The 52,545-nt window shown below is 59.5% G+C and carries 72 protein-coding genes and 1 pseudogene (1 of these 73 only partly in view); 27 read left to right on the top strand and 46 right to left on the bottom strand.

Annotated features, from left to right (window positions below):
- The 8 genes from DFR38_RS17380 to DFR38_RS17415 all read right to left on the bottom strand — a co-directional run.
- The coding region (locus DFR38_RS17380; RefSeq protein ID WP_211310779.1) for a hypothetical protein at positions 1-794 on the bottom strand (794 nt) is incomplete at its 3' end.
- A 62-nt stretch (positions 795-856) separates the two neighbouring features.
- Positions 857-2,260 carry a phage head spike fiber domain-containing protein gene (locus DFR38_RS17385; protein WP_059284921.1) on the bottom strand — a complete coding sequence of 468 codons (1,404 nt, stop codon included), beginning with the start codon at positions 2,258-2,260 and terminating at the stop codon, positions 857-859.
- Position 2,261: 1 nt separating this feature from the next.
- Positions 2,262-3,389 (bottom strand): baseplate J/gp47 family protein, encoded by a 1,128-nt coding sequence (locus DFR38_RS17390; protein WP_059284920.1) that lies wholly within the window; start codon positions 3,387-3,389, stop codon positions 2,262-2,264.
- Positions 3,390-3,392: 3 nt separating this feature from the next.
- Positions 3,393-3,758: a hypothetical protein gene (locus DFR38_RS17395; protein WP_059284919.1), complete on the bottom strand. Its 366-nt coding sequence runs from the start codon at positions 3,756-3,758 to the stop codon at positions 3,393-3,395.
- 8 nt (positions 3,759-3,766) lie between these two features.
- Entirely contained in the window at positions 3,767-4,420 is a 654-nt protein-coding gene (locus DFR38_RS17400) for a phage baseplate assembly protein V (protein ID WP_204377417.1), read from the bottom strand.
- The gene (locus DFR38_RS17405) at positions 4,420-5,517 is read right to left on the bottom strand and encodes a phage late control D family protein (protein ID WP_146216008.1); all 1,098 of its coding nucleotides are present in this window, start codon (positions 5,515-5,517) and stop codon (positions 4,420-4,422) included. Before DFR38_RS17405 ends, DFR38_RS17400 begins: the two co-directional genes overlap by 1 nt.
- On the bottom strand, positions 5,514-6,683 hold the full coding sequence (locus DFR38_RS17410) for a LysM peptidoglycan-binding domain-containing protein (protein WP_110313687.1): 1,170 nt from the start codon (positions 6,681-6,683) through the stop codon (positions 5,514-5,516). The genes DFR38_RS17405 and DFR38_RS17410 overlap by 4 nt, the downstream gene beginning before the upstream one ends.
- A 2-nt stretch (positions 6,684-6,685) precedes the next feature.
- The gene (locus DFR38_RS17415; RefSeq protein WP_059284914.1) at positions 6,686-8,656 is read right to left on the bottom strand and encodes a hypothetical protein; all 1,971 of its coding nucleotides are present in this window, start codon (positions 8,654-8,656) and stop codon (positions 6,686-6,688) included.
- Here DFR38_RS17415 and DFR38_RS17420 point away from each other — a divergent pair.
- A complete protein-coding gene (locus DFR38_RS17420; protein WP_059284913.1) occupies positions 8,655-8,876 on the top strand; it encodes a hypothetical protein in 222 nt (73 codons plus the stop codon). The two genes, DFR38_RS17415 and DFR38_RS17420, sit on opposite strands and share 2 nt — an antisense overlap.
- The gene (locus DFR38_RS17425; protein ID WP_059284912.1) at positions 8,873-9,265 is read left to right on the top strand and encodes a hypothetical protein; all 393 of its coding nucleotides are present in this window, start codon (positions 8,873-8,875) and stop codon (positions 9,263-9,265) included. The genes DFR38_RS17420 and DFR38_RS17425 overlap by 4 nt, the downstream gene beginning before the upstream one ends.
- Before the next feature lie 3 nt (positions 9,266-9,268).
- On the opposite strand, the gene DFR38_RS17430 is transcribed toward DFR38_RS17425, so the two are convergent.
- From DFR38_RS17430 to DFR38_RS17500, 16 genes are all read right to left on the bottom strand, one after another.
- A complete protein-coding gene (locus DFR38_RS17430; protein ID WP_110313689.1) occupies positions 9,269-9,766 on the bottom strand; it encodes a hypothetical protein in 498 nt (165 codons plus the stop codon).
- Between the two features lie 183 nt (positions 9,767-9,949).
- Positions 9,950-10,333 carry a hypothetical protein gene (locus DFR38_RS17435; protein ID WP_059284910.1) on the bottom strand — a complete coding sequence of 128 codons (384 nt, stop codon included), beginning with the start codon at positions 10,331-10,333 and terminating at the stop codon, positions 9,950-9,952.
- A complete protein-coding gene (locus tag DFR38_RS17440) occupies positions 10,334-10,765 on the bottom strand; it encodes a hypothetical protein (protein WP_059284909.1) in 432 nt (143 codons plus the stop codon).
- Positions 10,766-10,826: 61 nt separating this feature from the next.
- Complete coding sequence (locus DFR38_RS17445; RefSeq protein ID WP_059284908.1) at positions 10,827-12,380, bottom strand: phage tail protein; 1,554 nt, start codon at positions 12,378-12,380, stop codon at positions 10,827-10,829.
- A 69-nt stretch (positions 12,381-12,449) separates the two neighbouring features.
- Complete coding sequence (locus DFR38_RS21285; protein WP_158527755.1) at positions 12,450-12,614, bottom strand: hypothetical protein; 165 nt, start codon at positions 12,612-12,614, stop codon at positions 12,450-12,452.
- An 8-nt stretch (positions 12,615-12,622) separates the two neighbouring features.
- The gene (locus DFR38_RS17450) at positions 12,623-13,450 is read right to left on the bottom strand and encodes a hypothetical protein (protein ID WP_110313690.1); all 828 of its coding nucleotides are present in this window, start codon (positions 13,448-13,450) and stop codon (positions 12,623-12,625) included.
- A 1-nt stretch (position 13,451) separates the two neighbouring features.
- Positions 13,452-14,093, bottom strand: a complete 642-nt coding sequence (locus tag DFR38_RS17455; protein ID WP_059284906.1) for a hypothetical protein — start codon at positions 14,091-14,093, stop codon at positions 13,452-13,454.
- Positions 14,093-14,353, bottom strand: a complete 261-nt coding sequence (locus DFR38_RS17460; RefSeq protein ID WP_110313691.1) for a hypothetical protein — start codon at positions 14,351-14,353, stop codon at positions 14,093-14,095. The genes DFR38_RS17455 and DFR38_RS17460 overlap by 1 nt, the downstream gene beginning before the upstream one ends.
- Position 14,354: 1 nt before the next feature.
- Positions 14,355-14,738 carry a hypothetical protein gene (locus DFR38_RS17465; RefSeq protein ID WP_059284904.1) on the bottom strand — a complete coding sequence of 128 codons (384 nt, stop codon included), beginning with the start codon at positions 14,736-14,738 and terminating at the stop codon, positions 14,355-14,357.
- A 3-nt stretch (positions 14,739-14,741) separates the two neighbouring features.
- Positions 14,742-15,020, bottom strand: coding sequence for a hypothetical protein (locus tag DFR38_RS17470; protein ID WP_146216009.1), 279 nt, complete (start codon positions 15,018-15,020; stop codon positions 14,742-14,744).
- A 56-nt stretch (positions 15,021-15,076) separates the two neighbouring features.
- Complete coding sequence (locus tag DFR38_RS17475) at positions 15,077-16,435, bottom strand: hypothetical protein (protein ID WP_059284902.1); 1,359 nt, start codon at positions 16,433-16,435, stop codon at positions 15,077-15,079.
- A 69-nt stretch (positions 16,436-16,504) separates the two neighbouring features.
- Positions 16,505-17,020: a phage scaffolding protein gene (locus DFR38_RS17480; protein WP_110313693.1), complete on the bottom strand. Its 516-nt coding sequence runs from the start codon at positions 17,018-17,020 to the stop codon at positions 16,505-16,507.
- A 69-nt stretch (positions 17,021-17,089) separates the two neighbouring features.
- Positions 17,090-17,527 carry a hypothetical protein gene (locus tag DFR38_RS17485; protein WP_059284900.1) on the bottom strand — a complete coding sequence of 146 codons (438 nt, stop codon included), beginning with the start codon at positions 17,525-17,527 and terminating at the stop codon, positions 17,090-17,092.
- Positions 17,527-19,002 carry a phage portal protein gene (locus tag DFR38_RS17490; RefSeq protein WP_059284899.1) on the bottom strand — a complete coding sequence of 492 codons (1,476 nt, stop codon included), beginning with the start codon at positions 19,000-19,002 and terminating at the stop codon, positions 17,527-17,529. The genes DFR38_RS17485 and DFR38_RS17490 overlap by 1 nt, the downstream gene beginning before the upstream one ends.
- Before the next feature lies 1 nt (position 19,003).
- Positions 19,004-20,284, bottom strand: a complete 1,281-nt coding sequence (locus DFR38_RS17495) for a phage terminase large subunit family protein (protein WP_170124168.1) — start codon at positions 20,282-20,284, stop codon at positions 19,004-19,006.
- Positions 20,277-20,882, bottom strand: a complete 606-nt coding sequence (locus DFR38_RS17500) for an HGGxSTG domain-containing protein (RefSeq protein ID WP_059284898.1) — start codon at positions 20,880-20,882, stop codon at positions 20,277-20,279. Before DFR38_RS17500 ends, DFR38_RS17495 begins: the two co-directional genes overlap by 8 nt.
- 207 nt (positions 20,883-21,089) lie before the next feature.
- On the opposite strand from DFR38_RS17500, the gene DFR38_RS17505 reads away from it, so the two are divergent.
- Positions 21,090-21,542: an AcrIF11 family anti-CRISPR ADP-ribosyltransferase gene (locus DFR38_RS17505; protein WP_059284897.1), complete on the top strand. Its 453-nt coding sequence runs from the start codon at positions 21,090-21,092 to the stop codon at positions 21,540-21,542.
- Positions 21,543-21,720: 178 nt separating this feature from the next.
- Here DFR38_RS17505 and DFR38_RS17510 read toward each other — a convergent pair whose 3' ends face one another.
- The 10 genes from DFR38_RS17510 to DFR38_RS17555 all read right to left on the bottom strand — a co-directional run bounded on the left by DFR38_RS17510 (position 21,721) and on the right by DFR38_RS17555 (position 28,468).
- On the bottom strand, positions 21,721-21,999 hold the full coding sequence (locus DFR38_RS17510) for a hypothetical protein (protein ID WP_146216010.1): 279 nt from the start codon (positions 21,997-21,999) through the stop codon (positions 21,721-21,723).
- A 55-nt stretch (positions 22,000-22,054) separates the two neighbouring features.
- The gene (locus DFR38_RS17515) at positions 22,055-22,546 is read right to left on the bottom strand and encodes a hypothetical protein (protein ID WP_146216011.1); all 492 of its coding nucleotides are present in this window, start codon (positions 22,544-22,546) and stop codon (positions 22,055-22,057) included.
- A gap of 31 nt (positions 22,547-22,577) precedes the next feature.
- Entirely contained in the window at positions 22,578-23,036 is a 459-nt protein-coding gene (locus DFR38_RS17520) for a RusA family crossover junction endodeoxyribonuclease (protein WP_059284895.1), read from the bottom strand.
- Positions 23,033-23,245, bottom strand: a complete 213-nt coding sequence (locus DFR38_RS17525) for a hypothetical protein (protein ID WP_059284894.1) — start codon at positions 23,243-23,245, stop codon at positions 23,033-23,035. The genes DFR38_RS17520 and DFR38_RS17525 overlap by 4 nt, the downstream gene beginning before the upstream one ends.
- Entirely contained in the window at positions 23,242-23,919 is a 678-nt protein-coding gene (locus DFR38_RS17530; protein WP_059284893.1) for a DUF6475 domain-containing protein, read from the bottom strand. The genes DFR38_RS17525 and DFR38_RS17530 overlap by 4 nt, the downstream gene beginning before the upstream one ends.
- Before the next feature lie 4 nt (positions 23,920-23,923).
- On the bottom strand, positions 23,924-24,727 hold the full coding sequence (locus tag DFR38_RS17535; RefSeq protein WP_059284892.1) for a YdaU family protein: 804 nt from the start codon (positions 24,725-24,727) through the stop codon (positions 23,924-23,926).
- 4 nt (positions 24,728-24,731) lie between these two features.
- On the bottom strand, positions 24,732-25,961 hold the full coding sequence (locus tag DFR38_RS17540) for a phosphoadenosine phosphosulfate reductase domain-containing protein (protein WP_110313696.1): 1,230 nt from the start codon (positions 25,959-25,961) through the stop codon (positions 24,732-24,734).
- Positions 25,958-27,739 (bottom strand): DNA cytosine methyltransferase, encoded by a 1,782-nt coding sequence (locus DFR38_RS17545; RefSeq protein ID WP_059284891.1) that lies wholly within the window; start codon positions 27,737-27,739, stop codon positions 25,958-25,960. The genes DFR38_RS17540 and DFR38_RS17545 overlap by 4 nt, the downstream gene beginning before the upstream one ends.
- Before the next feature lie 123 nt (positions 27,740-27,862).
- The gene (locus DFR38_RS17550; protein ID WP_211310780.1) at positions 27,863-28,138 is read right to left on the bottom strand and encodes a hypothetical protein; all 276 of its coding nucleotides are present in this window, start codon (positions 28,136-28,138) and stop codon (positions 27,863-27,865) included.
- A gap of 117 nt (positions 28,139-28,255) precedes the next feature.
- Entirely contained in the window at positions 28,256-28,468 is a 213-nt protein-coding gene (locus tag DFR38_RS17555; RefSeq protein WP_059284890.1) for a YdaS family helix-turn-helix protein, read from the bottom strand.
- 69 nt (positions 28,469-28,537) lie between these two features.
- Here DFR38_RS17555 and DFR38_RS17560 point away from each other — a divergent pair, with 69 nt between their 5' ends.
- The 19 genes and pseudogenes from DFR38_RS17560 to DFR38_RS17635 all read left to right on the top strand — a co-directional run bounded on the left by DFR38_RS17560 (position 28,538) and on the right by DFR38_RS17635 (position 38,570).
- A complete protein-coding gene (locus tag DFR38_RS17560; protein WP_059284889.1) occupies positions 28,538-29,017 on the top strand; it encodes a helix-turn-helix domain-containing protein in 480 nt (159 codons plus the stop codon).
- Positions 29,018-29,057: 40 nt separating this feature from the next.
- On the top strand, positions 29,058-29,285 hold the full coding sequence (locus DFR38_RS17565) for a hypothetical protein (RefSeq protein ID WP_059284923.1): 228 nt from the start codon (positions 29,058-29,060) through the stop codon (positions 29,283-29,285).
- 142 nt (positions 29,286-29,427) lie between these two features.
- Entirely contained in the window at positions 29,428-29,775 is a 348-nt protein-coding gene (locus DFR38_RS17570) for a helix-turn-helix domain-containing protein (RefSeq protein WP_059284888.1), read from the top strand.
- 146 nt (positions 29,776-29,921) lie between these two features.
- On the top strand, positions 29,922-30,242 hold the full coding sequence (locus tag DFR38_RS17575; protein ID WP_059284887.1) for a helix-turn-helix domain-containing protein: 321 nt from the start codon (positions 29,922-29,924) through the stop codon (positions 30,240-30,242).
- A 600-nt stretch (positions 30,243-30,842) separates the two neighbouring features.
- The gene (locus tag DFR38_RS21290; RefSeq protein ID WP_158527756.1) at positions 30,843-31,013 is read left to right on the top strand and encodes a hypothetical protein; all 171 of its coding nucleotides are present in this window, start codon (positions 30,843-30,845) and stop codon (positions 31,011-31,013) included.
- Positions 31,014-31,164: 151 nt separating this feature from the next.
- Complete coding sequence (locus DFR38_RS21295; RefSeq protein ID WP_158527757.1) at positions 31,165-31,308, top strand: hypothetical protein; 144 nt, start codon at positions 31,165-31,167, stop codon at positions 31,306-31,308.
- An 88-nt stretch (positions 31,309-31,396) separates the two neighbouring features.
- A complete protein-coding gene (locus DFR38_RS17580) occupies positions 31,397-31,693 on the top strand; it encodes a hypothetical protein (protein ID WP_059284885.1) in 297 nt (98 codons plus the stop codon).
- The gene (locus DFR38_RS17585) at positions 31,690-32,523 is read left to right on the top strand and encodes a RecB family exonuclease (protein ID WP_059284884.1); all 834 of its coding nucleotides are present in this window, start codon (positions 31,690-31,692) and stop codon (positions 32,521-32,523) included. Before DFR38_RS17580 ends, DFR38_RS17585 begins: the two co-directional genes overlap by 4 nt.
- Before the next feature lie 5 nt (positions 32,524-32,528).
- Positions 32,529-33,539: a hypothetical protein gene (locus tag DFR38_RS17590; RefSeq protein WP_059284883.1), complete on the top strand. Its 1,011-nt coding sequence runs from the start codon at positions 32,529-32,531 to the stop codon at positions 33,537-33,539.
- Positions 33,540-34,037: 498 nt separating this feature from the next.
- Positions 34,038-34,223 (top strand): annotated as a pseudogene (locus DFR38_RS21930) (DNA translocase FtsK); the annotation flags it as partial.
- A gap of 9 nt (positions 34,224-34,232) precedes the next feature.
- Positions 34,233-34,670, top strand: coding sequence for a hypothetical protein (locus tag DFR38_RS17600; protein ID WP_059284881.1), 438 nt, complete (start codon positions 34,233-34,235; stop codon positions 34,668-34,670).
- Complete coding sequence (locus tag DFR38_RS17605; RefSeq protein WP_059284880.1) at positions 34,667-34,852, top strand: hypothetical protein; 186 nt, start codon at positions 34,667-34,669, stop codon at positions 34,850-34,852. The genes DFR38_RS17600 and DFR38_RS17605 overlap by 4 nt, the downstream gene beginning before the upstream one ends.
- A gap of 3 nt (positions 34,853-34,855) precedes the next feature.
- Positions 34,856-36,688, top strand: a complete 1,833-nt coding sequence (locus tag DFR38_RS17610; protein ID WP_059284879.1) for an AAA family ATPase — start codon at positions 34,856-34,858, stop codon at positions 36,686-36,688.
- Positions 36,685-36,954 carry a hypothetical protein gene (locus DFR38_RS17615; RefSeq protein ID WP_059284878.1) on the top strand — a complete coding sequence of 90 codons (270 nt, stop codon included), beginning with the start codon at positions 36,685-36,687 and terminating at the stop codon, positions 36,952-36,954. Before DFR38_RS17610 ends, DFR38_RS17615 begins: the two co-directional genes overlap by 4 nt.
- Positions 36,951-37,118, top strand: coding sequence for a hypothetical protein (locus tag DFR38_RS21300; protein WP_158527758.1), 168 nt, complete (start codon positions 36,951-36,953; stop codon positions 37,116-37,118). Before DFR38_RS17615 ends, DFR38_RS21300 begins: the two co-directional genes overlap by 4 nt.
- A 90-nt stretch (positions 37,119-37,208) precedes the next feature.
- Positions 37,209-37,655 carry a hypothetical protein gene (locus DFR38_RS21115; RefSeq protein ID WP_146216012.1) on the top strand — a complete coding sequence of 149 codons (447 nt, stop codon included), beginning with the start codon at positions 37,209-37,211 and terminating at the stop codon, positions 37,653-37,655.
- On the top strand, positions 37,655-37,885 hold the full coding sequence (locus DFR38_RS17625) for a hypothetical protein (protein WP_059284876.1): 231 nt from the start codon (positions 37,655-37,657) through the stop codon (positions 37,883-37,885). Before DFR38_RS21115 ends, DFR38_RS17625 begins: the two co-directional genes overlap by 1 nt.
- Positions 37,882-38,316 carry a hypothetical protein gene (locus DFR38_RS17630; RefSeq protein WP_059284875.1) on the top strand — a complete coding sequence of 145 codons (435 nt, stop codon included), beginning with the start codon at positions 37,882-37,884 and terminating at the stop codon, positions 38,314-38,316. The genes DFR38_RS17625 and DFR38_RS17630 overlap by 4 nt, the downstream gene beginning before the upstream one ends.
- Complete coding sequence (locus tag DFR38_RS17635; RefSeq protein ID WP_199105990.1) at positions 38,313-38,570, top strand: helix-turn-helix transcriptional regulator; 258 nt, start codon at positions 38,313-38,315, stop codon at positions 38,568-38,570. The genes DFR38_RS17630 and DFR38_RS17635 overlap by 4 nt, the downstream gene beginning before the upstream one ends.
- A 17-nt stretch (positions 38,571-38,587) precedes the next feature.
- Here the strand turns inward: DFR38_RS17635 and DFR38_RS17640 are convergent, their stop codons facing one another.
- From DFR38_RS17640 to smpB, 4 genes are all read right to left on the bottom strand, one after another.
- Positions 38,588-39,793 (bottom strand): tyrosine-type recombinase/integrase, encoded by a 1,206-nt coding sequence (locus tag DFR38_RS17640; protein ID WP_059284874.1) that lies wholly within the window; start codon positions 39,791-39,793, stop codon positions 38,588-38,590.
- Positions 39,794-40,088: 295 nt separating this feature from the next.
- Positions 40,089-41,666: a glutamine-hydrolyzing GMP synthase gene (guaA, locus tag DFR38_RS17645; protein WP_059284873.1), complete on the bottom strand. Its 1,578-nt coding sequence runs from the start codon at positions 41,664-41,666 to the stop codon at positions 40,089-40,091.
- A 65-nt stretch (positions 41,667-41,731) separates the two neighbouring features.
- On the bottom strand, positions 41,732-42,088 hold the full coding sequence (locus DFR38_RS17650; RefSeq protein WP_059284872.1) for a hypothetical protein: 357 nt from the start codon (positions 42,086-42,088) through the stop codon (positions 41,732-41,734).
- Entirely contained in the window at positions 42,085-42,540 is a 456-nt protein-coding gene (gene smpB / locus DFR38_RS17655) for an SsrA-binding protein SmpB (RefSeq protein WP_059284871.1), read from the bottom strand. The genes DFR38_RS17650 and smpB overlap by 4 nt, the downstream gene beginning before the upstream one ends.
- 179 nt (positions 42,541-42,719) lie before the next feature.
- Here smpB and DFR38_RS17660 point away from each other — a divergent pair, with 179 nt between their 5' ends.
- Positions 42,720-43,157 (top strand): type II toxin-antitoxin system RatA family toxin, encoded by a 438-nt coding sequence (locus DFR38_RS17660; RefSeq protein ID WP_059284870.1) that lies wholly within the window; start codon positions 42,720-42,722, stop codon positions 43,155-43,157.
- Positions 43,150-43,461, top strand: a complete 312-nt coding sequence (locus DFR38_RS17665) for an RnfH family protein (protein WP_059284869.1) — start codon at positions 43,150-43,152, stop codon at positions 43,459-43,461. Before DFR38_RS17660 ends, DFR38_RS17665 begins: the two co-directional genes overlap by 8 nt.
- Positions 43,462-43,508: 47 nt before the next feature.
- On the opposite strand, the gene DFR38_RS17670 is transcribed toward DFR38_RS17665, so the two are convergent.
- The 5 genes from DFR38_RS17670 to DFR38_RS17690 form a co-directional block, all read right to left on the bottom strand.
- Positions 43,509-45,293, bottom strand: coding sequence for a GGDEF domain-containing protein (locus DFR38_RS17670; protein WP_059284868.1), 1,785 nt, complete (start codon positions 45,291-45,293; stop codon positions 43,509-43,511).
- 76 nt (positions 45,294-45,369) lie between these two features.
- A complete protein-coding gene (ftsB, locus tag DFR38_RS17675) occupies positions 45,370-45,660 on the bottom strand; it encodes a cell division protein FtsB (RefSeq protein ID WP_059284867.1) in 291 nt (96 codons plus the stop codon).
- A gap of 8 nt (positions 45,661-45,668) precedes the next feature.
- On the bottom strand, positions 45,669-46,952 hold the full coding sequence (gene eno, locus DFR38_RS17680) for a phosphopyruvate hydratase (protein ID WP_059284866.1): 1,284 nt from the start codon (positions 46,950-46,952) through the stop codon (positions 45,669-45,671).
- A gap of 107 nt (positions 46,953-47,059) precedes the next feature.
- Positions 47,060-47,911, bottom strand: coding sequence for a 3-deoxy-8-phosphooctulonate synthase (gene kdsA, locus DFR38_RS17685; protein ID WP_059284865.1), 852 nt, complete (start codon positions 47,909-47,911; stop codon positions 47,060-47,062).
- 2 nt (positions 47,912-47,913) lie between these two features.
- Complete coding sequence (locus tag DFR38_RS17690; protein ID WP_059284864.1) at positions 47,914-49,554, bottom strand: CTP synthase; 1,641 nt, start codon at positions 49,552-49,554, stop codon at positions 47,914-47,916.
- 268 nt (positions 49,555-49,822) lie between these two features.
- Between DFR38_RS17690 and rpmB the strand changes: the two genes are divergently transcribed.
- From rpmB to DFR38_RS17705, 3 genes are all read left to right on the top strand, one after another.
- Entirely contained in the window at positions 49,823-50,056 is a 234-nt protein-coding gene (rpmB, locus tag DFR38_RS17695; RefSeq protein ID WP_011137003.1) for a 50S ribosomal protein L28, read from the top strand.
- Between the two features lie 34 nt (positions 50,057-50,090).
- Positions 50,091-50,246, top strand: coding sequence for a 50S ribosomal protein L33 (rpmG, locus tag DFR38_RS17700; RefSeq protein ID WP_028453358.1), 156 nt, complete (start codon positions 50,091-50,093; stop codon positions 50,244-50,246).
- Positions 50,247-50,480: 234 nt separating this feature from the next.
- The gene (locus DFR38_RS17705; RefSeq protein ID WP_110313699.1) at positions 50,481-51,194 is read left to right on the top strand and encodes a type 1 glutamine amidotransferase; all 714 of its coding nucleotides are present in this window, start codon (positions 50,481-50,483) and stop codon (positions 51,192-51,194) included.
- Here DFR38_RS17705 and DFR38_RS17710 read toward each other — a convergent pair.
- The 3 genes in view from DFR38_RS17710 to tsaB are tightly spaced (each overlapping or abutting the next) and all read right to left on the bottom strand, a layout consistent with a single transcriptional unit that may run on beyond the window.
- Complete coding sequence (locus tag DFR38_RS17710; protein ID WP_110313700.1) at positions 51,185-52,099, bottom strand: uracil-DNA glycosylase; 915 nt, start codon at positions 52,097-52,099, stop codon at positions 51,185-51,187. The genes DFR38_RS17705 and DFR38_RS17710 overlap by 10 nt on opposite strands.
- A complete protein-coding gene (gene rimI / locus DFR38_RS17715) occupies positions 52,096-52,533 on the bottom strand; it encodes a ribosomal protein S18-alanine N-acetyltransferase (protein ID WP_059284861.1) in 438 nt (145 codons plus the stop codon). Before rimI ends, DFR38_RS17710 begins: the two co-directional genes overlap by 4 nt.
- On the bottom strand, positions 52,530-52,545 hold the final stretch of the coding sequence (gene tsaB / locus DFR38_RS17720; protein WP_059284860.1) for a tRNA (adenosine(37)-N6)-threonylcarbamoyltransferase complex dimerization subunit type 1 TsaB. Its footprint extends 653 nt past the window's final position; the window shows 16 of its 669 coding nt (coding positions 654-669); its start codon lies beyond the right edge, outside the window — the gene reads right to left on this strand; its stop codon occupies positions 52,530-52,532. The genes rimI and tsaB overlap by 4 nt, the downstream gene beginning before the upstream one ends.

Consider the following 52,545-nt stretch of genomic DNA (forward strand, 5'->3'; position numbering starts at 1 on the left):
CTGCCAGTTGTGCCGGCGGTCGGGAATGTGACGTTGAAGCGCTGCGGCGATGCGTACGCCTGAATTGCCGGCGACGGTGTCAGGGTATAAGCCGGGGCAGTGCCCGCAGCAGCGAATGCAGTACCGGTTTGCGCCTGGATCTGCGCCATCGTCGGCAAATTGATAAACGGCGCGGCCGCATACTGGCTGATGTTGCCTGCGGTGATCTGGGTTTGCCCGTAGGCCACTGTCACCACGTATAGCCCGACGTTGCCGGAGTCCGGCGCCGGCGTAGCTTGGCTGCCGGTAGTCGCTGCGATCCCAGCCTTGGCGGATACAACAGCCAGACCCTTTCGGGTGGTGTATTGCGCCTGGCCATTATTGCCCGATCCACTCCACGGCTGCGTCGGATTTGTGCTGTTGTAGTAAGGCAGCGCGACGGCGTTGGCATCCTGATCTTGGTAAGCGGCTTGGATCAGGTAGTTGACCGAGTAGCCGCTAGTGGTCGGTGCGGTGAGTGTCAGCAGTTGCGAGTCCAGCGCAATGCCTTGCTTGAGAATCGAGTGTGTGGTGTCGGCCGCAAGCGAGCTGTAGGCCGTGGCATCAATGTTAGCCATGGCATAGATCTCACCCGGAGCAACATTGATCTGCAACGATGCCGGTGCGGTCGGAGTGACGGCGAAACCGTTGACGATTGTTCCGGTTCCGAAGATGGCTGCGGCCAGCTTAGACAGGGCGACCATCATGTTTTTGTTGGTGTTGAGGATGTCCGTCTCGAGCGGAATGGCGCCCGGGTAAACGATCTGGCGATCCATGAAGGCTCCAAATAAAAATGGCCGCACAGGGCGGCCATTGGTCGGTGGAATGGTTGGTATTTCTAGCTGGAAATGCGCATCCAGATCTGTGTAGCAACTGGTCGAACTGCATCGACGGCGGCGAAAAGGTCTGCATCGGTTACTGCTGCAAGCTGCGACAGGGATGCGTAGTCGGCTTGCGATCCCTGCCCGTACCCGCCGGTCGATGATCCGTAGCCGGCAATATTGGGGAATCCTTGACTCTGCGAGCGATATGCAGTCACCAGAGCCTGGTATGGCATTGACAGTGAACCGTAGCCACCAGCTGCCCCGTATGCGACTAGCCCCGTCATGCTTAGATTTCTGATCGAAAAGCTGGTTGCAATGCCGTCAGCGGTGGCGAACTGCTGAAAACTCGACGAAACAGCATTCCCCGTACTGGCTCCGACCCCGCTGCCGGACCACAAAATAGGCGTGCCGGCGGCAGGCGGGCTGCTGAATGTGATCAGCCCGTTGCTGCCCTGGGTGTAGTCAGTGGTCGTTACCGCGGCTGTAGTTGTCTGAATATTCGACGTCGCCGTACTTCCAATTTCTAGCTGCGCCCGAAAAATCCAGTATGTCTGCAAAGCTACAGTATCCGTCACGCCAACGTAGTAAGTCTGGGTCATTGCAGGCGTGTAAGTCACGGAATACCTACAAAACACCGTAGATGCCGGTATCGCTGCACTTGCTACCGTTCCGGTTGTTGCCGGCGAATTTCGGATAACTAAATTTGCGGCGGCGGCAGGACTAAGAACCCAGGCTGAAAATGTATATGTTATCCCTGCCGTTAGCGTAATTGCTTGGCCTACGCCTGATCCGCCTACCGTTGCTACTACTTTTGATGAACCACTGTTATCCGGAGCTGCGTATGTAGTATCGCCATCCACAACAGTAGCTGCGCCGCCCCATCTTGCGGCAGCCCAGGCCGCGTTGCTGAATGCGTTGGAAAAGAGTAGGAAATTCGTCCGCGGCGTGCTGTACTGCAGCTCATTCCCGTTCCAAGTGGTTTTGTAAATCTGCGGCCCGGCTGCGAAATTGACTATCTCAGTTGCCCCGTATGCGCCCGTATCCGCCGGGCGGCGCGGCTCGAAGATCAGCGGCGCACGCCCAGTCAGATCAGTCAGCACTTTTGTAATCGCATAGCGCGTGCCACGCTCACGTACCAAGTTGATCAGGATCCGATTGCGGTAGCTCGCGTCAGACATTCCGTTACCACGCGGCAGGCTAGTGCCGAAGAAATCGAACGCGATCATGTCGAGCCAGCCGTCAGAAGCCGACTTGATGCGCGTCTGCAGCTGCGCGTACAGGTAAAGCGAGAATACCCAGGCCAGCGCCTGCGCCATCCCCCATATCATTGCGTCCAGCACCGGATTGCTGTCGCCAAACCAGGGGGGCAACAGAGCTTTTAGCCGGCCGAACATGTCTTGTTGATCACCTGTCGCCATGTCAGCTCACCGTGAGGGCGCCGGCGCGGATCACCTGCCGGCTGGTTGCAGCGAGGTCGGAAGTGCCACCGTTCAAGGTCACCGCCGACACGTTCAGCACGTAGGGGCTGGCACCGTAGGCCACTGCCGCAAGCTGAGTGAACGGCAGCAGCTGGCCGAGCTTCAGCCCGGCGATGTAGGTCTGCAGAGCTGAAGCTACCAGCGCGACCACCGCCGCACGCGTGGCAGCAGGATCAACGGTCAGCGTCATCGCGACGTTGGCTGTGACAATCTGCGGGCCGAACACGCCATAGCTCACCGTAAACGGCCGCACCGCTTCAATCGCATTCGCGGCTGACGCCAGGAAAGTGCTGGATGGGCTGCCACTGCCGTCGTCGATTACCGCGGTGAAGTAGCCGGCCACGGCGTTGCCGTTGATGTCCTGGTTCTCGGTCAGCGTGTAGCTGACGCCCTGCTGCAGGCTGGTAATGGCGTAGGCGATGGCTGCCTTGGTCGATTTCGACAGCGATGCGATCCACAGCACGAAACGAGCCCGGAAGGCGGCATCGGTTTCAGGGTCGGTGCCATTCGCGAAAGCGTTGGTATTGGTGACCGTGTCGATACCGGGCAGCGCGCCCGTGATCTGCGTCACGGCACCGGCCAGCGCGTTGCCGGCCGCCCCTGCAGTATTGGCTTGCACCGGCACGGTGATGCTGGACACGCCAACGGCCACAACGTAACCGCCGAACGCGGCGCTATAGGCGGGGTTCGTGGTGTCCACGATCACGCTGAACTGCTGCGTGCCATCCGCTGTCTGCACTACCGTGCCGACGGGCACCACGGCCTGCCCGGTAGAGGAGAACCGGGCAAAGGTCACGAGGCCGGTAGACTGCACGGCCGACAGCCTGATAAAGCCGAAATCGCCCATCCAGCTATCGAGGTCTGCGCCCGCGCTGGTTGCGGCCCGGGTGGTGGCCAGCAAAGTGACGATCAGCTGCTGCAGCCACTGCACCACGCTGGAATTGCTTTCGGCCACGGCGCGGATGAGCGAGCCGATGGTTGCGTCCACCAGCCCGGCGGCGCGCGCCTGAATGGCCGTTACATGGTCACGCACCAAGATTGGCCACGTTTTGATGTTCATGGTTGCCATGGGTTACCTGTTCACGTCGAAAGCCAGCACTGCCGGGGTGCCGGTGGGGGCGTCGATATAGCTGATCTGCACCGATACGCCGTTGTTGATCGGCGTCACATCGACCTGAGCGGCCGGCTTGCGTGCCACGGCGGCCTCCATGGCCAGTTGCGAGCGGATCAGCGCCGTTATCCCCGGTACGTCCACCACATCACCGACAAAGCGGCCAAGGCCGGCGCCGTAGTCGGGGTGGTGGATGTAGTCGCCAGGGTTTGTCATGAGTCGGCGCAGGATGCGCTGGCGCCCCTTGTCGACACCCGTGACCGGCATCAGGTCGCCAGTGGGCGAGGTGGACAGGTCGCCGCCTATGAAGTGGTAGAGATCGTTCATCGGGTTTCTCAGGTCGGCGGATTGGTATTGCTACCGGTACCGTTTTCGCGGTGGGTATGACCCTTGCCGCTCTTGCCGGCTGCTATCACGTCGGTGTCGCCGGTGATCGTGCCGGTAGAGTGCATGTCACCGGTCACTTGCATGGCCGCGCCGGTACCACCCTGGATGGCCATGCCACCGTTGCCGGCAATCTGCTGGGTTACCTGCAGGGTGTTGTCCATCACAACCGGTCCGATGAAGTGGTGCTGGGTGGCGGTGTACTGCATCGTGGCCGCAGCCGTGATCTCGACCGTGCCGTCATTGTGGAACTTCAGCAGTGAGCCCGATTGATGCACCAGCCAGAACTCGCCGGCCGGCACCGGCAAAGGCCGCTCCACGTCGTTGAAAAAGCGCATCGAGACCACGCCGGCTTCGGCGCCGCCCTCCTGAAACTCGACTTCAACCATTTCGCCGACGGCAGGGGCGCAGAACATCCCCCAGCCGCTGCCCACCCATGGCGAGCCGAGCGGAATCCAGCCGGTTTCCAGCCCGCTCGGTTGCAGCTGCACTTTCACGCTGAAGGTGTTCGGGTCGTAGCTCGAAATCGTTCCGAGCCGCGTGCCAGCGCGGTCGTCAGCATTGCGCGCCCGCTGGGCCATCGCGTTTTGTATTTGCCTGGTCATCACTGCGCCTGTGTCGAATTGGGATTGTGGTTCTTGGCGGAGAAGCTCATCGTGTAGCCGCTGCTCACATCCAGGTGACGGCGGATCGAATCGACGTAGTAGGGCTGGTCGAACTGGCTACCGGTGCCGGTCATTTCGATCATCACTTCTGGCATCAGCAGGTTGTCGCCAGGCAGCGTGCCGTCCAGCTTCATTTCGTGCTGAATGATCTGCTTGTAGAGGGCCTGCGCCTTCTGTAGCGCCTGCTCATGCGTCAGATTCGGGAAGGTGTAGCGGTAGACCTGTGCCTTTGGCTTCGCCTGGCCAGCGCGCGCGCCGCCCACGCTCTTGGTGACCTTCGGGTAGCTGACCTGAAAGCCCTTCTTTTGCTTGGCGTTGAAGCTGTGCACCTCGACCACGACGCCCTTGGAAACCGTCAGGGTGCGCTCAAATTTGAGGTCGGCCACGTTCGACACCGGTCCCGTGACCAGCTCTTGCCAGTCGACCTGGTAGCGGTCAGCGGTCGCCGGGCTTGGCATCGGCTCGAAGTGCAGCTCGATGCCGCGCACGAAGCAGACAAATTCCTCGCGCTGGGCGAGGTAGAACAGCAACTCCCACTCGCTCTGCTCGTCCTGCATTTGCACATGGTCGATCTGGTAATACGAGCCTGCCTTTGCACTGGTCGGCGTCACCACCGGTGTCAAGCCATGTTTTTGCGCGATCTTTGTGGCGATCTGGCTGGCCGTCAGGTTGCGGTAATGCTCTGTCGTGCGGTCATCAATCAGAACAGCAGTAAGGTCGCGTCCCTCAAGCTCAACCGTTCTGGCTACCGGGTCGAAGCGGATGGAGTCGGCATTGCCCAGAATGAACGGCACCATCCCGTTGCCGTCATCCAGCTCAATCTGCACCCGAAACTGCAACTGGGAAGCGAACCAGGCCAGGTCATAGTCGGGAGGCAGCAGCGAAATGGCGAACAATGCGCGGAACGTGTCAGCGCTGTGGAAGCTGTTGTTTTCCACCTCCAGGCTGATCCAGCCCGCCACTTCGCGCCCGTTCAAAAGACAACGCCCGCGTGGGGCGCGGGCGTATGGCTGAATCGGTAGCGTATTGAGGATCATGTGACGGTAGTTCCTGTGGTTCCGGTGAATGCACTCTGGGTGGAGCTGCCGGCCGGCGGCGCATCCGGAACGATGATCGTGTTCATACCATCCAGCTGGGGGTCGGCCATGCCGTTGGCCTCAGCGATATAAGGCCACAGCGTACTATCGCCGTACTGGTCAGAAGCTATCTGGTAGAGCGTTCCTCCCGCCTGCGTCACAGTGCGCGCCCCTTGGCCGAAGGTGCCAGCCGCGTTGCCGGTGGCGCCCGCCGCACTCTTCACGGCTTGAGCAAAGCGCGGCATGGCCGACAGGTTCGCCTGCGTGCGTCCGACCACCTCTTGCAGCCGGTACAGCACCGGCAGCTGGTTGATGGTGTTGACCTGTTGGGATAGCCGGCCAACGGCAGCAGCAACCGGATTGCCTGGCACAAGGCCGCCAAGCGTCGTGATCTTCACCAGCGCCGCTTCGGTGCGCAGGATTGCCCCCTGAACGGCCTGCTGCGCCTGCACGATCGGCTGGATGATGGCCTGCACTTGCTGCACCGTCGCCGTGGCGAAATCCTGCACCTGGTTGATTGCGTCCTGCACAGTGCTGATGGCCGACTGGATGCCTGAGTCGCCGGACTGCTCGGCCAGGTCGCCGGCATCGTTCATGTCGTCGTTTATCTGCTGGTTCAGATCGTCGGAAGGCGGATCCTGCGGCACGTCGGTCGCGGCCAGCACAGCACATGTCAGCGTGTAGTCGATGTGCGCGTGGTCGTGGTAGGTGCTTTCATAGGCCTCGATCACCGTGCGGAAGGCATATTCGTCCCATGTGAGCACGACCTCCTGCGCATCCAGCAGCATCTGGCTCAGGATTTTGTCCCGCGCAACAGCATCAAGACCCTCCAGCCGGCCGGTCCACCCGATCGGCTCGTAGAACGCGCCCATCGTATCGATCACCCGCGTGCCACCGACCAGGTCATGCTGAGCCAGCTTCTGTTTCAGCATGACCCGAATGGATTGGGGCAGTTCGAGGTCGGTGAACTCCACGTCTCCCAGCTTCAGCCGGGTCTTGCCGAGGATGTCGTCCGGCTCTTGGTGCGCCGGCCCCATGATGCCGCCGCCGATGCCATTGGCGAACTGCGTCACAGCATCAGCGCCGCTTTGGATCGCGCCGGTAATCGAATCGAGAGAGAAGTCCATGGTCAATATCCAGCGCGCGCCAGCGTGGGCGCATAAGTGGCCGTAACAGACGGGTCAGGGCCCATCGTGCCGGACGGTGGTTTGTTCAGCTCCCGGCCCTGGTACTTGCTGACCGCCTCGCCGATCTTGCGGCCGTCAAGGTTGATCTGGGTGGTGACCTGCAGCGGCTGGGCAGATCTGCCCGGCACCGCAGGCTGATAACCACGGCCCTCGTTGGAATACGAAGCCTTCGGCGTATTCCAATCGTCAGCAAAGTGCATCTTGCTGATCTGCATCGCAGTGGGAAGTATCTTGTTCAGCCCAGAGATCAGCAGGTTGAAAAGCGTTTGCCAGCCCTGCAGGTACCAGCCGACGAAGGTATGGAAGCCAGACTTGATGCCGCTCCACAGCGCTGCCATGTTGTCGGTGATCCAGTTCCACACAGCCAGCAGCTTCGGCTTGACCGTATCCCAGTTTTTCCAGAGCAGGTAAGCCGCCACCCCGATGCCGGTGATTGTGATGCCGATCGGATTCAGGAACAGCGCGCGCCCGACAAACATCAGGGCCGCGCCAATTCCAGAGAAAACCGACGCAATCATCGGGCCAAGACCAAGCAGCTTGATGATGCCGGCCGCCATGAGTCCGCGGCCGAGCAGATCAAGGCCAATGCCCAGCGTACCGAATCCGATCACCAGAGCCTGCAATTTGTTCGGGTGATGCTCCATCCATTGCGCCAGGCCACCCAACCAGTCGGCAAACTTGATAGCCAGTGGGATTAGCTTCGGGAGGATCTCGTAGCCAATCCTGGCTTGCACGTTCTCCCATTGCGAATGCAAGGCCTGCTGCGCAAGCTGCGGGTTGGTCTTCAGTAGTCTCTGATACGACTCATAACTGGATGGACCACTTTCGATCAGCTTACGGTCGCGCTCAAATTGAGCCGCCTTGTTGACTAGCGTTTGCAAGCCGAATGCCTTCATCCGGTCCTTGGTCAATGCGTAGAAGGCATCCGTCTCGCTCAGGTGCTTGGTGGCCATGAGGTGCTTGATGGCCGGCGCCACGTACTTCTGGGCCCAGGTATATGGGTTTTCGGCAAACTCGTCCGAACCAAGGATGCCGCCCGGTAGGATTTTCGAGGTAGTGCGGTTGTGCTTGTCCGCAACGACAGATCCTTTTTTGAGCAGGCCGGCATCCTGCCAGTTGGCGATCAGCTCCTTGGGAATCTGCCGCCCGGCTACCAGAGCATACATCGAGGCGATGACGTTACCGGCCGAGCTTGCGCCGCCGTGACCCGTCTTCATTTCCTGAATCAGGGTTGGCAGGTACTTGTACTTGAAGTCATCGGACATGTATGGCGCCGCGGCGCGCGAATACTTGAGCGCCTGGTGGAAGTCTTGCACGGTCAGCGTTCCGCCGAATTGCATCAGGGCCTTGCTCATCATTTCGGATTGCTTGAGCAGGCTCTCCTTCGTGACGGCACCCTTTGTGCCTAGCTCGATTGCTTTCACCATGTCGAACGCGACACCGTGCTGCTCTTTGCCCGTCAAAGCCTCCATGATGGCCTTGGTGCGCTGCACTTGCGGTAGCACGGCATAGGCCTCGTCCATGTGGTCCTTGCCGAATACAGAACGCAACTCACGAATGGCCGTCATATTTTGCGAAGCGCTTGAGGTGATGACCTCCTTGGAGGTTGCCCAGGCTGAGCTGGTGGCCTTAGCAATCTCTAGGTGCGACATGCCGGCCGCGTTCATTAGCGAAAGCTGGCGCGTGTATTCCTTGCTGGTTTCCACCGTCTTGCCGAGAAAGCCGAGCATGCCGTCGCCGATATGCTTCATGCCCCAACCGACACCGATCATCTTCAGCGCCGTAAACTTGTCCTGCAGGTTTACAACGTTTTTTTCCAGCCCGGTCAAATCTTTTGCGATCAGTTGCAGGCCCGAGCTAACCATATTGGTTAAACTGAGCTTGATGGCAACACTATAGGCTTCGAATGCCATGAAATACCCTTTACGTTTCCGCGCCCAAGAGTGGCTTGCCGAACGGGTTTCGTGGGTCCAGTACCCGCGTCAGCAGTTCATCCACCAAAAGCAAAAGCCAGCCTCGACCGGAAGCTTGCTTGATGCGATATGCAAGTGGGCCTTCTTTACCTACGCCATGGCGTGGATATGGGGACCTGTCATTGTTGTGCTGTTTATCTTGATGGTCGTGTATCTGTGAAGAATTCCCTTATTGCGGCATGCGCCGCCACGGCAGTGGTTGCAACCACCATTCCCTCCCATGCGGAAGAGGCTAGATGGTCTGTTTTGTCCAGAGCGCTCGCTGGCATCCCTTCTGTGGCGCACGGCAACGCCCTGGCCGCCATTACAAACTGTGGCATGAAGGTGAAAAAAGCCGATTCCTGGATGGATGACATGCCGGACAAGCCAGGTTGGAAGTTGCTGCAGGTCATGGTCGACTTACCACCCATACCTGGCGACAAAGATCCTTACCCATACAAAGACGTGCTCCTGCGCTGGGAGATAAAGGGGAAAACGGCTATCCCCACATCTGGCACTGCCGAAACTGTTCAGCGCAGCAAAGAGATTCTGCACTGGCGTCGATGCTGATTTTTATACCTCCTGGTCATAGCCGAGTGCTGGATGGATCTGCTCGCCGCCAAGCAGACCAGATAGTGCAGCCCGCCCGATTAATTTCAGCACGAAATCCTTGTTCCTGAATGCCGCAGGCCCCAGAACAGGGCGAGGCGGCATTTTTGAAGTACCGAACTCGTGATAGACCAGGATCCGGCCAGCCTCGGTGTCCCTGGCCCCGATCACAGCCTCAAGGCCGTTGACCTCGTGCGTGATCTCATTGGCCATTGCGCGTGTACGCTCGAGCGGCGAATCGGCAGGGTAGCCGAGCCGGGCTTTTTCCTGCTCGGTTGAGTCGGCCAGTTCGGCCCAGGCCGGGAAGGGGCCGACGGCGGCCTGGTACTGGCCAATTTCGTCTTTGGCGGTTTTCTCAATCCTCACTGCGCAGCGCTCCAGCCCCTTTTGAAGTTCATGTGTGTGTATGGTTGGGAGTGCTGCGAAATGCAACGCCAAGTCGCCCAGGCTCTTAAACTCCATCTTGCTTGCGCTCCTTGAACTTCATCGCGGACCAATCAAACTCGTTGCCTTCGAATGTTGAGAAAAGGATAGACATGGCGGCGCGTTCGATCCTGGTCAGCGCCACTTCTTCCCCAAACGCGACATTGAACGGAACCCCGTTCCTCACCAACCAGCAGCGGTTTTCGAAATCGGGGTTCCTGGCTAGTTTTTTACTGCAGCCTTTTCCGCCTTCTCGGCTTCCTCCTGCTCCTTGGCTTTTGCTTCCATGTGCGCATGAATGGCGCGCAAACCCTCGCGACCCACGGCCGTGATGGCGGCCTCGACCTCCAGTTTGGTCTGCGGGATCACCAAGTGTTCGCCGTCTATCTTTGCAACCAGCACAGCCGGCATCACGTAGCCGAGCATGTAGGCTTGGTTTGCAGCGCCGTCGGCACCGACAGCCAGCACAATGCGGCTTTCCTGCAGAGGGCCGATCTCGCGGAGCTCAAGCGTGCGGCCCTTGCTGTCGACCACGCTATCCACGCTGGCCTGGGCGACGGTGGCCTCAACCTTCTTGTCGTGCACGGTCACTTTCGGGGTTGCCATTTACGCTACCTTCCTGCGGCGCGAAGCCACAAACGAGAGTTTTTGGGAGATGGTGCTGTCGCCAGCCCACTTGCCGGCATCGTCCAGCTTCAGCAGCACGTCTTCGTAGCGCCACTGGGTGACACTGCCGTCCGGCTCCTGAATGGTCTCGGTGATGGTGATCGGCGTTTCCGGCAAGCCGGCGAAGTAGTTCTCTTCCAGCGAGGCGAAGTAGTCGTCGATCGCGCTGTTCATGCGCTCGGCCTCGAACGAGCCGCTCCAGCCGTCGAAGAAGCGCTGGTGGCGGGTCTGGCCGTTGATCAGCTTGATCTTCTTCTCCTGCACGTCCTGCTTGCTGGAAAAGTCCTTCAGCCCGGGGATGCGCAGCGGGCCGGCGGCCGTGATGAAGTCCAGCGAGACATCGCGCCCGGTCGAAAATTGTCCTTGGGACATGGTTTAGTCTCCAGAAATGACGAAACCCCGCACTATGGCGAGGCTTCGCTGTAGGGGTGGATCAGCGCGGCTTGCTGCTGACTTGCACGGTGACGGTCTGGCCGCCTTCCAGGTTGACCAGAAAGTAGAAGATCACCGACAGATACTTCACCTGCACGTCGGCCTGCATGTAGCCAGCGGCCACGCGAGCGTCGGGGTTGTTTTCGGCATTCAGCTGCACGCTGAAAGCGGGGCCGCCGTTCACATCGCCGATCATTTTCTGCTGCTGGAGCGTCAACAGGAACGACTCGATCGCGCTCTTGGCTTCACGGCGCAGGTCCATGGTCTGGTTCTGGCCGATCACGTAGCCGAACGCACTGGCCAGCGTCAGCGCCAGAAAGTTCGTCATGCGCGTGTAGTTGTCGCCGTTGCGAGTCGGGTCGCTCGAACTGTTGCGGCCAGTCTGGCCGGCGTAGTAGCTGCCGCCCGGGGACGGGTTGCTGATCACGTCCAGGCGCGCGCCGACAATAGCGCCGATCTCCGCACCGCTGTACGGCTGGTTCTGTGCCACGCGCTGGGTGCCGGTGATATTGCCGAGGCGCTTGTTCAGCGTCGACACGTGCGGCGCCTGTGCTGCACATTGCGCAGCCAGGAACGTGGCTGGTGCCAGCAGGCGGTTCTGAGTGTTGACGGTGTCGTTCCAGTACACCCAGTCGCCCACCAGTACCTTCATGTGCCAATCGTCGACGCCGGCCGTGTTCAGGCTGGTGGAAACGGTAGAGTACGAAGCACCGACGGGGCCTTGCGTGAAACCGTACACACCTTCGCCGGACGCGAAGGTCGAAATGTTCGGCCACTGCGTCGAGTCGGTCAGATCCACCAGATTGAGTACCTGGACACCGGTGCCGCGCAGTGCGTACATCCCCTTGCGGGCGGTGCTGGTGCCGTCTACGCCCACCAGCGTGGAATCGGTCACGCCGCCTGCGCCGTCGGTGCCACCGGCGAAAGTGTAGGTGTTGGTGGTGTTGGGCGCAGTGATGGACGTGCCGATGGTTGCGACCGCCAGTTGCGAGGGGCCACGGATACCGCTCAAGCCGTTGTTGACCGCGCTCACCAGGTTGGCCCAGAAGGTGGCTCCGCTGCCGCTGATGCCGTCAAACACTTCCGGGGTGAAGTTCGGCCGCAGAATGGTCAGCTTGAAGGTGTTTTGCTGGGTGCCCGCGGTGATCGTTGCCTGCAGCGTGTTGCCGACCGTGCCGGTATAGATGGCAGTCAGTGTTGCGCCGGTTACCGGCGTGCCCAGCGTATCCTTGAGCGCCACGCTGGCAGCTACGTCAGTGCCGTCAGTCACGCGCACAATGCGCTGGTTGGCTGCGCCGAGCTGCAGGCCGATGGCGATGGCGGTGGCCAGGTCGTACTTGCGCACCTGCTGAACACCGAAAAAGTTCTGTGCATCGGTCGGGCTGCCCACCAGGGTCGCGCTATTGACCGGACCCCACGATGCCACGCCCACCTGGCCGTAAACGTCAGTCGGCACGCCGTTGATGATCCGGGTGCGCGGTGGCACCACCTGCACGTACAGGCCCGGCGTTTGCAGCGCTGCAGTGTTGATTTGTCCCAGCTGATAGATGGGCATTCGTGTCTCCAAAAATGAGAAGACCCGGCAATGGCCGGGTCATCGGGGGAGCGGGAAGCTGTCTGGTGCTTACTGCTGCGCAGCGGACACCTTGTTGACGTGGTGGGCGTTCTCCGACTCGAGAACACGCGCAATCTCGTCGGTATCGCTGATCTGCATGCCGCGCTGGTAATCGCCGAACGGGTGAATGACCACCAGCACGAATGCCGGGGCCGAAGTTTGCTTGTCTGCCATGGGGTTCCTCATACGGTACGGGACGCCGATCCGGCGCCGGATGGTGTGATGTTTTCGATGCCGGCCAGCACCTGCGCGGCCTGTGCTTGTTTGGTTACGGCGTATTCCACTGTGACGAAGATATCGCGCTTGTACAGCCGGGACTTCTGCTTCTCGTCCGAGTCGTGGCCACCGCGATAGATCAGCCGCGCCGCGGTACCGTCGGGCATCTGGAGCCACGCCGTGTCCATCAGTGCCGGGACAATCGCTTGAGCCAGTCCTGAGCGGCGGCCAGGGTCGTCTGCCCAGATTGTGAGCTGGAAGCGCTTCTCGATGCGGCCGATTTCCTGCTGCACCGTTGCGAAGCCGCCGACGCGCGCAATCACGCTGTAGGCGGTCGGAATGGTCAGGATAGAGCCGGTGCTAGTAGCGGCTGGATAATTGCTATGGAGCAAAGTTGCCAGGGCCGCGGCGATGCTGTTGAGCGTGTCCGCCGGCTGCACGGCGTAGGCGTAGGGCTTTCCGTTGACCAGCAGCATTACATTTTGTGGAACCGAGACCGTGCCGGACAGCGCTACCGCGTTGCCAGTCACTGCGGCCGCCAGCGTGACCGAAGCTGGCGTGACGGTGTTCCAGCGCCGCATGAAGCGCGTGGTGTTGCGCTCGGTTTCATGGGCGAACACGCTGATGTGCGCACGTTGCTGTGCGAGGTCTGCCTCCAGCACGTTCGGCACCGGCCAGCCGGGGTATATCTTCACTGGCGTGCCGCTGATGCTGGGAGCTGCTGTGCCATTCGGATAGACAATGCCAGCGGCGAGGCCGGCCAGGGCGTTGAGGACATCGGTAACGTCAGCCATATCACACCTGCGACTGCATGGCGGTGATCCGCCAGCCCATGTCGGTCAATTCGGCGCTGGAAACGGTATAGCGCCGCCCGATGTCATCCGTGATGATGTCGGATGTGCGCAGCACGATACCGGGCCATGCCGGCATCAGGATTGCCCACCATGGCGTCCGGACATCGCCCGGCAGCTTGGCATCGTTCTGCTCACCCTTCGTGCCCTGCAACACGCTGGCCGGCCAGTCGGACATCAGCACCTGCTCGGTGCCAGTCGTATCGCCGCCATAGCCAACCTGGCCGACACCGCTGTCCATGCTGACGCGCAGCACGGAAACCAGTCGCTCAGCCTGAATGCAGTAGATTGGTAGCGTCTTCTGCATTGCCGCAATGAAGAACGTGCCTTGCACGCCAACCAGGATGTCTCCGGGCTGCGTCTGGTTACCGTCAAACAGACCCATCCATGTCGGGTCGCCATATTCATTCGGCTTGCTATAGCGGAAGCCATTGTCAGAGAAGCTGGCTGGGATGGTCTTGATTGCTGCAGCCTGCAGGGGCATGAGTGGCGAAGATGGGCGGTATATCTGACATGGGAAGCCAATACGCTTGGCCGCCTGCCCATAGCCGGTGTAAATCTTGGCCTGAAGGGTTGCACCGTCCATTACTCGTCCTCGCCAGGTAGGAGGTATTCAACCCGAGATGAGATGAAGAGGCGCATGTAATCGCGCTTCAGCACCTCCAGGGCGCCGATCATGCCCATTCGACTTGCAGAATCATCCAGTACGGGGAATTTGTCGAAAAAACAACCGCGTTCATCCTCGATGATGATGGCGAACTGTTTTACGCGCCCCTCCAGGATCATTTGCACCAGGACCCGAACTTCTTCCGGCATTGCATCGACAGGCTGGATGTCACTGTTCACATCACACCACCAGTCTTACAGATCCGCCACTGCCCAAGCCTGGCCCGGGCGGAATGCCCATGAAGGCACACAGTTCGCGGCGATAGTGGGAGAAGAGGGCGACACGGTCGGCCACCTCGTTCGCGTTGTGTTTCCAAACAGCGGCTTGCTCCGTGTCCAGATTGGCGCGCGCCCCCGGCACGTCACTTTCAAGCAGGTAGAGGTTTGCCAGATAGGTGGTGCGGGTTACCGCCTCTTCTTCAGCCAGCATGTTGTTCAGCTTGTACTCCAGAATGCCGTAAGCCGTGCTGAAGCGCGTACCGCTGGCCGGGGTGTACTGCGAGCCGAACATGCCATATCCGCAGAAGCGGCGGACATCGACCTTTTCTGCGGTGGTGAATGCCATGCTTTACTCCGGAATTACGTGTTCAGCGCCGAAATCAACCAGCAGCTTGATTTCGTCAGCATCGGTAACGACCTGGCCAGCCTGCCACATGCGCAGGTTTTTGCTTTCGTCGTAGAAGCCAAAAGGGCAGGTCAGGGCGATCAGCGCGGGCAGTTCGGCCGGCGAGATAGCCTCCTGATCAGTATTGGCCTCCGTGGTGGGAGTGCCGTCAGTTTCGCCAGCACCCTGAAGCAAGTCAGCACCGGGCTCAGCTTGTGCTTTGGGGGGAGTCTTCGTTGCCATATTGGCCTCCGTGGTGGGAGTGGTGGCCCAGCGCATGAGCGCCAGGCCGCTACCAGTTAGCCAGCGTGTTCGATCACGACAGCGCGCTTCAGGTACTGGCTACCTGCGGTCGGGATGATGGTCTGGTTCGCAGTGGCATCAGTCGGTGCGACAAAGCCGCCAATCCAGAACCAGGACTGCGCAACGATCTGTTGCAGGCGGTCCAGCGGGCCACGAGTGACCTGCACCACACCGTCGACAACCTGCACTTCGGAGTTGATGCCCCAGGTTTCGTGGGCCTTCTGCTCCATCCCGGCAAAGTCGCCTTCCACCAGGGCGCCGGGGGCGCACAGAATCGGGCGGCGAGTACGAACAGGGACATTGCTGCCGGCAGCTTGTACCAGCGCTTCAGTGGTGGGAATGAAGTTCACGCCCATCAGCTGGAATACCTTGCCTTGACGGGCTTCCGGCGAGCCGTATTGGCCTTGGTACATCAGCTTGAAGTCCTGGTCAGCGAACAGCTGGCGCATGGACACGTTATCCAGGTAGAAATTGAACATTTCATCCTGCATGCCGGTGTTGTTGCGCAAGGTAGCAACTGCATCCTCGATGGTGCCGAGGGTCAGCACATCGGAAGAAGTCAGGGCGGAAGTGGCAGTAGTCGAACCCTGCGCGCTGCCGCCATACCACTTGCCGTTCGGGCGAACCAGCGCCGGGGCGTTCAGGTGGATGACGGCATTCAGTGCAGTGCCATCGGCTACGGTCACGTTGCCAGAGAAAGTCAGCGTACCGGAGGTGCCACCAAAAGCAGCCACCGACGATACGTTGGAGCCATCCACGGCGACACCGGTCAGGGTGTAGACGTTCGAACCGATCAGCACCTGAGCAGTATTGGTGCCGGATACGGGGACAAACTGGCCATTGACCAGCACGGTAGCGAAGCCGCGCACGTCATCCACGTTAATGGTGGCGGCCGGAGCGCCCAGGGTGGTGCGGACGCGAGTCTGGCCGCCCATGTAAGCGTTGAACAGCGCATTGCGTGCGATGCGATCCAGCGACTGGCGCGCCTGAATACCATTGGTCTGGGCGTTTTTCAGGAACTGATTCGCGATGCCTACCTGAGAGGTGATTACGTTCAGGTCGATGGTATCGGCGTACTGGTTGATGCCCAGCGTGTATTGCTCCACCGTGAACGCGGACGGGGTCAGGCCATTGTCCAGGTTGGTGTTGCTGGATGCGGTCAGCGGGGTGGTGACCGGGGCTTTCAGACCGGTACGGGTCTTGGTGACGGTTTCACCGACGTTGATGGCGACCGGCTCACGGTCGGCCACGGCGCGATAGCCCAGGGCGGAAGTAAGGCCATCATGGAATTCGCGCTCCAGGAAGCCTTGTTGAATGATCGGCTGCAGCGCCGTCGGCATATTCTGAATGGGCATGGTTGCTCCAGTTGAATGAGATGGTTTTCATTCCCCTGGGCGTCTTGCCCCGATGGGAGATGGCTTCGGTTAACCCTTGAGCAGCGCTGCCTTGGCAGCGGCATACTCTTCGGTGGTCATGTCCTTGGCCTGCTTCGCCTCGGCCGGTTTCGGTTTGGGCGCGGTTTCGGTGGAGGATGTGCTCGACTGCTCACCGAACAGATACGGTTTGCTTTCCTTGAGACCAGCGAACAGTGCTTCAGCACCTTCGATTTTTCCGTCCGCAAATTTGACGGCGGACAGATCCAGCAGCTTCAACTGATCCAGATCCAGCAAGCCGGACTTCACAGCTACGCTTTTCAGCTCAGCCTGCAAAACGCGCTTGTCGGCTTCTGCGCTGGCTTCGGCCAGTGCTGCCTCACGAATCTTGGGTGCGGCTTCGTCAATGGCTTTCTTTACGGCTTCTGCCGTAGCCTGTTCGAAGCCATCTACCTTGCCTTGCAGCTCGGTATTCTTCAGGCGCAATCCCTTGTTTTCAGCTCGGAGTTCGCGGACGTACTCGGCAGAGAAGGATTGCGGTTCAGGATTGTTTGCGGGGTCGGACATCTAGTCTTCTCCAAAATGAAAAACGCCCTGAATCATCAGGGCGACTTGGTTGCGCGGAATCGTCCGCAATCACATGTCGTAGAACGCGATAGACAGCTCGCATTGCGCCGGCACGGAAGTCGCCAGCGTCAGGCTGACGGTAATGCTGTTCCCTACGGGATAGAGCTGCATCAGCACCGCGTTGGAAGCTGCGTTAGAAGTGCTGCCACCAGTCTGGACTGAGGAGGCAGTCTTGATCGGCAGCATCTCCGGCAGGGTCAGACCAGGGTCGGCACATTGCACCGTCAAAACATCAGCGTTGGCGGTGTTGGTGCGCTTGCTTGCTACGATGGTACGAACCCATTCGGGCACGGTCAGGGTGAACTGCACCGTATCGCCAACAGCCAGGCCGGCTTGCGCGAGAACGTTGTAATGCCGCTCGTAGCGCAATGCCGCCTTGGCTTTGCTGACTTCAAGCACAAGTGCAGCGCCGGCCAGCGCGGGCGCATCAAGGTTGTATGTGGCCATCAGTCATCACTCTGTGAAAGCGGCTCCTGCTTTGGTGCAGCAGCGGCTGAGTTGGGCGAGGGTGGATCTTTATCGATTTGTCGCAGCTCGTCAGCCGGGTCCGCAATGTCGTAGCTGTCGGCTATCGATTTGACTGCTGTTTCCCGACTCAGCAAGCCACCGTCACGCAAAGTTGTGACTGTCTCTGCCTGCGTTTGCTTATCGGCATAGGTGGGCGCATACCAAGCCGGCCAGCGTAGTGAGATATCACCTTTTTCTGACAGCGGGCCAATCTCGCTGCCACGCTTGTCCACCAGTTTGAACTTGGCGCTGGCGCGCACGGCCATGCTGAGCAGGTCAAGGAGGGCACCTTCCCCGTAACTGGTGCGCAGCTTGTCGGCCAGCCAGATCAGGGCCTGATTCATCAGTTCCATTGCCCGGCCAGACTGTGCGGCGCTGAGTTTGTCCGCATTGGCCCGGTTGCCGTGGGCAGTTTCAAGAGCTAACTCGCGGACTGCGCGCACATACTCGACCACAGCGGCCACTGCCGTACCGTTGATCTCCAGCAACTTGGCATCGCCTTCAGTGCTGGTAATGATGGCGCGGTCTGCGCCGCGAACCATCTGGCCTTCACCAAATGCCGGCTGTTTGATATGCAGCGTAGGGTCAGACGAGTAGCGCAAGCCACGACCAGCCTGGGAAAGTTGGTAGTCGATCTCAATCTGGCAATCGATTGCCTCGGATGGCATTGTCGGCATGCCGTCAATATCATCACCGCCCGGTAGATTCTTTACCCACACCATCGGCACAAAGCCGAGGTTGTGCTGCGTGGTGCGCTTGGCATCGACAGTAAATTTCTGACCCTTTTTGGCGTCATCAACCTTCAGGGGGTCATGCCAGGTTTCGGCATTTGCATCCCAAATCCGGCAAAACCAGAAGTCCACAGACGCGTCATCGTCTGCAATGGCGTAGCCCATTGCTTTCAAGTCCGCGCCTTTGACTTTGTACTGCTCAGTTACCCTTTGCAGAGTGTCAGGTGCGTCTGGCTGCCATTCGGGCGTCAGGTAGGCCGTGGGTAGCACCTTCCAGAAAATGCGCTTTTTCAGCACGCGCATCAGGATGGCCACGGAGCCGACAGAGCCTCGGATGGCAGCATCGGTCATGATCAGATTGAGGCCGCTATCCTTTGACAGGCGCTCAAGGCTGTCGCGGGTTGCCTCGTCCGCACACTCAAATGCCGGGAAGTGGCCTTCGCTGAATAGCAGGCTGACGCTGTCTTCCACGACCGTGCGGCAGAGGTTGTAGCGCACAGACGGCCGGCGCTTGCTCAGCGGGATGTATTCGTCGATGACGTCTACCTGCTCTTTGTCGAAGGGGTACTGGAGGCAGTCGTACATCGTGCCATCCAGCACCTTCGTCAGCGCCAGCAGGGTGCGTGTGCGCTCGGGATAGTCCGAGTCTTTCGGGTAGGTACCCCGTAGCTCTTGAAAGTCCATCTCAGCGTCTCATGTGCGGCACATGTGCGCCGTGGGTTGCAATCGGTTTTACGACCGGCCAGCGCCACACCATGAAGTAGCCGCCGGCATCGTTCGGGTGGTCGTGGTCGGTGGTTTTGTCGGGTTCGCCGTTGTCGTCATACGGCTGCTGCTCCAGGCTTTCCGTGTACGTCGGGCACAGATCGGTGTTCACCTTCAGCCGGCGCACGCCCTGGTCATTCAGGATCAACGCATTGACGCTGTTGATCCGGTCTTTGACCGGCGGGTTGGTGCTCTTGGCCATGATCTGGAATCCGGCCTGCTGCAGGATGGTCAGGTCAGACTGGCTGGCGCTCTTGCTGCTTGTGTTCTGGCCGCTGGCATCCGGGTAAACCGTGATGGCGTGGCCCTTGTCCTTGTACCGCTCGCGGATCATGCGGGCCATATCGGGCGTGTCGCGCACTTTCACCAATTCGCCCACGGCATGCGGGCAGTCGTCACGCACCACAAAGACAACAGCAGCCATCTTGTTGACGTTGAAGTCCATGCCGATGTGCAGCGGCTCCCCCGGCATGGCCACAGTCGGCGCATGGTTCAACACGCGGCTGAACTCCGGGTACACGCAGCCGCTGTTCAAGTTGACGAAGCGGCCCTCAAGGTAGGCCTCGATCAGCTGAGGCGGGTAGCTGGCGCGAAGGCTATCGATGTAGTCGACCGGCAGGAACGGATTGGTGCGGGTAGGAGCCTGCACCATGGCGTAGCCTGGCTTCGGGTTCTTGCCCCATGTCTCGTAAACAAAGCGGAAGCCTTCGGGTGTGGTGTAGACGGACACTCGATTGAATGGATTTTCCAACCCCTTTGGCATCTGCCGGTTACGGGCAATGATCTTTCGCCATGCATGCTGCGCATGATCTTTTTTCAGTGTGTCGATCTCATCGACGTGCGCCCGGTAGGACTGGTAACCGATGATGCGCGCCGGGTTGTCTAGCGTCCGCATCACGAAGTCGCCACAGCCACCATTGGCCGTATAGATGATGTTCTCGGTCTTGTTGTACCGGTACCGGATGCCAAGCTCCGAAAGCTTCTCCTCCATCCGCGGGGCCAGAATCAGGCGGATAAGGTCGTAAGTCGGCTCGTACAGCGCGATCAGCGCGCTGGATGACTCCAGGGCGTCGCGGGTAGCGCACATGGCCAGTGCCTCGGTCTTGCCGGTGCCGAAGCCGCCAACAAAGGCGGGGTACTTGTCAGGAAGCTGGAAGAACCTTGCCTGCGGCTCCGTCATGGTCATCCGGATTTCACGCATTTGGGCTTCCCACCACTTCGATTACGATCTTGCCGACCGGGCCGTCATCCTTCTGCAGACCCTTGTCCTTCAGCTCCAGGCGCTTCAGATCAACGTCCACCTGATGCATTTCACCATCGCGGGCATTTTTGCCGCGCTTCAGTTCTGTGTCTGCCTGGATGGCCAGGATCTGTACACGGCGCAGCTCCAGCGACTCAATACGGCCAGTCAGCCGGTCGATCAGAGCAGCGTAGTCCTTCACCTGGCGCTTTTCTTCGTCGCCGGCAGCCATGGGGCCGCCACCAGAGCGCTCAACCGTTTCCACCAGTTCCAACGAGTCACCGCGCTCTTGCTCAAGCTGCAGGGCGCGCATCAGCCGGATGCGGGTAAGCCGCAGTTCTTCGTCCACGCTGCCCAGCTCGAGGCTGGCCGCAATGGCCTGTTCTTCCTTCGTCAGGTACAGGCTGTACAGGCTGCCGGGTTTTGCGGCGTTCTTGTTGCCGCGCTGGTTCTTCGGCCCTGTGCTTTTACCGCCATGCAAGGCACACCGGCGCTTGCCCGGTAATGCCTCGCGCTGGCACTTCCCGCCTTTGCGGGTTGTCGCCCCGCACTTCGGCATGGGATGCACCTCTCCATGGGGTCAATTTCGCAGAGGAATAAGAAAACCGGCCGAAGCCGGTCGCAGATAGATCACCATCCTTTCGGGGGCCGGCAATCTTGGGGAATTTTTACAACACGCGGAAGAAATCTGAATTTTCCCCTTGCATGTTTGATTGTTGTATTACATAATTCATTCAACAGAACGCGACACGCAAAGGAAAGCAAAATGGAACTCTTCCACACAACCGCAAACGAAATTGGCACCATTCACAAAAATGGCCGCTTTGGTGAGTTCTTCTGCTTTTCTTCCAACGTGTACGTGATGGTTGCCGGCGAATACTTCACTTACTCGATTGAGATCGATGAAGATGAGCTGATCAACGCTAGCAGCTTGTTCTACCACGAAGACGCCGAAAAGCTGTCCGGACTTGTTTCAACGCTGTGCAACCGTCTTTCGATTTCCGAGGACGAAGCCGAAGACCTGATCAGCGAGAAGGTTTCCGGCTGGGATCTGATCGATTCTTGGGACGCTGAGCAAGACTGGGACCTGCAACGCCTCACTGCTAGCGCTGCCAAAATCCTGGGCTACCGTGGCTGCATCATGAAAGACGAACAGGGCACGCTGTACATGATCGACATGCTGGGCCGTGAAGCTGACCTGGTAAAAGTAAATGGATAATCAAGCAACCAATCGTGGCGGCTCTCGCCCAGGCGCTGGCCGGCCAAAGGCAGAGTCTCCCACCAAGCCCCGGTCTTTGCGCCTCACCGATGCGGAGTGGCAAAAATTGCAGGACCTTGGCGGCGTCGAATGGATACGCGCTCAGCTGGATCAAGCCTTTCAGAAATGAGAGGCTTTTTTACACCCGCACCATCTCCGGCACGCGATGGCGCGGGATGATTACGTGGTCTTCGGCTTTCCCGCTGTCAAGGTAGTCAAACCTGATGGTGGATTTGCCGATCTCAGCGACGCGGGCGGCCCGTCCGCTAGCCATCAGCACATGCTGGCCCTGCTTCAGATAGCAGGCGTCTAACACTGCCTTGGCGTGTTCCATGTGCATGGGATGGCTCCTGAAAAGCAAAAAGCCCGAACTCTGGACGAAGTTCGGGCTGCTGCAAATATCGTAGTTTTGTTGCATCAGCCCGAACTCTGGACGAAGTTCGGGCTGCTGCAAATATCGTAGTTTTGTTGCATCAGGCTGTCAAGCGCTCCGCATAGACCAAGTATTCCAGCATCTCCCGATGCGGCCCCTCCAGCACCCCGTAAGCCTTGTGCATCAGCAGCTCCAGAGCCTGTACCACGGTTTTCTCATACCGGCTGGCAGTGGAGTAGTGCACATGATGCCGATCCCCCAGCTCACGACACCCAGGCCCTTCACCCGTTGCCCACTTGCGGATGATGTCCAGATCTGTCTTGAAGCCGAACCGGCAGGGCGTGTGCGTGGTCAGGTAGACCATCTCCGTCTCCCGCTGCACATGCAGTGCCCACAGCACAGCGCGTTGCTCGGCCGGCAGCCGGTTGATCTTGAGCATGACCATGGCGGCCTGGGCCTTGAGATCGTGCGGTGTCACATCAGCAAACGCGGGGGAGGTCTGCTGCTCACCGAACTTCTGGACCTTCACCAGGCACACGGCCTCGATCTGGAACGCCCATCCCACCAGTGACTTGATCGTCGAAAACTGCATCCCCATTCCCCCTTGTTGCTCTGTGTTTCTGTCAGGCTGCGAACAGCCCTTGTTGCGCCCGTTCTGGTACCAGCTGCGTGATTGTCACCACCACCCGCGCATCACCGTCCGGCTCCATCCGCTCCCCGAAGAGCTTCCGGACCCACTTGTCGTCGTGGAAGACCAGCCCCTTCAGACTGTCCAGCAGCACCTTGTTGGCGTTGTCCAGGTCGATGCACTGCACGTCGTCATCCCAGCATTCCGGGTCTTTCTTGGCGCGGCGTGCCCAGTCCTGCGGGCGGTTCGGGTACAGGGCGATATCCACGGCGACACGGCCGTCGAACGGCTGGCGGATGCCGGCGCGGTGGATGATGCCGGCCACCAGCTTCTTGTAGGCCTTGGCCTCGGCAGACAGCGTGGTGACCGGGGCCTTGAAGCCCTTGGGCTGGTAGGTTCTCCAGTACCGGTTCGCGCTCACCGGATAGGGCAGTACCAGGGTGATCGACTTCATGCCGCTTTCCCTTTCTGGTCCAGATCCCACTCTGCTTTCACCCGTGCCTTGAGCGCTTCCACGTCTTGGCCACGCTCGGCTGCGCGGTGGTATGCAGCCAGCCGCAGCGGCTTGATCGTGCGGGCCAGCATCCGGGCTTCACAGGCCTGGCAGCCCATCTGGTACACGTTGGCGCCACGGTTGGCGCAGCAGTCGCAACCGGCGCTCATGCGGCTTGCTCCATGGGCTTGGTTTTCGCATCCTGCTGGTGGACAAGCAGCATGATGCGATTGGCCTCGCCTACATCCAGCTGCTGCATGCCCAGCGCCGGCCTGTTGGTGCCAGCCGTCATGACCGCCTTCGCCATCGAGGCATCACCAATCAGCATCGGCGGTTCTACGCGGTGCCCTTCCTTGCGGTTCTCGGCCTCTGTGATGCCAACCATCACCGGCAAGTACTCCGGCAGCTCCTGGCGGCTGGCGAATGCCTTGTAGCGGTTCTCGAACTCCTTGGCCACGAACGGCCAATCGTCATCTGTCTTGGTTCCGAGGGAAATCCAGCCGCCCATTTCGTGCAACACGCGGTGAATCAGCGGGTCGTCGAATACCACGCTGCTGTAGGTGCCGACTTGGCGCAGTGCTTTGTCGACCTTGTGCCAGGCCTGCAGGGCCTTGTCCTGGCTGGAGCCCTGCATCATGCGGATCAGGTCAGCCGGTTTCGGCATGAACTGGCCGTTGTCGGGGTTGGTGACATGGCGGTTCATCGCCTCGCGGAACACGGCAAGGTCCACGTGCTTCAGGGCGCCCCAGTAGATCCCGATCGAGAACTCGGTCAGGCGCTTGCCGTACAGGTCGGCCACAGCCTGCAGCATGTCGACGAAGATGTCGTAGTCGTTCTGGGTCATGGCATCAGGCCTCCGGATTGGCATCACCGCCGAACAGCAGGGCCTTGGCCCGCTCGGCAGCTGCACGGTTGTGGTCGGTCAGGTTGGAACTGGTGGCAGGTGCGCGACGAGGCTGCTGCTGGAACTTGCTGTCGCCATGCTTGTTGGCGTTGCGCAGCCAGTTGCGGAACTTGGCAGGCCATTCGGCCAGCACTTCGCCGGTCGAGGTGTAGTGATCCACGAACTTATCGCGCTCAGCTTGCAGGTCCAGGCCCATGTTGTGGGCAATGCCCCGGTGGCTCTGATCCGGCTCGAAGTCGGCAGGTACGGTGGTGCCGAGTGCAGCCTCGCGGGTGCGGTTTCGCGCCTCACCCACGAAGGAAGGTTTACCTTCCGTAGTGGGTTTAGGTGAAGGTGATGGTGAAGGGCATTCCTCAAGCTGTGCTTCAAGTGTGCTTGTAGCATTGCTTGAAGCATTGTTTTTGCTTTCCTTAGACCATCGTGCAGCAGCTGCTTTCTTTGCCCTTTCTTCATGCTTGGCAGCATTCTCAGCGGCTGCTTGAAGCTCAGTATCAACGCGCTTGTGCAGCCACTCGCCACCCTCAACAAGGAACAGCCGGGCCAGCACAGGGCGGTGCTTCTTCCATTGCGGCATGGACAGGCGCGTGATATTGGACAGCGCGCCGTCATCGTCCGGCAGCGGGCCATTGCGCCAGTAATCCATGATCAGCAGCAGGTATGCCCCGTGCTGCTCGGTTGTCAGCCGCGTGGTATCCGCCAGGTAATCGGCGATGTACAGCGGCATCCAGACGTTGGTTTTCTTGCTCATGCTGCTACTCCGCGCCGAACAGAAGTGGCTGCACAGCGCCGTTCTGATAGACGATATCCAGCGGCACCGTGGCCAGTGGCTCGTCGCCATCCCAGCCCTGCGGCCAGGTCTCAAGGGCGATCAGCTCACGGATGCGGGCCTCTTCCTCGGCATTGATCAGGTCGATATGGGGCATGCCGTCGCGGTCTGCGCCAGCGTTGACTTCGGCCTGGATGGCCAGCACGCGCTCCAAGCCCATCAGCCGAGCCTCAAACGTCAGCGGGCCCATGCGTTGCGGGTTCGCGGCGATGCTTCCGTCTTTCAGACGTTCCAGGCCCGGTTTGCGCAGGCGGTGCTGCGGCTCACGTAGTTCACGCCACAGCAACTTCAGGCCCTTCAGGGGGGCCAGGTATTGCCAACGGGGATTCAGCAGGATGGTGTCGAGTGCCTTGTCTTCCTGGGCCAGCGGGCAGCCGATGCAACCGGTTCGCGCATTGACCTCTTCAGCCTCATCACCACCGTAGGCATCAGCAATCATGCGGGTGCTGAAGTCGCCAAACTCTGCCGTCGGGGCCCAATGTTTCAGCCACTCCCAGACGTGGCACACACGCCAGTGCAGCAGTGGGGCCAGGGTAGCGATCCGGCCGCGCAGGCCCTTGGCGTTAGGAAGCACCTGCTGATACCAGCCCTGACCGCACTCGGCGCCGTCCTTGCCGCAGCTCATCTCAATGCGGCGGTCGCGAATGGCGCTTTCGCCCTGGCGCACGCCAGTGATCATCAGGATGTTGCCGTCCAGCTCATCAAGTCGCTGGCGCAGCGCTTCTTCCATCGGGGTGATCTTGATCTGGCCGGTGCACCAGTGCAGGGTGCCGTTGTTTGGTGGAGGAACACCGCGGCCGAGCAGGTAGACCATGAATCGCTTGTCGAGCGGCGCGCGTACAACTTCCACGCGGATACCGCGGTCGTCCAGCTCGTCCATGATCTGTTGCGCGGCGATGGCCAGGGGGGGCAGTTCGAGGCGCGTGTCGGCATAGAACACGGTCAGAGACTTGGGCCGCTGGATCTTGCCGGCATCGAGCAGGTACATGATCAAGGTCAGCGTGGCGCTGCTGTCTTTGCCACCGGACCATGCGATGCCCCAGTGGTCGTTTTCCGGCCCATAAGCCTGCAACGACTGGATGGTCAGCTCGATGGACTCGGTCATCTGCATGCGGCGCGCGCCAGCGGCAAAGATGTCGATTTGCTGGGGATTCATACGGCCCCCTGGACGGAAAGAGCAATCGCCAGCGGGCGGACCCAGATCGGCGTTGCAGAAAGTACGAAGGTTTCGCCGCTCCAGGCGAGCAGCAGGGTGGTGCCCATCACTTCGGCAATGGCGCATGCCGCTTCCGGAGGAACCATGTTGCCGATGCGTTCGCGCCAGTCGCTGTCGCTCAAACCATCCAGTTCGAGGTATTCCTCGGGTTCGATCAGCGATTGCAGGGCAGCCAGCTCGAAGGTGGTGAAAGGGCGGTGCCAGGTACCGTCAAGCGAGCGGATCACGCATTGCAGCTTCTCGTTCGGTTCGGGCATGCGGGGATCGGCAACGCTCCAGCGGCCGTTGTCATGGCCTGCAGCAGCCGATACGGCGCCGCTGGTTTGATCCCAGCCGATCACGCCGTAGTGGCCGCCGGTCAAATAGTTGTCACCGCTCTGGCGACGATTTAAACCGGTACGTGGATCCGCAACGGCAAATGCGCCTTGGCCGGTGGTGCTGCCAGAAATGACGGTACCGGCTGCCTCATCCCAGTCGGTGACCATGTACTTGCCAAAGGTCGGGCCGATTCGGCGAGGATCTGCGACAGCTTGGCCGCCGGAGCTGGGGCCGTGGCCACCGGTAATGGTGCCGGCAGCCTGGTCGAAGCTGACGACGCGGAAAACATTGTTGTGGCGTACCTTCTCCGCGCGCGGGTCTGCGACGGAATACTTTCCGCCACCGGGGGCCGACTGGCTGCTGATGGCGCCGGAATGCACATCCCAGGGCAATACGCCGTACTGGCTGTATTCGGCCATCTGGGTACGGGGATCTGCAACGGAGAAAGCCCCATTGCTGGGGGTAGATCGGCCAGCAACGGTACCGGTCGGATCATTCCAGGCATTCACGCCCAGATAGCCTGCGCGGTATTCCGGAACAAGCAGGTAATCACGGAGCTGGCCGTTTTCCACTTCCAGGCGGTTCAGGCTGCGCCAGTCGCTGCCAGCTTCTACGAATGCGAGGCGCACCCAGGTTTTCCACTGCAAGGACGGAACGCGGTGCATCGGGCCGCCTGCCAGATCGCCCGGCATCGGCATGCGGCCGAGTACGGTACCGACGGCCTCTAGGCGCTTTTTCTCCGGCTCGTACAGGAACGGGGCTACTTTCTCGATGTGACGGGCCACCAGCAGGAAGCGCTTGCGGGATTGGGCAAGGCCGCCGATCTCGCCACAGTCGTGGGTGGTTTCGGCCACGGCGTAGCCATAGGCGCGCAGCAGTTCGCCAATCTGGTCAAGCAGGTGCCGGCCTCGGTTGGCGATGCGTGGCACGTTTTCGAACACGATCAGCTCGGCAGGATCGTCGGCATAGGCTTCCAGAGCCAGCCAGATACCGCGCAAGGTCAAACGATTCAGGGCCTGATACTTGGCTGTCTTACTGCGCGATTCATTCAGCAGGCCGCTGAAGCCCTTGCAGGGAGCTGACAGGAACCAGATGTGAGGGGATTCATTGCCCATGGCGCGACGGATGTCTACCGGCGTGGCTTCGCGCCAGTCGGTCGGCGGCTCTTTGCCATGGAAGTCGATGTACTGGGAACGGTCGAACAGATCCATTACCGTACCTGGCACGCCGACGATGCTGTTGAAATCGCGGATGGCAGCTGCATCCACGTCAATGCCGCCCAGGCAACGGAATTTGGCTTGAAGATTGCCAACGCGCGGTTGCGCTTTGTTGAAGCCCTTTGCGCCGCCGCCCAGGCCGCAGAACAGATGAGCATGGCGGATTTCGCGTGTCTCGATCATCGTGCAGTCTCCGGGTTGCGTTTGAATGGTGGTGTCGTCATAATCAATCTGCCTTTGAAGGTAGGGCCGCGTGGTATGTCCAGTACCGTTACGCGGCCCTTTTCGTTTCTGTGTCTCTGCCCATCAATTCCCACTCCCGCATTCACCCATACCCCGGCGCGCGCACTCGCAATTGGCGCCGACCTGACACAGCGTGGCCATGGCATCCAGGTACTTCGGCTTGACGCACACGTAGCCGAGAGCACCGAGAGCTGCGTCCACCTTGTCGATCGTCAGACCGAGCTGGCCAGACAGGAAACGGCTCACCTGGCTGCCGTCCCAGTTCAGCGCCTCGATGATCCGGGGGCTTTCCTTGGGGTTGGTCAGCGCAGCCCGTAAGCCACGTTCAATCGACAACATGCCAATATTTTCCATTGTCATTCCCTCTCAAAATTGATTGCGTGCGGTTGTGCACCGCACAGTCCATAGTTCTAACGAAACGCATAGCTACCCTTTCTCCTAGTTGAATGGATGGGGTTAAGCGGCCTTCTTGGGGCGTTGCCTGTAGGCCGCGAAGAACTCGGCTTCCGGGATGCCTGTTTCCTTGGCTACGGCCTCAATGCTGTTGGGTGGGACGTAGCCGCTGGCCTCCCATTGCTGAACGGCCTGTGGTGTAACGCCGACCAGGCGGGCAAGAACTGATTTGTTGCCGGCAAGTTTTGCCGCGCGGGTGACGATGTTCGATTCCATGTGAATCCCTCCTGCGCAAAGTATTAAAGAATTTCTTTACTTGGTCAACATTAATCAAGAAACTCTTTGATGGAGAGATGCAAGGAACACTTGTATTTTCACGATATGAAATACATTGAGACTGGTGCGCGCATCACCGCCGCAAGAAAAGCTAAAGGCCTAACCCAGCCTGATCTTGCTGAGTTATTGGGGATTACGGCTCAAGCTGTTCAGCAATGGGAAGCTGGTAAGACGATGCCCCGTGGTCATCAGCGCCAGCAGATGGTTGCCGATGCATTGGGTGTTACTGTTGCAGAACTGTTTTTTGGCATCACACAGCAAGAAAATAGTGCCCGGCCAGGATTGATTGAAGTTTGGGAGCCTGATCTGACAGATCAGGAAGGCGTTTTAGCTGCCGCAGGTCGAGCAAGAAGACGCGATGGCGAAGATGCCAGCCTGGTTGAACTATGCGCTGCACTTGCCCGCATGCTGGAGCAGAAGACCGAGGAGTGCCGGCAGCTGCAGGAGCAAATTCGGCAGCTCGACCCTAACTGGGGAAAGTATTCATAGAAGCCCGCGAAAGCGGGTTTTTTCACGTATGGAGGTTCTCATGTTCGAAGTCGACTGGCGGCAAGCTCCGAAAGGGGCTAGGTGGTGGGCGATCAATGAGGATGGCCAGGCGCACTGGTTCACTCCGCCTAAAACGGTTCCGTTCATTCACATCTGGTACGCCGACATGGACCCAGCACCCGACTTCGGCTACCAGGGCGACTGGAAAGAAAGCCTCCGCGAGTGCCCGGCCAGATTGACGCCCGCCAAGCGTAAGCCCACACTGTGATCGGCCGGCATCCTTCCTTCGGATAAAAACCAACCGGCCAGCTGAGCCCCGCCACGTGCGGGGCTTTGTCTTGTAATCAAATTCCTGTTTATCGAAATTTACGTTTCCACCAGCCGATCATTCAATCCACGAATATTCAGGGATGGAAAATTTTGGCGATCGAGTAAAAGCAGAGCGGATTGCCCGTGGCTGGTCTCAAGGCGAACTTGGCCGACGCGTTGGCGCGTCGACTTCCACCATCAGTGACATTGAAAACAACCCGACACGTGTTACAACTAAGCTTGTTGCACTAGCAAGGGCGCTGAGAGTGACCGCTGAATGGCTTGAGACGGGCAAGGAGCCCAAGGCGCGGGCCGTGGACCTGCAAACCGCATACATCGTGGCAGAAGACATCCACGACCTGGCAGACAAGCTACTGAGCAAAGGGCCTGAAGCCATCGGCGAGCTGATGAAAATCATCGCCGAGTCTTCGATAAACCGGCAAAAGTAGTTTCGGCAAACAGGAGTTCATTTGTCATGTCAACCCGTGAGGCATAAGCCATGCGGGTATGTTGCATTTCTGGCGTCAAGTCGACTTGTCATTTTCGTCAAGTTGGGTCATACGGAATAATAAGTATTATTACGTAGCGCCACAGCTTGGAAACATTTACCGACCGCATCATCGTTCTGCGCGCCCGCCGCCGGAAAACCATCACCCAGATTGCCGCCGACTGCGGCGTCTCGCGGCAAACAGCTTCGTCATGGTTCAATGATGGAGTCATGCCAAAACCCCACCACATAAGCCTCTTGGCTGAGTCGCTCGACACTACAGGCTCTTACTTGGTGCATGGTGACGCCTCACCGGCCCGTCACGCCCTGGTGGCAGAGCTGCGCCAGATCATCCCTCAGCTGCCAGAAAGTAAGCTGGCAGCCCTCGCGCACGTCGCGCGAGAATTCCTCGCATCTATCGACGACTGACTTGACGGCCCTAGGTGTGAATACCTATGCACTGTTAAAACTAAACACATATATCATCCGCTAGCGCTGATTAACTTTAATTTTGAAAGTTAATTATCTGAGTGCAGGTTAATTATTAACTTTAACGATTAAAGTTAATTCTAAATTCCTCGCTATACTAAATTCTTTCAGATTAACTTAACTTAGTATAGTTAAACCTAGTTAAGCTTAACTAACGCATTCTGCGCTATACGAAACTGAATAGTTCAGTTCTGTTATTGGCCATGATATGACGTCATATGATTTCATATGATGTCATATCATGCCGTATGAAATCATATGATGCGATATCGGCGCGCAGTCATGCAAATCATAGATTTTTGTATTTTGCAATAGGGTTTGTGGAAGGTAACTACCTATATAGGTGAATTATTTATACAGTACAGTACTGTATAGTTCGGAGATGTTGCACAATATAGAATTGATTCGTGGATAGGTATTGATTTTTAGTCTGTGGATGGTTCAGAATTGCATTGTCGGTGTAGGGCGTTTGGGTTATTAACCATGTCCGTTTTTAAATATTTACTGTCTCATGGCAAGACAGGTAGCTGGGAGATAAAAATGAGTGATGCTGAAAATAATTCCGTATCTGCGGTGACACCCCTGGCACGTGAAGAGATCGCTTCTAGCGTCCAAGCTGCGCTGGTAAACCTTGATCTGATGGAAGATCTGGTGTTCAAGTACTTTCAGCGGATGCGCAAGAACCTGACGGACCTGCACCAAAACCTATAAGCCAGGCATGGCTCATCAGACCGCCCTGTGGCGGTTTTTTTTCGCCACAAAAGCAAGAAACTCTTTATCCAAGTAAAGAAACACTTGAACTATGTAAAGAAATACTTGTATAGTGACCTCACCTACACAGCTCCACATGCAGGAGAGGCACATGAAAACCTACCTAGTAACAGTCACTGAACGGGACGGACGGCGCTACGTCGTTGCCGCTCTCGCAACCAGCACCTGCGACGCCTGCATGCAGGTGCTTGAGCAGCTGGGCCGCATCGTCGGCATTTCGGGGCGACGCGCATGAAAACCCTGAAATACATCTTTGGCGCAGTGCTGCTGACGGCGGCCTTCTTTACCGCAATGGGCTTTGCCCAGGCGCTGGAGCAGTTGCCATGAGCCTGTCCCAGTTATCCGCCGCAGTCATCCAGCTGATGCGCCAAGCAGAACTAGTGCGCGGCTACCAGCGTGGTGAGGTCACGCTGGAGTTTGACGGCTTCGCCCTGGTGGTGCGCGGCCATTACACCCCAGCAGAGCGACCCGCGGCATTCCACCCCGGCCAGCCGGCCGGCTTCGAAGTAACCGAAGTGTTTCTGGCAGACAGCGCGACCGACGCGGCCGAGCTGTTCGACTGTGCCGCGCTCAGCGTGGCCGTGCTGGAGCATCTGAATTCACAGGAAAAAGCAGCATGAACGCACCATTCACTATGAAACCGTCCGTGACGGTACGCGCCAGCTCGCTGGCAGAACTCTTCGACTGTCCGGCACGCTGGGAGGCCAAGCAACTGCTGCGCATGCGTATGCCGTCGTCTGGCGCCGCCCGCCTGGGCACTGCCATTCACGCCGGTACCGCGCTGTTTGACCAAGCCAAGCTGGATGGCAACCCACTGACCCCGTCCGAGGCTGCTGGCGCACTGATCGACGCGCTGTATGCCAAGGATGATGAGCAGGGCAACGGTGAGGTGGATTGGGGCGATACCGACCCGAACGCCGCCGAAAAGATTGGCCTGACCCTGCATTCCCGCTACTGCCACGAAATCGCACCCAAGCAGGATTACGTGGGCGTGGAAGTGCCGTGTGAAGCGCTGGAAATCACCGACCTTGGCTTGGTGCTGACCGGCACCACCGACCGGATCTATCGCAACGTGGATGGCGAGCTGGGCATCGCCGACTTGAAGTCTGGCGCCCGCGCCGTGGGCAGTGATGGCATCGCTGTCACCAGCGGCCACGGCCCGCAGATGGGTGTGTATGAGCTGATCGCCGAGTTTGCCGTCGGCCAGGCGCTGACCGCACCGGCCCAGATCATCGGCCTGAACACCGGCAAGACCGCCGCCAGCCAGAAGGTAGGCGTGGGCCTGATCAGCAATGCCCGTGAGGCGCTGATCGGTGACGAAGACAGCCCCGGCCTGCTGCAGCACGCCAGCCACATCATTCACAGCGGCCAGTTCTACGGCAATTCGAAGTCGATGTATTGCTCCGCCAAGTATTGCCCGCGCCACCCCACCTGCAAGTTCAAAGGATAAGCACCATGACTGCTGCACAAACCACCAACCTGCAGGCGCTGCGCCAGCCTGCCGCTCAAGCGAGTAACGTCCCGGCCGTGCATGCCGGCTTCTTCGACCTGCAGAGCTTCGAGCTGATGCAGCGTGTGTCCAAGGCCTTCGCGTCTTCCGACCTTGTGCCGCAGCAGTATCGCGGTGCCGACAAGATCGCCAACTGCATGATCGCCATGGATATGGCCCAGCGCATCGGCGCAAACCCGCTGATGGTGATGCAGAACCTGTACATCGTGCACGGCACACCAAGCTGGTCCAGCAAGTTCCTGATCGCCACCATCAATGCCTGCGGTCGCTTTTCGTCGCTGCGCTACGAGTGGAAGGGCGAACCGGGCGGTAAGGACTATGGCTGCCGCGCCTGGGCAATTGAGAAGGCCACCGGTGAGCGGCTGGACGGCATCTGGGTCACCTGGGAAATGGTGCAAGCCGAAGGCTGGGCCAGCAAGAACGGCAGCAAGTGGAAAACGATGCCCGACCAGATGTTTGTCTACCGTGCAGCGGCCTTCTGGCAGCGCGCCTATGCGCCGGAACTGGGCATGGGCTTACAGACTGCGGAAGAGGTCGGCGACGTTTTCGACGCTGCCCCGGATGCCAGTGGCAACTACGTCGTCACCAGCGAGGATCTGCGCCAGCAGGGTGCCCCGGCGGAAAAGACCGTGGCCAGCGACGAGCCGCCCTTTGATGTTGACACCACCACCGGTGAAGTCCTGACCCAGCAATCCGTTGCCCAGGGCTTGCGCCAGCAGCGTGAAGCCGAGCCGGTGCAGCAGCACCAGCAGGAAGAGCAGGGCAGCCAGCAGCAATCCGCCATGTTCGGTCTGGACGATGCGCTGGAGTCCGTCCGTCGCGGTGCATTCGATGAAGCCCGCGATATCGCCCGCAGCCTGAGCGAGAAGGATGCCCAGATCGTCGAGCAGACCATCGCCAATCAGCAGAAGGCAGGCGGCACCACCCGCGCCCGCCGCCAGCGCGACGTGGAGTAAGCCATGTCCTTGTTCAACTTCCAAGGTAAAGCCGAGATCAAGCACTTCAACGCTCGGAAGGAAGGTCCGGACGAGGACAAGACCCTCGCTCTGGACCTCAAATTGACGGCGAAAACCGGAAGTGCGGCCCTGGTGTTCTTCGATGAGCACCTGGAAGGCTTCCTCTACCTGGACGGTACTGGCGCCGTCCGTAACCAGATGATGGAACCGCTGAAGTACAAGCATGAGGTGCAGGACTGCGAACTGGATATTGCTGGCTGCCGCTTCCATGGCGTGCGGGTCAGCAAATTCATGATCGAGCCGCAGGACGGTTACCAGCTCTGGTTGACCTGGCAGTGCAGCTTCCAGCCGACCAAAGACGAGTGCGCGATTCTGGCCGAGCTTCTGCAGGAAGAGGTGGATGTGGCCATCGCCGCTCAGCCGGATCTGTTCGGCGGCGAGCAGGCCACCCCCAGTGTGTCATTTACGCAGGCCCTGATGGAAGACCACGGCCAGGATGACCCGCTTTTCCATGACGCCTGCCAGGCAGTGATGCAGACCGGCCGCGCCTCGATCTCCTCGGTGCAACGTCATTTGCGGATCGGCTACAACCGCGCCGCCCGGCTGATCGAGGGCATGGAGCAGGTTGGCATTGTCTCCCCCATGCAAAGCAATGGCAGCCGTGAAGTGCTGACCACACGATAAGGAACCACCATGAAAACCAACGCTATCGATCTCATCCTGCTGGTCGCCGTCGCCGAGATGGCCATCACCAAGCTGGAGCAGGAAAACGCCAAGCTGCGCGAACACACCGCCGGATATGACCGTCTTAAGGCCGAGAATGGCCGCCTCAAGGGCCGTGAATCCAGTCTGGAAAACCGTATTGCCAGCGCCGACGATACCACTCGCCACTACTGGACCTTGATTCAAGGGCACGTGGCCGAGATCAACCAGCTCAAGCAGCAGGTGCTTGAGTTGGGTCGCCAGAACATTGCCCTGGCCGCCCAGGCCGAAAGCGCCGCCATGCTGGAACAGGCGCTCGACAAGGCAAACCGCCGCATCGACGAACTGGAAGCTGCCCTGCAGGTTGAACGCCTGCCGGCCGCCAGCCGCGCCAATGTCATTGCCCTGATTCAGGAGAGAGCAGCATGACCAGTTTCAACACCCAGCCGAAGTGCCCGTACTGCGGCAAGCCGATGGACAAGCCAGTCAGCCGCAAGATCATCGACCGCGCTTACGACCAGATCACGCGCCGTCAATACGTCCGCACCCGCATGGTTGAGTTCTGCTCGAAAGAGTGCGGTGGCAACTACCAAATGGGATGCGAGGGCTAAGCCATGAAAATCAAATCCATCAAAATTGCCAACTTCGAAGGCCTGCGCACTGCTGACATGCAGCTGCATGCCCCGATCACCATGGTTTCCGGCAAGAACGGTACCGGCAAATCCAGCCTCCGCGATGCGGTGGTTATGGCCCTGTCTGGCCAGCCCACCCGCGTCAGCTTGAAGAAGGACTACGGCCAGCTGGTGGCTGAAGGCTCCAAGGCCGGCAGCATCGAGCTGCACCTGGCCGACGGCCGCCGCTCCGAAACAACCCTGCCGGATGGTGGCACTACCTTCTTCGGCAACCAGATCGAGGATCCGGCAAAGGCCCGGGCAGGCCTGCCGTTCGTGCTGAACCCGGCTGCCTTTGCTGCCGCCACGGCCGACGGCCGCCGCTCCGCGCTGTACGCGCTGACCGGCTGCGCTGGCGGTACCGATGAAGCGCAGAAGCGCTTGCTAGAGCGCGGTGCCGACCAGGGCAAGATCGACGCCGTGCTGCCGCTGGTGCTCGTTGGCTTTCCCGAGGCTGAGAAGCATGCCAAGCAGCGCGCTACTGAGGCCAAGGGCGCATGGCGCGCGGTGACCGGTGAAACCTACGGCGACAAGAAGGCCGAGGGCTGGAAATCCGGCAAGCCTCCCGTTGACCTGGAAGCTGCCCAGCTGTGTGAGCAAGATCTGGCCTCTCTGGATGCCCAGATTGCCCAGGCCCAGCAGGACATGGGCACACTGCGCGCCCGTCACCAGGCCAGCGCCGGCCGGGCAGGGCAGATCGCCCAGCTGACCGAGCTGGCAGGCAAAGTGGACAGCATCAGCAAAAAGCTGGCAGCTGATGAAGCCGACCTGGTCAGCGTGCGTGACCGTGTGGCTGAGATCAGCGCCGGCCCGGCCGAGCGCAAGGGGCTTGTGCATGATCTGGCCCGCGCGCTGAATGCGACCCTCTGCATGGCGATACCATTTGGCGACATGACAACCGAGCAGCGTAGTCACCTCAAGTTTTCCAGCGAGACGCTAGAGCAGTACAAGGCACAGCACGGCCCGGTGGACGAAGAGGGCGCGCCAGCCAGCGCCGCCGATATCGCCAGCCTGCCGGAGCTGCAGCGCTCCCTAGCCATGATGGAGCGCACGGTTGCCAACGACCAGCGCGACCTGAAGCTTGCCCAAGACGCCGCCGTGCAGCTGAAGGTGCTGCAAGAGCAGGATGGCGGTGAGGCCGTCACCGAGACGCAGCTGTCCGCCGCCAGAGAGCGCATCAACACCCTGATGGCCAGCCGAAAGAAGATGGCCAGCGACATGGATACCCTGCGCGCCAGCCAGCGCGCGGCCGCCGAAGCCGACAAGAAGACCAAGGACGCCGGTAAGCATCACGCAGATGTGCAGGGCTGGACTCTGATTGCCGATGCACTGGCCCCGGATGGCATCCCGGGCGAGATCCTGGCCGATTCCCTGCGCCCGGTGAACGACATGCTGCATACCCTTTCGCGGGATGCTGGCTGGGCGCGCGTGGCGATCAGCCGCGACATGGACATCACAGCTGACGGTCGTGCTTATGGCTTGCTGTCCGAATCTGAGCAGTGGCGTACGGATACCCTGCTTGCGCTGATGATTGCCCAGTTGTCCGAACTGAGGCTGGTGGTGCTGGATCGCTTCGACGTGCTGGACTTGCTAGGCCGTTCCCAGCTGCTGGACTTGCTGTGCGACCTGGCCGAGGGCGGCGCGCTGGATAGCGCTGTGGTGTGCGGGACTATGAAGAAAGCCATGCCGAGTGACGAGCTGATCGGTTCCTTCTGGATCGAAAACGGGGAAGTGCTGGCCGTGGCCGGTGCTGAAGAGGAAAGGATGGCGGCGTGAGCCTCCTAACCGAAGTTGGTCGTGCGGCCATCGCCTTGGACGAAGCCATCAAGGTACGAACCAAGGCGAAGGCTATACGAGCCAAGCTGTTGAAAGAGTATTCGAGCGAAACCGGCGAATGGTTTGAGGGGAGCACGTGCGATGAAGACCAACCCATCGTAGATGCCCACGCCGCCTATAAGACCGCAAACGCAGAAGTCGCCAAGTTGCGCGGATTGTTTCGTCGATCAGTAAACAAATACAGGAAATCGGAGGGAATGGCATGAACCTCTACGGCCAAGGAATGGACGACGCCCACGCCGGCAAGCAACCGTCCGAAGAACACTGCGACCAGCCGTACTACATGCACGGCTGGAACACCGGCCGCCGCGACTATGACCTTACCGGTCGTATGTGGAGGATGGCTACACCCGTTACCAGGCCGCTGTGATGGCTGGCCTGCGTGATCCTGATGAGGCGAGGGATTGAGATGGGAAAATTTTGCGAATCACTTGGCCGACTACGCCTGGCATCCCATCCGATGCAGCGTCAGCGCGGTAGTGAAAAGGGAATGGTGACCGTCCAGAAGGAAGACATCCAAGAGCTGCTGAATCACTTCGACCGCCTGGATGCGGAGGTTCGTAGCCGCGCACAGCCAGCATGCCCCACTTGCGGTGGCCACGGAATGGTAGGTGGCCCGAGCTACCGGGAGCCGGATGAAGGTGGCCAGCCGTGCCCGGATTGCTCCAAGCCTGGTGCTGATGTGGTGGCATTGCCTGCGGATTGGGTTCGTGGCCTGCTGCTTGGTGATCGCCAGCACCATAATGCAATCCGTGAGTTGCTTGCTTCCCCGCCCACGCATGCAGTGCCGGATGAAATCGACTGCGACAACGCGCCATGGATGTCAGCCGACACCGAACCGGACATTGCTTATGCGAATGGCTGGAACGCATGCCGTGCAGCAATGCTCGCCAAGGGGGTGAAGTGATGGACCTCGAATCCTACGCCATCTCCTGCGCCCATTCTGATATCGAGGTCAACTGCATCGAGATGAGCCGTTATAAGGGGCAGCGCCGGATCTACAGCATGGCCGCGCTGAGCCTGTTCGATAAAGAAGCTCTTTCCTTCCCGATATCCCTTCTGGTCGACAAGGGGCTGGCGGTTATCCGTGGTGATGAAATTGAGCTGCTGCGGTACGCAACAAAGGGAGGTAAATGATGGACACCACCCGACTCGGCCCGAACCAGCGCCGCGCGCTGCAGCTGCTCCAGCAGTCGCAGGCCGGCCTGACCCGCACGGAGCTCCAGACACAGCTGGCTATCCCGGACCTGCGCACAATGCAGACCATGCTCAAGGCGTTGCGCCATCGAGGGCTGATCCATATCGCCACCTGGCGCTATGAGTCGGCCGGCGCCAGTTGCCCGGCTTGCCGGGTGTTTGTGTACGGCCCAGGCAAGGATGCGCCAAGGCCCGTCGCCCTGGGCAAAGAGGAATGCCGGCAGCGGTACCGGAACAAGATTGGCCGGAAGCTCTACAACAGGGTAGGCGAAGCAAGAAAGAAGGGGGCCACGCGCATCGTGATCGATGGCGTGACTGTCTGGCAGAAAGGTATGGGCTTTGCCCGCGTGAATAAGGAAAACAGGGTATGAACACGATGAAACGAACAATTCGACGCGACGAACTGCGCAAGATGGTCCCGCTGGCCGATTCGACGATCTACGAGATGGAGCGCAACGGTAAATTTCCGAAGCGCTTCAATTTGACCTCGCGCTGCGTGGTGTGGGATTACGACGAGGTGGTGGCCTGGATCGAGGCGCGCAAGGAAGCCGCCAACGACGTAGAAAAAGCGCCGGGGCCGGATGTCCACCAGCGCAAGACGCGGCCCACCAAGAAAGCCGCATGAGCATTACCGGGCCGGGGTCAGGCCTTTTTCTCGGCCCCGGCTATCCAGCCGTCCACCATGTCCGCCCACTTCTGCAGCATATCCCGTCGCTGCTCCACGTATTCCGCCTTGTTGTAGACCGCGCGAACGCCTTTCTGCTCGTGCGCCAGGCACTTCTCGATCCAATCCGAATTGAACCCCGCCTCATGCAGTAGCGTGCTGGCCGTGCGCCGCAGGTCGTGCACGCCGAACGACTCCAGCGGCAGACCGGCCGCCTGGGCGCGCTCTACCGTCGCGTCAATGACCCGGTTTAAGGTCGCGTTCGACATCCCCTTATCACCCTCATAGCGCGATGGCAGCAGGAACTTGGAGCCGCCGGCACAGGTCTTGAGCGCGATCATGATGTCCAGTGTCTGTTGCGACAGGTAGACGTTGTGCGGTCGGCGCGCCTTCATCCTGTCGGCAGAGATCGTCCATACCGCGTCGGTAAAATTGACCTCTGGCCAGGTGGCATTCAGCAGCTCGCTTTTGCGCACCATCGTGAGCAGCACCAGCTTGAGCGCCAGGCGGATGGTCGGCAGCGTGCTGACCAGTTCCAGCTGCTGGAAGAAGATGCGGATCTCGTCGGGGGAGAGGGCGCGGTCCTTCGGCTTGAACGTGGCGATCGACGACGCGCTGACGGTATCGGCCGGGTTCGTTACCTTCTGGCCGCGCTCGATGGCCCAGCGGTAAATTTGCTGGACGATTTCCCGGGCGTGCACGGCAGTGGCTGGCGCACCGCGCGCCTTGATCTTGTCGCACAAGCTGCGCAGGTCTTCGTCGGTAATTTCGCCGAGCTTGTGATTCTGGAATACCGGCAGGATATCGCGGTTCAGAATGCTCTCGCGCATGGCCTTGGTGCTCTCGGCCATACCGTAATCCGCCAGCCAGCTGACGGTAAATTCACCGAAGGTTTTTGCCGCCCGGTCTTGCCGTTTACCGCGCTGCTTTTCCTTGGCCGGCGACTTGCCGGCGGCGATGTCTTTCTTGGCCTCGATCAGGGACTCGCGCGCAGCGGCCAGGGAGAGCCCAGCAGGCCCATAACGGCCAATGGTAAGGGTTTCGCGGCGACCATTCAGGCGGTAGTCGTAGCGGAAGGTGACGGTACCGGCAGGGGAGACGGCTACATACAGGCCGTCACGGTCGGTGACCTTGTAGAGCTTGTCCTGGGGCTTGAGGTTCTTCAGCTTGGTATCTGTGAGCACGTTACCGTCTCCGGGTGCGGGTTTTTACCGTCATCGCCCGGGCTGACGGTAAAACAGCCGTAAGCCGCGCCAGTGCTGAGTTTCAGCCTGTTTGATACCGTCAAACGACACAATGTGAGGTGACGGTATAGTGAATGGAGTCGATGAATCGGAAGTGGATTACCGTCAAGAATACCGGTAAAAATTTCCGTCTTCAATCGATAGTTGCCGAAAGCAGAAAAGAGAAAGCCCCGCGCAAAGTGGCGGGGCTACTGGATTTCACGATAGCTGCCGAATGTCAGCGACTAACGTTATATTATTCCCACTCAATCGTTGCCGGCGGTTTGCCCGATACATCGTAAACCACGCGGTTGATGCCGCGCACTTCGTTGATGATGCGGTTGGAGGCGCGGCCCAAGAGGGAGTAGGGCAGTTCGGCCCAGTGGGCGGTCATGAAGTCGCTGGTGACCACGGCACGCAGGGCCACCACGTAGTCGTAAGTGCGGCCATCGCCCATTACGCCTACCGATTTCACTGGCAGGAACACGGCAAAGGCCTGGCTGGTGAGGTCGTACCAGTTTTTGCCGGTTTTTTCGTCCACGGTATTGCGCAGTTCTTCAATGAAGATGGCGTCGGCCTGGCGCAGCAGGTCGGCGTATTCCATTTTCACTTCGCCAAGGATACGCACCCCCAGGCCCGGGCCCGGGAAGGGGTGACGGTACACCATGTCGTGCGGCAGGCCCAGCGCCACGCCCAGTTGACGGACTTCGTCCTTGAACAGCTCGCGCAGCGGTTCCAGCAGCTTGAGGTTCATGTCTTCCGGCAGGCCGCCCACATTGTGGTGGCTCTTGATGGTGTGGGCCTTCTTGGTTTTGGCTCCGGCCGATTCGATTACGTCCGGGTAGATGGTGCCCTGGGCCAGCCACTTGGCATTGGTCAGCTTGTTGGATTCGGCCTGGAAGACTTCGACGAATTCGCCGCCGATGATCTTGCGCTTCTTTTCCGGATCGGTTTCGCCGGCCAGTTTGCTCATGAACTGTTCGGTGGCATCCACGTGGATGACTTTCACGCCCAGGTTCTGCGCAAACATTTCCATCACCATCTTGCCTTCGTTCAGGCGCAACAGGCCGTGGTCGACGAAGACGCAGGTCAGTTGCGGGCCGATGGCGCGATGGATCAGCGCGGCAGCGACCGAGCTGTCCACGCCGCCGGACAGGCCGAGGATGACTTCTTCATCGCCCACTTGCTCGCGGATTTTCTTCACCGCTTCGTCGATGTAGTTGGGCATGGTCCAGCTGGGCTTGCAAGCCGCCACGTGCAGCACGAAACGATGGATCATTTCGGTGCCGCGCTTGGTGTGGGTCACTTCCGGGTGGAACTGCACGCCGTAGTAGCCACGGTCTTCATCCGCCATGGCGGCAATCGGGCAGGACGGGGTTTCGGCGATGACGTGGAAGCCTTGCGGCAGGGCAGTCACCTTGTCGCCATGGCTCATCCACACATCCAGGAAGCCGTTGCCGGCATCGTCGATGTGATCCTGCAAGCCTTCCAGCAGTTTGGAGTGATGGCGGGCCTGGATCTGGGCGTAGCCGAATTCGCGCTTGTCACCAGCTTCCACCTTGCCACCCAGGCTTTGCGCCATGAACTGCATGCCGTAGCAGATGCCCAGTACCGGGATGCCCAGTTCGAACAGGGCCGGGTCGGCCTGGTAGTCCGATTCGTACACCGAGTTGGGACCGCCGGACAGAATGATGGCCTTGGGGCCGAATGCACGGATTTCTTCAATCGGCATGTCAAACGAATGAAGCTCACAGTAGACGTGAGCTTCGCGTACGCGGCGGGCAATCAACTGGGTAACTTGAGAGCCGAAGTCGAGAATGAGGATCTTGTCCATGCCTGTCCTTGAAAGGTTCCGTTGGCCCGAAGGCCTGTCGTTCAATGGGTAAAGAGTATGCGGTTTCAGGGTTGGTCCTGATTGTCCTGCAAGGCGCGCCAGCCTCGGCTGCGCTCCGGAATGCGGTCACTGCGTGCCAGCAGCATCAACAAGCCCATCACCACCATGCCCAGCGACAACAGGTGGCTGAATTGCAAGCCCAGGTTGTCGCGCAGGTAGATGGCCGCTCCGGCGTAAATCAGCAAGGGGCTGCTGACCAGGGTGGATTTGTTGAAGCCGTCGATGATCAATAATAGACACCCTGCCGCTGCCAGTAGCAGGGAAAGCAGGGTGGAGGTGTTCGGCAGCAGGGCGGTGCTCTTGAGAAACCACACCGAACCCAGGCAGATCAGTGCAATGGGCAGGGCGGCGCTCTTTTTCATGCGCCACCTCGCTGGTTTTTCATGAAGCGCTGCTTTTCGCGCTGCCATTCACGGTCTTTTTCCGTATCGCGCTTGTCATGCAGCTTCTTGCCCTTGGCCAGGCCAACCTGGGCCTTGATATTGCCTTTGCTGTAGTGCAGGTCCAGCGCCATCATGGTGTAGCCGGCGCGTTCCACCTTGCCGATGAAGCGGTTCATCTGCGATTGGGACATCAAGAGCTTGCGCGGGCGTACCGGGTCTGGCTTGACATGGGTGGAGGCCGACTGCAGCGCGGTGATGTGGCAGCCGATCAGCCAGAAGGCACCGTTCTTCCAGTCGATATAGCTTTCCTTGAGCTGGATGCGTCCGGCGCGTATGGCCTTGACTTCCCACCCTTCCAGCACAAGCCCGGCCTCGAGTTCTTCCTCGATGAAATAATCATGGAAGGCTTTGCGGTTCTGGATGATGCTCATGAGCCTGAGTTTTCCGTGGCTTTGAAAAGGGAATCCGCCATTCTACCAGAAGCTGCGGCCAGGCCAAAATTCCTGAAAATCAGCAGCTTGAAATCGGCGGCGGGACGGGCACGGACAGCCGGGGCGGCTTTTGGTAAACTTGCCAGCTTGAACCATTTTGCACAATGTGCCGCTTCCCCATGCAGGTTGTAGAAAAGAAAGTCCTGGTTGCGCATACCCCGGCGCAGATGTTTGCCCTGGTCGACAAGGTGGAAAATTATCCGCGTTTCCTGCCCTGGTGTGCCAAGGCGGAGGAACACGCACGCGAGGGGGATCAGCAGGTGGCCAGTCTGCATATTGATTACCTGAAGATTCGCCAGCATTTCACCACCCGCAATACCCTGCGTGATGGTGAAAGCATCCTGATGGAGCTGGTCGAGGGGCCTTTCCAGCACTTGCAGGGCCTGTGGCAGTTTACCCCGCTGGGCGATTTTGGCTGCAAGGTGGAGTTTACCCTGCGCTACGAGTTTTCCAGCAAGCTGCTGGAAAAGGTGATCGGTCCGGTATTCGGCCACATTTCCGGCACGCTGGTGGATGCCTTTATCAAGCATGCCGACAAGGTGTATGGCGATGAGTGAACTGATCCGGATAGAGGTTGCCTGTGCCTTGCCGCAACGGCAGCGCGTCATGGCCATGCAGGTGGCGCAGGGGACGACGGCCGAGCAGGCGGTGCGGGCATCCGGCATTCTGGCGCAGTTTCCCATCATCGATGCCACGGCACTCAAGCTGGGCATATTCAGCAAGGCCATCAAGCTGGATACCGTGCTGCGCGAGGGGGACCGGGTGGAGATTTACCGTCCCTTGCAGGCCGACCCCAAGGCGGTGCGACGACAGCGGGCCGAAGCGGGCAAGGGCATGAGCAAGGGCGGCAGCGCAGAATGAAAAAACCGGGGCAGCTCCCCGGTTTTTTTGTGTGCTAACTGCGTGACTCAGATAATGCGGTCGGGTTCGGCTGAAATGACGCGGTTCTTGCCGCTGATCTTGGCCTGATACATGGCCTGGTCGGCGCGCTCTATCACTTCGATGTCCTGTTCGCCCAGATGCCATTTGGCCACGCCGGCACTGAAGGTGATGACCAGCCTGTCGTTATTGGCCAGGAAGAAGGTGCGGGTCAGTTCGCGTTGCAATCGCTGTACAGTGTCGATGGCTTCCTCAACCGGCGTGTCCGGCATGAGCAGGACAAATTCTTCACCGCCAAAACGGGCGACAATGTCGGCCGGACGCAGATTGTGCTTGATCACGTCCACCAGGTATTTCAGTGCATCATCGCCAGTCAGGTGGCCATAGCGGTCGTTGAGCTGCTTGAAATTGTCGACGTCGATCAGCGCCACGCTCAGCTCGCTGCTGGTTCGCTCGGCACGGCTGATCTCGCGCTGGAAATGCTCGGCCAGGCCGCGGCGGTTGTAGGCACCGGTCAGCTGGTCTTCCTTGACCTTGGCGCTGGCCGCTTCCAGTGCGTTTTCCAGTTCGTTGATGCGCTGCTCGGCAGCTTCGACCTGCTCGCGGGCGGACAACAGCTCGTCGCGCGAACGGGTCAGGTCCAGCTGCATCAGCGAGGTGTCTTCCATCAGCGAACCGATGATGCTGCTCAGCTCTTCGACATTGCTGGTCTGCTTCAGCTTTTCACTGTGTTTGCTGATCTTGCTGTGGAAGTCGTCGGTCGTGTCCGTCATCAGGGCCAGGCGCGAGATAAAGCGGTCCAGCAGGGTGCGCAAGGAGCTGGTGGCTTCATCCAGCGTGCTTTTCAGCATGCCTTGCTTGCGGATCACTTCCTTCAGGCTGGTTTCCAGCTGGTATACCTGCTGCATCGACAGCGGCTGGTGCGACAGCACTTCCTGCAGCGAGTGCACCTGGCCGACCAAATAATCGTCCGAGCGGTTGATCTCGGCCACATTGTCCAGCAACAGTCGCAGCAGATTGGTCAGGCCGGAAACCAGGCGGCCTTCCTGCTGGGTCTGCAGTTCCAGCTTGATCATGAAGCCGCGCAGCTTGGGCATGTAGACGTTGAGGCTTTCATCGTCGCAGACCTGATCCAGCTCGCGGATCAGTGCTTCCAGCGATTCCACCATGTCCGGCATGCTGATCAGGCGCGGTTCCAGCCCGTGCTTGAGGGCAAAGGCCAGCGTGCGTTGCCATAGCGGCCAGCTGTTATTGTCCTGACCGGCAACGCCGGGGATTGTGCTGCTGGCTGTTGGCGGATCATCCGGCATGGCGAGCGCTTCGCGCTGGCTGGCCGGTGCATTCCAGTTCTTGATCAGGGCCGACAGCTTGGTATTGAGTTCTTCCGGCTGATTGCCGTAGTTGATCAGCACCCGCTCCAGTGCGGCCTGCTTGTGGTGTTGCGGCAGGTCGGGCAGGCGCAGATCCCAGCTGCGGATCAGGCTTTGTATCAGGCTGCCCCAGGTCTGGGTCAGATGGCTTTCGGTCAGTGCCTGGCGCAGAAAGTCGATGGCCAGCTGTGGAAGCTGTTCCCAGCGGGACTCGTCGGTGGCCTGTTTGATGCGCAGCAGGGAAGTCTTGCTTTGCGGAGATTCGGCTGGAATGGTTTCCAGTGCCCGCAGCAACTGGGTGCCCAGTTTGTTGTCGCGTTCGATGGGGGTTTGTGTGAGCTCGTGGTAGACGCGCTCGAAATTTTCCGGTGTTGGCAGCAATTTGCGCATGCTCAGCTGCTTGAGCGTTTCGCGTGCAACCTCAATCGGATTCTGTGTTGTCATTGACCAAACCCTGGAAGTTTTGAAACCAGCCATAATTATTTTTAGTCTAGGAGGGTGAAGGTTTGGATGGGCTTAGTCAATGTTTAGCAGAGGCAGCCGGATCCAGTAATTGAAAAAATACCTCACCATTGCGGATCATACCAAGTTCGTTGCGCGCTCTCTCTTCAATTGCATCGGTTCCTTGTTTCAGATCACGAACTTCGGCATCCAGGGCGGCGTTGCGGGCTATCAGCTTTTGCGTGACAGCCCGCTGTTCCTGCAGTTGCTTGTCCAGCTGCCAGACCCTGAGCCAGCTCCCCTTGCCAAACCACAAGGGCCATTGCAAGGCGATCAGCAGGGTTACCAGAGTCAGGGTCAGCCAGCGCATGATTCAGCTTATTTCAGGTGGTAAAAGGCGGCACGGCCCGGATAGTAGGCAGCATCACCCAGCTCTTCTTCGATACGCAGCAGCTGGTTGTACTTGGCCATACGATCCGAACGCGACAACGAGCCGGTCTTGATCTGCATGCAGTTGGTGGCCACGGCCAGGTCGGCAATGGTGCTGTCCTCGGTTTCGCCGGAGCGGTGGCTCATCACGCTGGTATAGCTGGAACGCTTGGCAAGATCAACGGCTTTCAGGGTTTCGGACAGGGTGCCGATCTGGTTGACCTTCACCAGCAGCGAGTTGCAGATGCCTGCCTCGATGCCCTTGGCCAGGATTTTCGGGTTGGTCACGAAGACATCGTCGCCCACCAGCTGGATGCGCTTGCCCAGACGGTCGGTCAGGATCTTCCAGCCGTCCCAGTCGTGTTCGCTCATGCCATCTTCGATGGAGATGATGGGGTAGTTGTTGACCAGGGTTTCCAGGTAGTCGGCAAACTGCTCGGAAGTCAGCTGCAGGCCTTCGGCGGTCAGGTGGTACTTGCCATCCTTGTAGAACTCGGACGATGCACAGTCCAGCGCCAGCATCACATCCTGACCCGGTACGTAACCGGCGGCGTCAATGGCTTCCAGAATCAGCTTGATGGCATCTTCGTGGCTGGCCAGGTTGGGGGCGAAACCGCCTTCGTCACCCACGGTGGTGGCGTAGCCCTTGCTGTCGCACAGCTTTTTCAAGCTGTGGAAGATCTCGGCACCGCAGCGCAGTGCTTCGCGGAAGGTTTGTGCACCAACCGGCATGATCATGAATTCCTGGATGTCCAGGGTGTTGTTGGCATGCGCGCCACCGTTGATCACGTTCATCATCGGCAGCGGCAGGGCCATCGGGCCGGCACCGCCCAGGTAGCGGTACAGCGGCAGGCCGGCGTCTTCGGCAGCAGCGCGGGCCACGGCCATCGATACGGCCAGCATGGCATTGGCGCCCAGGCGGGACTTGGTTTCGGTACCGTCCAGTTCGATCAGGGTCTTGTCGATGAAGGCCTGGTCGGCGGCGTCGAGGCCGATGATGGCTTCGCAGATTTCGGTATTGATGTTTTCTACGGCCTTCAGCACGCCCTTGCCCAGGTAGCGGCTCTTGTCGCCGTCACGCAGTTCCAGTGCTTCCTTCTCGCCGGTGGAGGCGCCGCTGGGAACAGCTGCGCGGCCCATGACGCCAGATTCCAGCAGTACATCGGCTTCAACGGTGGGATTGCCGCGGGAATCCAGGATCTCGCGGGCCACTACGTCAATAATCGAACTCATACTTGTCCCCTTCAGTTGCTTTGCTAGGTTAACCGTATCACCACCGGCCAGCCTTCTCAGGCGGCTGGCCGCAGAAAACTTGTTATCACAGATGGAACGAAAGCGTATTACAGCGAGTGTTCCGGCCAGGCACTTTGCTTGACCAGGCCATCCAGCTGTTGCAGCGTGGCCAGCAGTTCCTTCATGCGGTCCAGCGGCCAGGCATTCGGGCCATCCGACATGGCGCAGGCCGGGTTGGGGTGGGTTTCCATGAAGATGCCGGCAATGCCGGCCGCCACGGCGGCACGGGCCAGTACCGGCACGAATTCGCGCTGCCCGCCGGAAGAGCTGCCTTGCCCACCTGGCAGTTGTACCGAGTGGGTGGCATCGTAAACGACCGGGCAGCCGGTTTCGCGCATGATCATCAGCGAGCGCATGTCGGATACCAGATTGTTATAACCAAAAGACACGCCACGCTCGCAGGACATGAAGCTGTCTTCTGGCAGGCCGGCTTCCAGTGCAGCGGCACGGGCCTTGTCGATGACATTCTTCATGTCGCCCGGAGCCAGAAACTGGCCTTTCTTGATGTTTACCGGTTTGCCGCATTGCGCAACTGCGCGGATGAAGTCGGTCTGGCGACACAGGAAGGCCGGGGTCTGCAATACATCCACCACGCTGGCAACCTGGGCGATTTCACTCTCTGCGTGCACATCGGTCAAGACGGGAACGCCGATCTGGCGTTTTACTTCGTCCAGGATGCGCAGGCCTTCGTCGATACCAAAGCCGCGGAACGAGGTGCCGGAGGAGCGGTTGGCCTTGTCGTAGCTCGACTTGTAGATGAAGTTGATGCCCAGCTCGCTGGTGATTTCCTTCAGCTGACCGGCAGTGTCCAGCGCCATCTGTTCGCTTTCGATCACGCAGGGGCCGGCGATCAGGAACAGGGGCTGGTTGAGGCCGACTTCGAATCCGCACAGTTTCATGCTTATTTCCCTTGCTTTTCAGCCTTGTAGTCGATGGCTGCCTGCACATAGGCCTTGAACAGCGGGTGGCCATCGCGCGGGGTAGAGGTGAATTCCGGATGGAACTGGCAGGCAAAGAACCAGCGATGGTCTTTCAGTTCGATGGTTTCCACCAGCTTTTCATGGCCGGCGGAACGGCCGGAAATGGTCAGGCCGGCAGCTTCCAGGCGCTGTACGTAGTAATTGTTGACTTCGTAGCGGTGACGATGGCGTTCGACGATGTCGGTGGAGCCGTATACGCGTGCTGCCAGCGAACCTTCCACCAGATCACAGTGCTGGCCGCCCAGACGCATGGTGCCGCCCATATTGGAGTTTTCGTCGCGCTTTTCGATCTTGCCGTCGTGATTGACCCATTCGTCGATCAGGGCCACCACCGGGTAATCGGTGTCGAGGTCGAATTCGGTGGAGTTGGCACCGGCAAGGCCAGCCACATCGCGCGCGTATTCGATCAGTGCGATCTGCATGCCCAGGCAAATGCCCATGTAGGGGATGTTGTTCTCGCGGGCAAACTTCACGGCCTTGATCTTGCCTTCCACGCCGCGCTTGCCAAAGCCGCCCGGTACCAGGATGGCGTCCATGTCCTTCAGCGATTCGGCACCATCACGCTCGATGTCTTCGGAATCGACATAGATGATGTTGACGGCAGAGCGGGTGTGGATGCCGGCATGCTTCAGGGCTTCGGACAGCGATTTGTAGGATTCGGTCAGGTCAACATACTTGCCGACCATGGCGATGTTGACGGTTTGCTCCGGATGCTCGATGGCGTCGATGATGCGCGCCCACACCGACAGGTCGGCCGGCGGCAGGTCCAGCTGCATGTGTTCGGTGATGATGTCGTCGATGCCTTGCTCGTGCAGCATCGCCGGTACTTTGTAAATGGAGTCGGAGTCATAACAGCCGATGACGGCGTTTTCTTCGACATTGCAGAACAGGGCGATCTTGCGCTTTTCGTCGGCCGGCAGTTCGCGGTCCATGCGGCACAGCAGGATGTCCGGCTGGATGCCGATTTCGCGCAGTTCCTTGACCGAGTGCTGGGTCGGCTTGGTCTTGATTTCGCCAGCGGTCGCGATGAACGGCACGTAGGACAGATGCACGTACATGGTGTTCTTGCGACCCAGGTTGGAGCGCAACTGGCGGATGGCTTCCAGGAAGGGCAGGGATTCGATATCCCCCACGGTGCCGCCGATTTCGACGATGGCCACGTCAGCATCGCCCGCGCCTTCATGCACCTTGTGCTTGATTTCATCGGTAATGTGCGGGATCACCTGCACCGTGCCACCCAGGTAGTCGCCACGGCGTTCCTTGGTGATGACGGACTCGTAAACCTGACCGGTGGTAAAGTTGTTGCTCTTCTTCATCTTGGACTGGATGAAGCGCTCATAGTGGCCAAGGTCAAGGTCGGTCTCGGCGCCGTCTTCCGTCACGAATACTTCACCGTGCTGGAAGGGGCTCATGGTACCCGGATCGACGTTGATGTACGGGTCGAGCTTCAGCATGGTGACTTTCAGCCCGCGCGACTCAAGAATGGCAGCAATGGACGCAGCGGCGATGCCCTTCCCGAGGGAAGACACCACGCCGCCGGTTACGAAGATATACTTGGTCATGGAATTACGGCTCTATGGGAATCCGGGATTTTAACCCGAAATCGCTTGGATTTGAACCGCCATGGCAGCGCTTGTTGCAACAATGAATGCAACACTTGCTGCGGGCAATTGCATGTTGCACTCGCGTGTTTGTGGTAATTCCGTTACAATCCGCCCCGACTGTTTCATATACGAGATCGTGCTTTCTGCGGAAAGTGCGCATCATGCTTGAATCGCTGGCTTTTTTCATGGTATAAAGCCAGCTTTTACCGGTTTTGGGAGTGTTAACATGGCGCGTGTTTGCAAAGTCACCGGCAAACGTCCGATGACCGGGAACAATGTTTCCCACGCCAACAACAAGACGAAACGTCGTTTCCTGCCGAACTTGCAGTACCGCAAGTTCTGGGTAGAAAGCGAAAACCGCTGGGTGCGCCTGCGCGTATCCAACGCTGCACTGCGTACCATCGATAAAGTTGGTATCGATGTAGTGCTGGCAGATCTGCGCGCTCGTGGCGAGATCTAAGCGGTCAACTAGATAGCGACAGATAGGTTATACAATGCGCGATAAAATCAAGCTTGAATCCACCGCCGGCACTGGCCACTTCTATACCACTACGAAGAACAAGCGCACGATGCCGGAAAAAATGGAGATCAAAAAATTTGATCCCGTTGCCCGTAAACACGTTATCTACAAGGAAACCAAGCTGAAGTAAGCTTGTTTTTCGGTAACGTTCAAGAGCCCTTCTCTGGTGCACGGAGAAGGGTTTTTTATTGCCTGTCGTACGCAGGTGCATGATGTTGTTTCCACGGCTCACTGCAGCTGGTCTCTTGATGATTTGATCAATTTTCAATTCATCGTCAGTGTTAATTCATCTATATTGGCTCTTTTCATTTTTTTGTGATCACGTATTCCATCTGTGGAGTCAAGGTGTGCACGAGGAGACGACATGAAGCCCATCGCCATCATTCAGCATGTGTCGCTGGATGGACCGGAATATTTTCTCGATTATCTGAACCGCCAGGCTATACCTTCGTGCATTTTCAAGGTCTATGCCGGTGCAGTGCTGCCGGATGATGTGTCGGCTTATGCCGGCATCGCCACTTTTGGTGGACCGATGAGCGTCAACGACGAGGCCGAGCATGACTGGATTCTGCCGGAGATCGACTTCCTGCGGCGGGCGGTGGCTGCCGGGGTACCCGTGATCGGACACTGCCTGGGTGGGCAGTTGCTGGCGCGGGCCTTGGGTGCGCGTGTGCGCAAGGCGGACATTCCGGAAATCGGCTGGGTCGCGCTGCAGGCCGAATCGGAGGCGCTGGCGCAGGAGTGGTTTGGCGGGTATTCGTCCCCGCGTGTTTTTCAGTGGCACAGCGACAGTTTCGACTTGCCGCCAGGGGCCAGTTTGCTGGCCAGCAGTGCCTATTGCCGCAACCAGGCTTATCTGTACGACGGCCGCCACCTGGGCATGCAGTTTCATTGCGAGGTGAAAGTGGAAATGATCCGGCAGTGGCTGCAGGTGGGCTATCAGGAAATCGATGCCCATGATCTGCCCAGTGTCATGTCGGTGGCGCAGATTGCCGCTTCACTGGAGGAGGGCATGCCGCAGAGCCATCGCCAGGCCGATGCCATTTATCGGCGCTGGCTGCGGGGAGTCTATGGCTGAGGCTGGGTGGTGTGCAGGGACGCTGCCTTGCTGAGACGGTTGAAGTGCTGCTTGGCCAGCACCATGTCTTGCCAGGCCTTGGCCTTGTCCGGCAGATTGCGTAGCAGATAGGCCGGGTGATAGGTGGCAATCAGTGGAATGCCCTGATAGTGGTGCAACTGGCCGCGCAGCTTGCCGATGCTTTGCTCGGTCTGCAGCAGGGTTTGCACGGCAAAGCGGCCCAAGGCCAGAATCAGGGTGGGTTGCACATGGCGAATCTGCTGTTGCAGATAGTTGCTGCATGCCAGGATTTCAGCCGGAGCCGGGTTGCGATTGCCTGGTGGCCGGCATTTCAGCACATTGGCGATATAGACATCGTTTTCACGGTCCAGTCCGGCAGCCGCCAGCATATTGTCCAGCAGCTGGCCAGCCTTGCCGACAAAGGGCTGGCCTTGCCGGTCCTCCTGTTCGCCTGGGGCTTCGCCGATCAGCATCCAGCGTGCCTGCGGATTGCCACGGCCAAATACGGTTTGGCTGCGGGTCTGGCAGAGCTGGCAGTTTTGGCAGTTTGCCACGGCTTGTTCCAGCTGTTCCCAACTGAGTTCCACCAGCGGCAGGGGCGCGGCAGCGGGCTGTTCCGCTATGGCAGTCACCGGAGCGGCTACTGATATGAGCTCAGGAGTGCTTGCCATGGCAGCAGGACTGGTCACCAGGAGCGGGGCCGCCAGCTGAGCATCGGCCTCCGTTACGGCGGTTATGGCGGGGGGGATTTCTGCCGCGGTGGCCGCAGACTGGCTGGCTTGCTGCTGTGCCAGTTGCCAAGCCTTGCGCTCCAGTTCGGCGGGATGCTGTTCAAACCAGCCGCTGCGGGCCTGCCATTGCGGGCCAAGGCCGATGGCCTGCTGGATAAAGCGGCTGCGGTTCACAGGCAGGCCTCCATCAGGATGGCGTGTTCGCGTTGACCATCGCCGCCAGCGTAGTAGTTTTTGCGCAGGCCGGACTCATGAAACCCGCAACGCAGATAGAGTGCCCGCGCCGGGGCATTGCTGGCGCGCACCTCCAGGAACAGCCGTTGACAACCCTGTTGCCGGAGATCCTGCATCAGGCCCTCCAGTAATTGTCGGCCCAGACCACGTCCCTGCTGCGGCGCGGCAATGACAATATTCAGCAGCTCGGCTTCATCCAGCACCGGCATCACCACGGCAAAGCCGGTTTCTGGCTGCTCAAGGCAGTAAAATGCGTGGCCGGCGTTGATGGAATCCTGGTAATTGCCTGCGCTCCAGCCATGCGCTGTTGCGGCAGCTTCCTGTGTGGCCAGGTCGTGGGCGGAGGCTGGATGGTAGCGGCGGACGCTGCTCATCCCTTGAGTGCC

Origin of the sequence: Aquitalea magnusonii (assembly GCF_003202035.1) — a bacterium.
In the GTDB taxonomy this organism is placed as follows: Bacteria; Pseudomonadota; Gammaproteobacteria; order Burkholderiales; family Chromobacteriaceae; genus Aquitalea; species Aquitalea magnusonii.

Bases quoted from the DNA above. Each gene is read 5' to 3' on its own strand.
- DFR38_RS17385 (WP_059284921.1), bottom strand. From the start codon at position 2,260: ATGGCGACAGGTGATCAACAAGACATGTTCGGCCGGCTAAAAGCTCTG.
- DFR38_RS17390 (WP_059284920.1), bottom strand. From the start codon at position 3,389: ATGGCAACCATGAACATCAAAACGTGGCCAATCTTGGTGCGTGACCAT.
- DFR38_RS17395 (WP_059284919.1), bottom strand. From the start codon at position 3,758: ATGAACGATCTCTACCACTTCATAGGCGGCGACCTGTCCACCTCGCCC.
- DFR38_RS17400 (WP_204377417.1), bottom strand. From the start codon at position 4,420: ATGACCAGGCAAATACAAAACGCGATGGCCCAGCGGGCGCGCAATGCT.
- DFR38_RS17405 (WP_146216008.1), bottom strand. From the start codon at position 5,517: ATGATCCTCAATACGCTACCGATTCAGCCATACGCCCGCGCCCCACGC.
- DFR38_RS17410 (WP_110313687.1), bottom strand. From the start codon at position 6,683: ATGGACTTCTCTCTCGATTCGATTACCGGCGCGATCCAAAGCGGCGCT.
- DFR38_RS17420 (WP_059284913.1), top strand. From the start codon at position 8,655: ATGAAATACCCTTTACGTTTCCGCGCCCAAGAGTGGCTTGCCGAACGG.
- DFR38_RS17415 (WP_059284914.1), bottom strand. From the start codon at position 8,656: ATGGCATTCGAAGCCTATAGTGTTGCCATCAAGCTCAGTTTAACCAAT.
- DFR38_RS17430 (WP_110313689.1), bottom strand. From the start codon at position 9,766: ATGGAGTTTAAGAGCCTGGGCGACTTGGCGTTGCATTTCGCAGCACTC.
- DFR38_RS17435 (WP_059284910.1), bottom strand. From the start codon at position 10,333: ATGGCAACCCCGAAAGTGACCGTGCACGACAAGAAGGTTGAGGCCACC.
- DFR38_RS17440 (WP_059284909.1), bottom strand. From the start codon at position 10,765: ATGTCCCAAGGACAATTTTCGACCGGGCGCGATGTCTCGCTGGACTTC.
- DFR38_RS17445 (WP_059284908.1), bottom strand. From the start codon at position 12,380: ATGCCCATCTATCAGCTGGGACAAATCAACACTGCAGCGCTGCAAACG.
- DFR38_RS21285 (WP_158527755.1), bottom strand. From the start codon at position 12,614: ATGGCAGACAAGCAAACTTCGGCCCCGGCATTCGTGCTGGTGGTCATT.
- DFR38_RS17450 (WP_110313690.1), bottom strand. From the start codon at position 13,450: ATGGCTGACGTTACCGATGTCCTCAACGCCCTGGCCGGCCTCGCCGCT.
- DFR38_RS17455 (WP_059284906.1), bottom strand. From the start codon at position 14,093: ATGGACGGTGCAACCCTTCAGGCCAAGATTTACACCGGCTATGGGCAG.
- DFR38_RS17465 (WP_059284904.1), bottom strand. From the start codon at position 14,738: ATGGCATTCACCACCGCAGAAAAGGTCGATGTCCGCCGCTTCTGCGGA.
- DFR38_RS17470 (WP_146216009.1), bottom strand. From the start codon at position 15,020: ATGGCAACGAAGACTCCCCCCAAAGCACAAGCTGAGCCCGGTGCTGAC.
- DFR38_RS17475 (WP_059284902.1), bottom strand. From the start codon at position 16,435: ATGCCCATTCAGAATATGCCGACGGCGCTGCAGCCGATCATTCAACAA.
- DFR38_RS17480 (WP_110313693.1), bottom strand. From the start codon at position 17,020: ATGTCCGACCCCGCAAACAATCCTGAACCGCAATCCTTCTCTGCCGAG.
- DFR38_RS17485 (WP_059284900.1), bottom strand. From the start codon at position 17,527: ATGGCCACATACAACCTTGATGCGCCCGCGCTGGCCGGCGCTGCACTT.
- DFR38_RS17490 (WP_059284899.1), bottom strand. From the start codon at position 19,002: ATGGACTTTCAAGAGCTACGGGGTACCTACCCGAAAGACTCGGACTAT.
- DFR38_RS17495 (WP_170124168.1), bottom strand. From the start codon at position 20,284: ATGCGTGAAATCCGGATGACCATGACGGAGCCGCAGGCAAGGTTCTTC.
- DFR38_RS17500 (WP_059284898.1), bottom strand. From the start codon at position 20,882: ATGCCGAAGTGCGGGGCGACAACCCGCAAAGGCGGGAAGTGCCAGCGC.
- DFR38_RS17505 (WP_059284897.1), top strand. From the start codon at position 21,090: ATGGAACTCTTCCACACAACCGCAAACGAAATTGGCACCATTCACAAA.
- DFR38_RS17510 (WP_146216010.1), bottom strand. From the start codon at position 21,999: ATGCAACAAAACTACGATATTTGCAGCAGCCCGAACTTCGTCCAGAGT.
- DFR38_RS17515 (WP_146216011.1), bottom strand. From the start codon at position 22,546: ATGCAGTTTTCGACGATCAAGTCACTGGTGGGATGGGCGTTCCAGATC.
- DFR38_RS17520 (WP_059284895.1), bottom strand. From the start codon at position 23,036: ATGAAGTCGATCACCCTGGTACTGCCCTATCCGGTGAGCGCGAACCGG.
- DFR38_RS17525 (WP_059284894.1), bottom strand. From the start codon at position 23,245: ATGAGCGCCGGTTGCGACTGCTGCGCCAACCGTGGCGCCAACGTGTAC.
- DFR38_RS17530 (WP_059284893.1), bottom strand. From the start codon at position 23,919: ATGACCCAGAACGACTACGACATCTTCGTCGACATGCTGCAGGCTGTG.
- DFR38_RS17535 (WP_059284892.1), bottom strand. From the start codon at position 24,727: ATGAGCAAGAAAACCAACGTCTGGATGCCGCTGTACATCGCCGATTAC.
- DFR38_RS17540 (WP_110313696.1), bottom strand. From the start codon at position 25,961: ATGAATCCCCAGCAAATCGACATCTTTGCCGCTGGCGCGCGCCGCATG.
- DFR38_RS17545 (WP_059284891.1), bottom strand. From the start codon at position 27,739: ATGATCGAGACACGCGAAATCCGCCATGCTCATCTGTTCTGCGGCCTG.
- DFR38_RS17550 (WP_211310780.1), bottom strand. From the start codon at position 28,138: ATGTTGTCGATTGAACGTGGCTTACGGGCTGCGCTGACCAACCCCAAG.
- DFR38_RS17555 (WP_059284890.1), bottom strand. From the start codon at position 28,468: ATGGAATCGAACATCGTCACCCGCGCGGCAAAACTTGCCGGCAACAAA.
- DFR38_RS17560 (WP_059284889.1), top strand. From the start codon at position 28,538: ATGGAGAGATGCAAGGAACACTTGTATTTTCACGATATGAAATACATT.
- DFR38_RS17565 (WP_059284923.1), top strand. From the start codon at position 29,058: ATGTTCGAAGTCGACTGGCGGCAAGCTCCGAAAGGGGCTAGGTGGTGG.
- DFR38_RS17570 (WP_059284888.1), top strand. From the start codon at position 29,428: ATGGAAAATTTTGGCGATCGAGTAAAAGCAGAGCGGATTGCCCGTGGC.
- DFR38_RS21290 (WP_158527756.1), top strand. From the start codon at position 30,843: ATGAGTGATGCTGAAAATAATTCCGTATCTGCGGTGACACCCCTGGCA.
- DFR38_RS21295 (WP_158527757.1), top strand. From the start codon at position 31,165: ATGAAAACCTACCTAGTAACAGTCACTGAACGGGACGGACGGCGCTAC.
- DFR38_RS17580 (WP_059284885.1), top strand. From the start codon at position 31,397: ATGAGCCTGTCCCAGTTATCCGCCGCAGTCATCCAGCTGATGCGCCAA.
- DFR38_RS17585 (WP_059284884.1), top strand. From the start codon at position 31,690: ATGAACGCACCATTCACTATGAAACCGTCCGTGACGGTACGCGCCAGC.
- DFR38_RS17590 (WP_059284883.1), top strand. From the start codon at position 32,529: ATGACTGCTGCACAAACCACCAACCTGCAGGCGCTGCGCCAGCCTGCC.
- DFR38_RS17600 (WP_059284881.1), top strand. From the start codon at position 34,233: ATGAAAACCAACGCTATCGATCTCATCCTGCTGGTCGCCGTCGCCGAG.
- DFR38_RS17605 (WP_059284880.1), top strand. From the start codon at position 34,667: ATGACCAGTTTCAACACCCAGCCGAAGTGCCCGTACTGCGGCAAGCCG.
- DFR38_RS17610 (WP_059284879.1), top strand. From the start codon at position 34,856: ATGAAAATCAAATCCATCAAAATTGCCAACTTCGAAGGCCTGCGCACT.
- DFR38_RS21300 (WP_158527758.1), top strand. From the start codon at position 36,951: ATGAACCTCTACGGCCAAGGAATGGACGACGCCCACGCCGGCAAGCAA.
- DFR38_RS21115 (WP_146216012.1), top strand. From the start codon at position 37,209: ATGCAGCGTCAGCGCGGTAGTGAAAAGGGAATGGTGACCGTCCAGAAG.
- DFR38_RS17625 (WP_059284876.1), top strand. From the start codon at position 37,655: ATGGACCTCGAATCCTACGCCATCTCCTGCGCCCATTCTGATATCGAG.
- DFR38_RS17630 (WP_059284875.1), top strand. From the start codon at position 37,882: ATGATGGACACCACCCGACTCGGCCCGAACCAGCGCCGCGCGCTGCAG.
- DFR38_RS17635 (WP_199105990.1), top strand. From the start codon at position 38,313: ATGAACACGATGAAACGAACAATTCGACGCGACGAACTGCGCAAGATG.
- guaA (WP_059284873.1), bottom strand. From the start codon at position 41,666: ATGGACAAGATCCTCATTCTCGACTTCGGCTCTCAAGTTACCCAGTTG.
- DFR38_RS17650 (WP_059284872.1), bottom strand. From the start codon at position 42,088: ATGAAAAAGAGCGCCGCCCTGCCCATTGCACTGATCTGCCTGGGTTCG.
- smpB (WP_059284871.1), bottom strand. From the start codon at position 42,540: ATGAGCATCATCCAGAACCGCAAAGCCTTCCATGATTATTTCATCGAG.
- DFR38_RS17660 (WP_059284870.1), top strand. From the start codon at position 42,720: ATGCAGGTTGTAGAAAAGAAAGTCCTGGTTGCGCATACCCCGGCGCAG.
- DFR38_RS17665 (WP_059284869.1), top strand. From the start codon at position 43,150: ATGAGTGAACTGATCCGGATAGAGGTTGCCTGTGCCTTGCCGCAACGG.
- DFR38_RS17670 (WP_059284868.1), bottom strand. From the start codon at position 45,293: ATGACAACACAGAATCCGATTGAGGTTGCACGCGAAACGCTCAAGCAG.
- ftsB (WP_059284867.1), bottom strand. From the start codon at position 45,660: ATGCGCTGGCTGACCCTGACTCTGGTAACCCTGCTGATCGCCTTGCAA.
- eno (WP_059284866.1), bottom strand. From the start codon at position 46,952: ATGAGTTCGATTATTGACGTAGTGGCCCGCGAGATCCTGGATTCCCGC.
- kdsA (WP_059284865.1), bottom strand. From the start codon at position 47,911: ATGAAACTGTGCGGATTCGAAGTCGGCCTCAACCAGCCCCTGTTCCTG.
- DFR38_RS17690 (WP_059284864.1), bottom strand. From the start codon at position 49,554: ATGACCAAGTATATCTTCGTAACCGGCGGCGTGGTGTCTTCCCTCGGG.
- rpmB (WP_011137003.1), top strand. From the start codon at position 49,823: ATGGCGCGTGTTTGCAAAGTCACCGGCAAACGTCCGATGACCGGGAAC.
- rpmG (WP_028453358.1), top strand. From the start codon at position 50,091: ATGCGCGATAAAATCAAGCTTGAATCCACCGCCGGCACTGGCCACTTC.
- DFR38_RS17705 (WP_110313699.1), top strand. From the start codon at position 50,481: ATGAAGCCCATCGCCATCATTCAGCATGTGTCGCTGGATGGACCGGAA.
- rimI (WP_059284861.1), bottom strand. From the start codon at position 52,533: ATGAGCAGCGTCCGCCGCTACCATCCAGCCTCCGCCCACGACCTGGCC.